Source organism: Streptomyces roseochromogenus subsp. oscitans DS 12.976 (assembly GCF_000497445.1).
GTDB classification, from domain to species: Bacteria; Actinomycetota; Actinomycetes; order Streptomycetales; family Streptomycetaceae; genus Streptomyces; species Streptomyces oscitans.
The window spans coordinates 2,293,434-2,334,763 of the sequence record NZ_CM002285.1 but is presented as its reverse complement, the minus strand read 5'-3'; the positions used below and the strand labels follow the sequence as shown (position 1 = coordinate 2,334,763).

At 71.0% G+C, this 41,330-nt stretch carries 35 protein-coding genes, 1 pseudogene and 1 riboswitch (1 of these 37 only partly in view); of the genes and pseudogenes, 26 read left to right on the top strand and 10 right to left on the bottom strand.

All coding sequences use genetic code 11. The features are described from left to right. From M878_RS60050 to M878_RS60035, 4 genes and pseudogenes are all read left to right on the top strand, one after another. Positions 1-723 (top strand): annotated as a pseudogene (locus M878_RS60050) (ABC transporter); the annotation flags it as partial. A gap of 163 nt (positions 724-886) precedes the next feature. Continuing rightward, a complete protein-coding gene (locus M878_RS60045) occupies positions 887-1,774 on the top strand; it encodes a FadR/GntR family transcriptional regulator (RefSeq protein WP_031224644.1) in 888 nt (295 codons plus the stop codon). Between the two features lie 445 nt (positions 1,775-2,219). Further along, positions 2,220-3,761 (top strand): RNA polymerase sigma factor, encoded by a 1,542-nt coding sequence (locus tag M878_RS60040; RefSeq protein WP_031224643.1) that lies wholly within the window; start codon positions 2,220-2,222, stop codon positions 3,759-3,761. A 121-nt stretch (positions 3,762-3,882) separates the two neighbouring features. Continuing rightward, positions 3,883-4,752, top strand: a complete 870-nt coding sequence (locus M878_RS60035) for a serine protease (protein ID WP_031224642.1) — start codon at positions 3,883-3,885, stop codon at positions 4,750-4,752. Positions 4,753-4,852: 100 nt separating this feature from the next. Here the strand turns inward: M878_RS60035 and M878_RS60030 are convergent, their stop codons facing one another. Beyond that, entirely contained in the window at positions 4,853-5,083 is a 231-nt protein-coding gene (locus M878_RS60030; RefSeq protein ID WP_023546124.1) for a DUF7455 domain-containing protein, read from the bottom strand. Between the two features lie 440 nt (positions 5,084-5,523). Between M878_RS60030 and M878_RS60025 the strand changes: the two genes are divergently transcribed. The 6 genes from M878_RS60025 to M878_RS60000 all read left to right on the top strand — a co-directional run bounded on the left by M878_RS60025 (position 5,524) and on the right by M878_RS60000 (position 12,693). After that, the gene (locus tag M878_RS60025; protein ID WP_023546123.1) at positions 5,524-7,647 is read left to right on the top strand and encodes a DNA gyrase/topoisomerase IV subunit B; all 2,124 of its coding nucleotides are present in this window, start codon (positions 5,524-5,526) and stop codon (positions 7,645-7,647) included. A gap of 471 nt (positions 7,648-8,118) precedes the next feature. Continuing rightward, positions 8,119-8,640, top strand: a complete 522-nt coding sequence (locus M878_RS60020; RefSeq protein ID WP_023546122.1) for a DUF1453 family protein — start codon at positions 8,119-8,121, stop codon at positions 8,638-8,640. Then, complete coding sequence (locus M878_RS60015) at positions 8,637-9,788, top strand: sensor histidine kinase (RefSeq protein WP_023546121.1); 1,152 nt, start codon at positions 8,637-8,639, stop codon at positions 9,786-9,788. The genes M878_RS60020 and M878_RS60015 overlap by 4 nt, the downstream gene beginning before the upstream one ends. Next, on the top strand, positions 9,785-10,474 hold the full coding sequence (locus M878_RS60010) for a response regulator transcription factor (RefSeq protein ID WP_023546120.1): 690 nt from the start codon (positions 9,785-9,787) through the stop codon (positions 10,472-10,474). Before M878_RS60015 ends, M878_RS60010 begins: the two co-directional genes overlap by 4 nt. Before the next feature lie 69 nt (positions 10,475-10,543). Continuing rightward, on the top strand, positions 10,544-11,092 hold the full coding sequence (locus tag M878_RS60005) for a DUF485 domain-containing protein (protein WP_023546119.1): 549 nt from the start codon (positions 10,544-10,546) through the stop codon (positions 11,090-11,092). Then, complete coding sequence (locus tag M878_RS60000) at positions 11,089-12,693, top strand: solute symporter family protein (RefSeq protein ID WP_023546118.1); 1,605 nt, start codon at positions 11,089-11,091, stop codon at positions 12,691-12,693. The genes M878_RS60005 and M878_RS60000 overlap by 4 nt, the downstream gene beginning before the upstream one ends. Positions 12,694-12,744: 51 nt before the next feature. Here M878_RS60000 and M878_RS59995 read toward each other — a convergent pair whose 3' ends face one another. Next, the gene (locus tag M878_RS59995) at positions 12,745-13,437 is read right to left on the bottom strand and encodes a response regulator (protein ID WP_023546117.1); all 693 of its coding nucleotides are present in this window, start codon (positions 13,435-13,437) and stop codon (positions 12,745-12,747) included. Positions 13,438-13,595: 158 nt separating this feature from the next. Here M878_RS59995 and M878_RS59990 point away from each other — a divergent pair, with 158 nt between their 5' ends. The 3 genes from M878_RS59990 (at position 13,596) to M878_RS59980 (ending at position 16,412) form a co-directional block, all read left to right on the top strand. Next, the gene (locus M878_RS59990) at positions 13,596-14,411 is read left to right on the top strand and encodes an ABC transporter ATP-binding protein (RefSeq protein WP_023546116.1); all 816 of its coding nucleotides are present in this window, start codon (positions 13,596-13,598) and stop codon (positions 14,409-14,411) included. Next, positions 14,401-15,264 carry an ABC transporter permease gene (locus M878_RS59985; RefSeq protein ID WP_023546115.1) on the top strand — a complete coding sequence of 288 codons (864 nt, stop codon included), beginning with the start codon at positions 14,401-14,403 and terminating at the stop codon, positions 15,262-15,264. The genes M878_RS59990 and M878_RS59985 overlap by 11 nt, the downstream gene beginning before the upstream one ends. Positions 15,265-15,353: 89 nt before the next feature. Next, entirely contained in the window at positions 15,354-16,412 is a 1,059-nt protein-coding gene (locus tag M878_RS59980; RefSeq protein ID WP_023546114.1) for an ABC transporter substrate-binding protein, read from the top strand. Between the two features lie 77 nt (positions 16,413-16,489). Here the strand turns inward: M878_RS59980 and M878_RS59975 are convergent, their stop codons facing one another. The 4 genes from M878_RS59975 to M878_RS59960 form a co-directional block, all read right to left on the bottom strand. After that, positions 16,490-17,170, bottom strand: coding sequence for a response regulator (locus tag M878_RS59975; RefSeq protein ID WP_023546113.1), 681 nt, complete (start codon positions 17,168-17,170; stop codon positions 16,490-16,492). Then, on the bottom strand, positions 17,167-18,846 hold the full coding sequence (locus M878_RS59970; protein WP_031224641.1) for an ATP-binding protein: 1,680 nt from the start codon (positions 18,844-18,846) through the stop codon (positions 17,167-17,169). The genes M878_RS59975 and M878_RS59970 overlap by 4 nt, the downstream gene beginning before the upstream one ends. A 103-nt stretch (positions 18,847-18,949) precedes the next feature. Continuing rightward, positions 18,950-19,891 carry a ferredoxin family protein gene (locus M878_RS59965; RefSeq protein ID WP_023546111.1) on the bottom strand — a complete coding sequence of 314 codons (942 nt, stop codon included), beginning with the start codon at positions 19,889-19,891 and terminating at the stop codon, positions 18,950-18,952. Positions 19,892-19,967: 76 nt separating this feature from the next. Continuing rightward, entirely contained in the window at positions 19,968-21,227 is a 1,260-nt protein-coding gene (locus M878_RS59960) for a citrate synthase (RefSeq protein WP_023546110.1), read from the bottom strand. Positions 21,228-21,338: 111 nt separating this feature from the next. Here M878_RS59960 and M878_RS59955 point away from each other — a divergent pair, with 111 nt between their 5' ends. Both M878_RS59955 and M878_RS59950 read left to right on the top strand, forming a co-directional pair. After that, positions 21,339-22,505, top strand: a complete 1,167-nt coding sequence (locus M878_RS59955) for a citrate synthase/methylcitrate synthase (protein ID WP_023546109.1) — start codon at positions 21,339-21,341, stop codon at positions 22,503-22,505. A gap of 181 nt (positions 22,506-22,686) precedes the next feature. Beyond that, a complete protein-coding gene (locus M878_RS59950; RefSeq protein ID WP_023546107.1) occupies positions 22,687-23,799 on the top strand; it encodes a CobW family GTP-binding protein in 1,113 nt (370 codons plus the stop codon). Here the strand turns inward: M878_RS59950 and M878_RS59945 are convergent. Beyond that, complete coding sequence (locus M878_RS59945; RefSeq protein ID WP_023546106.1) at positions 23,796-26,255, bottom strand: DNA gyrase/topoisomerase IV subunit A; 2,460 nt, start codon at positions 26,253-26,255, stop codon at positions 23,796-23,798. The two genes, M878_RS59950 and M878_RS59945, sit on opposite strands and share 4 nt — an antisense overlap. Before the next feature lie 261 nt (positions 26,256-26,516). Here M878_RS59945 and M878_RS59940 point away from each other — a divergent pair, with 261 nt between their 5' ends. The 4 genes from M878_RS59940 to M878_RS59925 all read left to right on the top strand — a co-directional run bounded on the left by M878_RS59940 (position 26,517) and on the right by M878_RS59925 (position 31,331). Beyond that, a complete protein-coding gene (locus M878_RS59940; protein WP_031224640.1) occupies positions 26,517-27,920 on the top strand; it encodes a M16 family metallopeptidase in 1,404 nt (467 codons plus the stop codon). Further along, complete coding sequence (locus M878_RS59935) at positions 27,917-29,305, top strand: M16 family metallopeptidase (RefSeq protein ID WP_023546104.1); 1,389 nt, start codon at positions 27,917-27,919, stop codon at positions 29,303-29,305. Before M878_RS59940 ends, M878_RS59935 begins: the two co-directional genes overlap by 4 nt. Positions 29,306-29,516: 211 nt before the next feature. Next, positions 29,517-29,677, top strand: a riboswitch (cyclic di-AMP (ydaO/yuaA leader). 12 nt (positions 29,678-29,689) lie between these two features. Further along, on the top strand, positions 29,690-30,445 hold the full coding sequence (locus tag M878_RS59930) for a M23 family metallopeptidase (protein ID WP_023546103.1): 756 nt from the start codon (positions 29,690-29,692) through the stop codon (positions 30,443-30,445). Positions 30,446-30,644: 199 nt separating this feature from the next. Beyond that, on the top strand, positions 30,645-31,331 hold the full coding sequence (locus tag M878_RS59925) for a GntR family transcriptional regulator (RefSeq protein ID WP_023546102.1): 687 nt from the start codon (positions 30,645-30,647) through the stop codon (positions 31,329-31,331). A 150-nt stretch (positions 31,332-31,481) separates the two neighbouring features. Here M878_RS59925 and M878_RS59920 read toward each other — a convergent pair whose 3' ends face one another. Then, positions 31,482-31,763 carry an HPr family phosphocarrier protein gene (locus M878_RS59920; protein ID WP_023546101.1) on the bottom strand — a complete coding sequence of 94 codons (282 nt, stop codon included), beginning with the start codon at positions 31,761-31,763 and terminating at the stop codon, positions 31,482-31,484. Between the two features lie 177 nt (positions 31,764-31,940). On the opposite strand from M878_RS59920, the gene M878_RS59915 reads away from it, so the two are divergent. From M878_RS59915 to M878_RS59895, 5 genes are read left to right on the top strand one after another with little or no spacing between them, the layout of a single operon-like run. After that, complete coding sequence (locus M878_RS59915) at positions 31,941-34,784, top strand: bifunctional acetate--CoA ligase family protein/GNAT family N-acetyltransferase (RefSeq protein WP_023546100.1); 2,844 nt, start codon at positions 31,941-31,943, stop codon at positions 34,782-34,784. Between the two features lie 32 nt (positions 34,785-34,816). Next, the gene (locus M878_RS59910; protein WP_023546099.1) at positions 34,817-35,230 is read left to right on the top strand and encodes a hypothetical protein; all 414 of its coding nucleotides are present in this window, start codon (positions 34,817-34,819) and stop codon (positions 35,228-35,230) included. Position 35,231: 1 nt separating this feature from the next. After that, positions 35,232-35,828, top strand: a complete 597-nt coding sequence (locus tag M878_RS59905) for a DUF5998 family protein (RefSeq protein WP_023546098.1) — start codon at positions 35,232-35,234, stop codon at positions 35,826-35,828. Further along, on the top strand, positions 35,828-37,018 hold the full coding sequence (locus M878_RS59900) for an alkaline phosphatase family protein (RefSeq protein WP_023546097.1): 1,191 nt from the start codon (positions 35,828-35,830) through the stop codon (positions 37,016-37,018). The genes M878_RS59905 and M878_RS59900 overlap by 1 nt, the downstream gene beginning before the upstream one ends. 46 nt (positions 37,019-37,064) lie before the next feature. Beyond that, the gene (locus tag M878_RS59895) at positions 37,065-37,715 is read left to right on the top strand and encodes a thymidine kinase (RefSeq protein ID WP_031224639.1); all 651 of its coding nucleotides are present in this window, start codon (positions 37,065-37,067) and stop codon (positions 37,713-37,715) included. A gap of 25 nt (positions 37,716-37,740) precedes the next feature. On the opposite strand, the gene M878_RS59890 is transcribed toward M878_RS59895, so the two are convergent. Continuing rightward, on the bottom strand, positions 37,741-38,532 hold the full coding sequence (locus tag M878_RS59890; RefSeq protein ID WP_023546095.1) for a VOC family protein: 792 nt from the start codon (positions 38,530-38,532) through the stop codon (positions 37,741-37,743). Positions 38,533-38,853: 321 nt separating this feature from the next. On the opposite strand from M878_RS59890, the gene M878_RS59885 reads away from it, so the two are divergent. Then, entirely contained in the window at positions 38,854-39,705 is an 852-nt protein-coding gene (locus M878_RS59885) for a sulfurtransferase (RefSeq protein ID WP_023546094.1), read from the top strand. Between the two features lie 87 nt (positions 39,706-39,792). Here the strand turns inward: M878_RS59885 and sepH are convergent, their stop codons facing one another. Beyond that, positions 39,793-40,833, bottom strand: coding sequence for a septation protein SepH (gene sepH, locus M878_RS59880; RefSeq protein WP_023546093.1), 1,041 nt, complete (start codon positions 40,831-40,833; stop codon positions 39,793-39,795). Between the two features lie 481 nt (positions 40,834-41,314). Between sepH and M878_RS94005 the strand changes: the two genes are divergently transcribed. Continuing rightward, positions 41,315-41,330, top strand: partial view of a hypothetical protein gene (locus tag M878_RS94005; protein WP_078630241.1) — the 5' portion only. 752 nt of this gene lie beyond the right edge of the window; the window shows 16 of its 768 coding nt (coding positions 1-16); its start codon is at positions 41,315-41,317; its stop codon lies beyond the right edge, outside the window.

Here is a 41,330-nt window from a genome sequence, read left to right as displayed (position 1 = left end):
GGGATCGGCGTCGGCTTCCTCACCTGCGGTGCCGTCCTGGTGCTGTCCGCGCTCACCGCCGTACTGCTCGCCCGGCTCGGGCACACCCCGCAGGAGCGACTGTTCGCCGCGTGGCCGCGGGAGCTGCCGCTGCCGCCCTCGGCGCTCGCCGCGGGGCTGCTCGGTGCGCTGGCCTTCGGGGACGAGTTCCGCCACCCCGCCCTCGCGGCGGACCGCGGCACCGTGCCCCGCCGACTGGGGCTGCTCACCGCGAAACTGCTCGTCTCCGGAGCCACCGCGGTGCTGCTGGCCTTCGCCACCATGGGCTGCGACGCCGAAGTGCTCTATGTCGTCTACGGACGGGATCTGACACAAGTTCCCGCGGACTGGCTTTCGTTGAGTGTGAGTTGGTTCGGTCTCGTCGTCGGCTGCGCCTGGGCCGGTGTGCTGGCGGCCGGTGTGTTCCGGTCCACCGCGGGCGGTTTGGCCGCCGTACTCGCCGTACCCGTAGTCGTCGTGCCCCTCGTGCACGAGGCGATGCGGGGGCCCGCGCTGCGCATGGCCGCCGGATTCCCGGCGCGGATGCGGGAGGTGCTCCTGCTGCAGTGGCCCTTCGGCGGCGAGCGCTACCTGCTCGGGATGGCGCGGGTGCTCGCCCAACCCGTGGGCAGCGCACTGGTGTTGTCGCTCTCGGCACTGCTGTGCGCGTACCTCGTCACGACGCTGCGCACCCGGTTCCGGTGACGGGCAAGCGTGCACTCCCGATCCCAGCATGGTCACAACTCCCCATCGGAAAGCCCATTTCTTTCCGATAAGGCGTCAATTGCGACGGGGTGAGCGATCACCCTTTCGTGTGCTTTTCACCAAAGACCTCAAGGGAGTTGGAGACGGCGCCGACAAAGGATCCGTGAGTACCCTTGCGCACACCATGATGACCGCCGCCCGCTCCACCGACTCCGGTCTGGCCGGCCCGGGCGAACTCGACCGCTACCCCTACGCGGAGCCCCAGGTGGCCGATCGCGTCGGAGCGCCCTCCTGGGAAGGTGCGGACCCCGATCTGGGCCGCGTCGGCCGGCGTGCCGCGGGCAGCCGCGGCCGTGGACTGCACGGCCAACTCGTTCAGCAGCTGGGACAGATGATCGTCTCCGGCGACCTGGGCGCGGACCGTCCGCTGGTGCCCGAGGAGATCGGCCAGCGCTTCGAGGTCTCCCGCACCGTCGTCCGCGAGTCCCTCCGCGTCCTCGAGGCCAAGGGCCTCGTCAGCGCCCGCCCGAACGTCGGCACGCGCGTGCGGCCCGTCAGTGACTGGAACCTGCTCGATCCCGACATCATCGAGTGGCGGGCCTTCGGCCCCCAGCGCGACGACCAGCGCCGAGAGCTGAGCGAGCTGCGCTGGACGATCGAGCCGCTCGCCGCCCGCCTCGCCGCCGGGCACGGACGCGAGGAGGTGCAGCAGCGCCTCTGTGACATGGTCGAGATCATGAGCCACGCCATGGCGCAGGGCGACGCCCTGACGTACTCGCGCGCCGACGGCGAGTTCCACGCGCTGCTCATCCAGACCGCCGGCAACCGCATGCTGGAGCACCTCTCCGGGATCGTCTCGGCGGCCCTCCAGGTCTCCGGCGGCCCCGTCACGGGTTGCGACCGGGCGAACGAGACGTCACTCGCACAGCACGCGCGGATCGTCGACGCGCTCGGCACCGGCGACGGCACGGCGGCCGAGGCGGCCATGCGCCAACTGCTCACGGTCCACCCCGAGGTCGAGCGCGTGGTGCCCGCCCCGCGCGAGCACTGACCCTCACGGCCGAGGCGGTGCGGTCGCCGGTGTGCGGCGTCCTCGTGGTGCTCGTGGCGGTGCGGGGGTCTTGCCGGCCGTCGCCGGGCCCCGCCGGACCCTGCCGGACCAGTGCGGTCCGGCAGGGTCCGGCGGGGCGACGGGCCGCCGCGGGCCATGCGCGGGACCGGGCCTGACGGCATCGGTGATCTTCTCTGTCCGTGTCTGACTGTTTTTGACCACTTACGGGGTGTGACTCGGGCCACGCAGATTGGGCGTAACACTCGTGGAAACAGCGCGATGACCTAAGAGGTGACAGCCGCGGAGGGAATACGGACGCCATGAAAGGCGCTGTGCATCTTCCCGGCCCCGCCCGCTCCGTCGGCCCATCCCCAGGCCGGTGGTCGGCTCCTGTCCGCAGTGGACGGTGCCGGAAGTCGTTTTCCAACGTTCCGAGAGGTTGTTCGTGTCGGCCAGCACATCCCGTACGCTCCCGCCGGAGATCGCCGAGTCCGTCTCTGTCATGGCGCTCATTGAGCGGGGAAAGGCTGAGGGGCAGATCGCCGGCGACGATGTGCGTCGGGCCTTCGAAGCTGACCAGATTCCGGCCACTCAGTGGAAGAACGTACTGCGCAGCCTCAACCAGATCCTTGAGGAAGAGGGTGTGACGCTGATGGTCAGTGCCGCAGAGCCCAAGCGCACCCGCAAGAGCGTCGCAGCGAAGAGTCCGGCCAAGCGCACCGCCACCAAGACGGTCGCGGCGAAGACGGTGACGACCCGGAAGGCCACCGCCACCACTGCCGCCCCCGTGGCGCCCACTGCTCCGGTCGCAGCCGATTCCGCCGAGGAAGCCGCACCCGCCAAGAAGGCCGCGGCCAAGAAGACGACCGCCAAGAAGGCGGCCGCCAAGAAGACCGTCGCGAAGAAGACGGCTGCCAAGAAGACCACGGGCAAGAAGGACGACGCCGAGCTTCTCGAGGACGAGGTGATCGAGGACACCAAGGTCGCCGAGGAGCCCGAGGGCGCCGAGAGCGCGGGCTTCGTCCTGTCCGACGAGGACGAGGACGACGCGCCCGCGCAGCAGGTCGCCGCGGCCGGCGCCACCGCCGACCCGGTCAAGGACTACCTGAAGCAGATCGGCAAGGTCCCCCTGCTCAACGCCGAGCAGGAGGTCGAGCTGGCCAAGCGTATCGAGGCGGGTCTGTTCGCCGAGGACAAGCTGGCCAACGCCGACAAGCTGGCGCCGAAGCTGAAGCGCGAGCTGGAGATCATCGCCGAGGACGGCCGCCGCGCCAAGAACCACCTCCTGGAGGCCAACCTCCGTCTGGTGGTCTCCCTGGCCAAGCGCTACACCGGCCGCGGCATGCTCTTCCTGGACCTCATCCAGGAGGGCAACCTCGGTCTGATCCGCGCGGTCGAGAAGTTCGACTACACCAAGGGCTACAAGTTCTCCACGTACGCCACCTGGTGGATCCGCCAGGCCATCACCCGCGCCATGGCCGACCAGGCCCGCACCATCCGTATCCCGGTGCACATGGTCGAGGTCATCAACAAGCTCGCGCGCGTGCAGCGTCAGATGCTCCAGGACCTGGGCCGCGAGCCCACCCCGGAGGAGCTGGCCAAGGAGCTCGACATGACCCCGGAGAAGGTCATCGAGGTCCAGAAGTACGGCCGTGAGCCCATCTCGCTGCACACCCCGCTCGGTGAGGACGGCGACAGCGAGTTCGGTGACCTCATCGAGGACTCCGAGGCCGTCGTCCCGGCCGACGCCGTCAGCTTCACGCTTCTGCAGGAGCAGCTGCATTCGGTTCTGGACACCCTGTCCGAGCGCGAGGCCGGTGTCGTCTCCATGCGGTTCGGTCTCACCGACGGTCAGCCGAAGACCCTCGACGAGATCGGCAAGGTGTACGGCGTGACGCGTGAGCGCATCCGCCAGATCGAGTCCAAGACCATGTCGAAGCTGCGTCACCCGTCGCGCTCCCAGGTGCTGCGCGACTACCTCGACTAGGTCGCGGTCGTACGACGGCGAAGGCCCGGTTCCCCGCGGGGAGCCGGGCCTTCGTGCTGCGCGCGCAGCTCCCATGACTGACTCTGGGTGTCCCAGCGGAACCACGGAGTGAGGAGCACGCATGCGCCGTTCCATTGCCCGCGCACTGATTCGGCCGCTCGCAATGGCGGCCGGCCTGACCTTCATACCCCTGGCGAACGCGGCTCCCGCGGCCGCCGGCAGCGTCGTGGTCGGGGGCTTTCCGATCGACGTCTCGCAGGCCCCGTGGACCGTCGCGCTGTCCAGCCGTGACCGGTTCGGGGGTACGCGGGCGGGCCAGTTCTGCGGCGGCGTGGCGGTCGGCCGTACCACGGTGCTCACCGCGGCCCACTGCCTGGGTGAGAGCGTCCTCGGGGCTCCCCCGAACCGCGTGCGCGACCTCCGCGTCATCGCCGGCCGCACTCAACTGCTGTCCAGCGAGGGTCAGGAGATCGCCGTACGCGACGCCCGGATCAACCCCGGGTACGACAGCAGGACCAACAGCGGCGACTTCGCCGTGCTCACGCTGGCCAAGGCGCTGCCGCAGAGCGCGGTCGTCGCCATGGCGGGCGCCGGCGACCCGGCCTACACGCCGGGCACGCAGGCCCTGGTGTCCGGATGGGGGGACACCACCGGCGAGGGTGCCTACCCGCGCAGGCTGTACGCCGCACACCTGCGCGTGCTGGCTGACGATGTCTGTGCCCGTGCCTATCCGGGCGGTCCCGGTGGTGCCTACCGGGCCGCCAGCATGCTCTGCGCCGGAGAGTCCGGCGGGGGCAAGGACGCCTGTCAGGGAGACAGCGGTGGCCCGCTGGTGGCGGCGGGGCGGCTGATCGGTCTCGTGTCCTGGGGGAGCGGCTGCGGCAAGGCGGGCAGCCCTGGCGTGTACACGCGTATCTCCGAGGTCGTACGCGACCTGGGCTCGGCCGACACGGCCTCAGCTGGCCAGAAACGGCCCCACTGGGGCTCGTGAAGCGCCCGCAACGGGGACGTAGCACGGCGGCCGCTCCTGGGGAGGAGCGGCCGCCGTACACCGGCCTGTGCCGGGGCTGGCTCGTCGTGTGTGCGAGATGTCAGCGCTCTTCTTCGGAAGCGATGTTCGGAACGGACGTCAGCCGCTCCGTCTCGTCCTGTATCTCAGCGGCGATCTTCTTGAGTTCTGGCTCGAACTTGCGACCGTGGTGGGCGCAGAAGAGCAGTTCTCCGCCGCTCAGCAGGACGACGCGCAGGTATGCCTGGGCGCCGCAGCGGTCGCAGCGATCGGCGGCCGTCAGCGGGCTCGCGGGGGTCAGAACAGTAGTCACGTCGCCTCTTCTCTAGCTCGACGAGCTGTCGTACCAGGGTCAACATCCAACCAGCCCGAAAACGTTCCCGCTCGTGGCTTTTCCTGGAAAAAATCTTCCGAGGCGGCTGTCTGCTGCCGGTTGGCGGCGAATGTGCCGTAGTGCGTCTCTTGTGGTGCTTACGGTTTCGCGCGGTGTTGTGTCTCGGTCCTCCAGGCCGGGTTGCCTGTTGTTCATGAGGACGTGCCCGGAGCCTAAATGGTTCATGCCTCCGAGGGAACGTGATATGTACTTCACTCCATCGAGGGATCGAACACGCATGCGAGCCTGGACTAGTCTGAGTTCCTGACGAGGGTGGCGTTACACCTGCTCTACCAGGCCTCGGTACCCTCTGAGCGGCGACCGAAGCCGCCCCCTCACCCAGTAGGGGGCCAACTGAAATTCAGCGAGGAGCGAACCGCGTGACCGCCGATACGTCCGTGCCGTCCACAGCGCTGCTGGCAGGAGCAGACCGGGACGGTTCCAACTACACCGCGCGGCACCTGCTCGTCCTCGAGGGCCTCGAGGCCGTGCGCAAGCGCCCGGGAATGTACATCGGCTCGACCGACAGCCGCGGTCTGATGCACTGCCTGTGGGAGATCATCGACAACTCCGTGGACGAGGCCCTCGCGGGCGCCTGCGACCACATCGAGGTCATCCTCCACGACGACGGCTCCGTCGAGGTGCGCGACAACGGCCGGGGCATCCCCGTGGACGTCGAGCCCAGGACCGGCCTGTCCGGCGTCGAGGTCGTCATGACCAAGCTCCACGCGGGTGGCAAGTTCGGCGGCGGCTCGTACGCCGCCTCCGGCGGCCTGCACGGCGTCGGCGCCTCCGTGGTCAACGCCCTCTCCGCCCGTCTCGACGTCGAGGTGGACCGCGGTGGCCACACCCACGCCGTCAGCTTCCGGCGTGGGGTGCCCGGCGTCTTTGCGGCTGACGGCGCCGACGCGAAGTTCGAGGCAAAGAGCGGCCTGCGCAAGACCAAGAAGATCCCCAAGACCCGCATCGGCACGCGCGTACGCTACTGGGCCGACCGCCAGATCTTCCTCAAGGACGCCAAGCTCTCCCTGGACAACCTGCACCAGCGCGCCCGGCAGACCGCCTTCCTGGTGCCGGGCCTGACCATCGTCGTGCGCGACGAGTTCGGCCTCGGCGAGGGCGGCAGCAAGGGCGAGGAGTCCTTCCGTTTCGACGGCGGCATCAGCGAGTTCTGCGAGTACCTCGCGGGCGACAAGCCGGTCTGCGATGTCGTCCGCTTCTCCGGCAAGGGCACCTTCAAGGAGACCGTTCCCGTCCTGGACGAACACGGGCAGATGACCCCCACCGAGGTCACCCGTGAACTGGGCGTGGACATCGCGATGCGCTGGGGCACGGGGTACGACACCACCATCCGGTCCTTCGTCAACATCATCGCCACCCCCAAGGGCGGCACCCACGTCTCCGGCTTCGAACAGTCCCTGACGGGAGTGTTCAACGACGTGCTGCGCGCCAAGAAGCTGCTCCGGGTGGCCGAGGACAACATCGTCAAGGACGATGCCCTGGAGGGCCTCACCGCCGTCGTGACCGTGCGCCTGGCCGAGCCGCAGTTCGAGGGCCAGACCAAGGAGGTCCTGGGCACCTCGGCGGCCCGCCGGATCGTGAACAACGTGGTCACCAAGGAGCTGAAGGCGTTCCTGACCAGCACGAAGCGGGACGCCGCCGCGCAGGCCCGGGTCGTCATGGAGAAGGTGGTCGCCGCCGCCCGTACACGCGTCGCGGCCCGCCAGCACAAGGACGCCCAGCGTCGGAAGACCGCCCTGGAGTCCTCGTCCCTGCCGGCCAAGCTCGCCGACTGCCGCAGCGACGACGTCGACCGCAGCGAGCTGTTCATCGTCGAGGGCGACTCCGCGCTCGGTACGGCCAAGCTGGCCCGGAACTCAGAGTTCCAGGCCCTGCTGCCGATCCGGGGCAAGATCCTCAACGTGCAGCGGTCCTCGGTGACCGACATGCTCAAGAACGCCGAATGCGGCGCGATCATCCAGGTCATAGGAGCGGGCTCGGGCCGGACCTTCGACCTCGACCAGGCCCGCTACGGCAAGATCATCATGATGACCGACGCCGATGTGGACGGCTCCCACATCCGCTGCCTGCTGCTCACGCTGTTCCAGCGCTACATGCGGCCGATGGTCGAGGCGGGCCGGGTCTTCGCCGCGGTGCCGCCACTGCACCGCGTCGAGATCATCCAGCCGAAGAAGGGCCAGGACAAGTACGTCTACACGTACTCGGACCGTGAACTGCGCGACAAGCTCATGGAGTTCCAGAGCAAGGGCATCCGGTACAAGGACTCGGTCCAGCGCTACAAGGGTCTGGGTGAGATGGACGCGGACCAGCTGGCCGAGACCACGATGGACCCGCGCCACCGCACGCTGCGCAGGATCAACCTGTCCGACCTCGAGGCCGCCGAGCAGGTCTTCGATCTGCTGATGGGCAACGAGGTGGCGCCCCGTAAGGAGTTCATCTCCAGCTCGGCCGCGACGCTGGACCGGTCGCGCATCGACGCGTAGCTGCCGCGCCGGGCTTCGGCCTACGGGGGCTTGCCTGACGTGCGGCGTGCGTGCGGCGTCGCCCGAGGCGGGGACGACGGGGTGCCTGAGGCGGGGCGCGCTACGTGCGGTGCTGGCCGCCGAGCGGGGCGACGGAGGCTTGCCCGAGGCGGAGCGGGCCGGTGCACAGGGCGGCGGGGCCGGATGGCCGGCGGAGGGCGACGGCTGGTCGTCTTCCGCCGGTCGGTCGTCCTCCGCCGGTCGGCTATCGGAGCCTTGCCTCGACCGGCCTCCGCATCCGCACCTGCCCGGTATCTACATCTACAGCCGTGGGATCCCGTGGGATCTACACCCGTGGGTGGAGAAGAGCCGCTTCAGGTTTCCACCCGTGATCCACCCCGGCTCCGATCTCCCGACCTGCGCTTTTCCGTAGCTTCGTAGGTGTCGGCAGCGCCTGCTCCCGGCACCGCTCTTTCGCTCACGGAGGCTCTGATGTCCGGGCTCGTCAACGCGCTGGTGATCGTGGCTGTCGCTGCCATAGTGATCGCGCGGCAGTTCCGCGCTCAGGCGATCGACACCGACCGGCGCTGGTGGCTGCTCCCCGTGATCCTCGGTGTCGTCGCGCTGCGCGAGCCGGGCATCCTCGACGGTCACCACCGCGCCGAATCCGCCGTCCTCCTCGCGGTGGAGCTGGTAATCGGTGTGGCCACGGGCGCCGGCTGGGCCTGGACGACCCGCGTCTGGACGGCCTCGGACGGTGTCGTATGGACCAAGAGCACCAAGGCGAGCATCGCCGTATGGGTCGTGGGTGTCGCCCTGCGGATCGGTCTCTACGCCCTCGGCAGGGCGCTCGGCCTGCACCAGGCCAGCTCCGCCCTGATGCTCGGTTTCGCCGTCACCCTGCTGGTCCGCAGCGGAATCCTGTTCTGGAGGGCACAGTCCCTCGGCACCGCGACCCGTCCCGCACCGGCGTACGGTGACGACATGCGGCCGGCCTGGAAGGAGCGCGTGTGACGGAGAACGTCTGGACCCGCTGGCCGTCGCGGGAGGCGCTCGGCCGTGCGGGCACACCCCGACCCCGGCGCATGCTCGCCTGGGCAATCAGGTTGCTCGTGGTCGCGCTGCTCTTGTGGGGCGCGTTCAGCCAGAATCACGTCGGCATCGGCGGGGCGATCGCGGCAGCCGCGGGGGTCCTCCTCGCCGCTGTTGTCTCCTGGGGCTTCTTCCGGACCACTTACCAGCATCGGTTGGTGCCCTCCCTGGCACTGATAGGCGTGCTCCTGGCCCTCGCGGTCGCCGCCGAGGCCACGGGCTTCAGAGGACCGGCCCTGGTGCTCTGGTGCGGTTGCGGAATCAGCGCCCTGGAGCGGCTTCCGCTCGCCGCGGCCGTACCCGTGGCGTGCGTGGGACTGGCCTCCTTCTCCGCGTTCAACAACGACGTCTGGCTGACCACGGCCGCCACGGTGGCGGGCATGGCTCTCGCCGGATACGTCCTGCGGCTGGACGCGGAGGCCCGCGGCAGCGCGCAGCAACTCCTCGCCCAGGAGCGCGCCGCCCGGGCGGCCGAGGCGGAGTCCGCGGCGCTCGCCGAGCGGACCCGCATCGCTCGGGAGATCCACGATGTGCTGGCCCACAGCCTCTCCGCACAGCTGGTGCACCTGGAGGCGGCCCGGCTGCTGATCGAGAACGGCGCGGACCGCGAGCGGATCCTGGAGCGGGTGGTGGCCGCCCGGGGCATGGCCCGCGACGGACTGGCCGAGACCCGGCAGGCCCTGTCGGCACTGCGCGGCGAGCTGACCCCGCTGGAGGACTTCCTGAGCGAACTCGTCAGCGGGGCCGAGGGAGCCGAGGTCACCGTGACGGGTGAGCGCAGACCCCTGTCGGCCGAGGCCTCCCAGACCGTGCGCAGGGTCGCCCAGGAGGCCCTGACGAACGTCCGCAAGCACGCCCAGGGCGCCAAGGTGCAGCTGCGACTTGACTATGGCGAGCACGAAGTGACGCTGGGCGTACGGGACTCGGGCGGACGGCCGGGCGAACTCACCAGGTCCGGAGGCGGGTACGGTCTGCTGGGGATGCGCGAGCGTGCCGAGCTGCTGGGCGGCTCACTCGACGCGGGGCCGGACGAGGAGGGGTTCGTGGTGACGCTGAAGGTGCCTGTATGACCGAGACGGAAGGGGAGAGGAAGCCCGCACGGGTGGTGGTCGCCGACGATCAGACCGTGGTCCGGGAAGGCATCGTGATGCTGCTCGGGCTGCTGCCCGGAGTGGAGGTCGTGGGCGCCGCGGGAGACGGCGAGGAAGCGGTGCAACTGGTGCGGGAACTGGCCCCGGACGTCGTCCTGATGGATCTCCGGATGCCCCGCTGCGACGGAGTGGAGGCCACCCGGCGGATCCGGGCACAGTATCCGGCGACCCAGGTCGTGGTGCTCACCACGTACGCGGACGACGAGTCGCTGTTCCCCGCGCTGCGCGCAGGCGCACGGGGGTATCTGACCAAGGACGCCGGCGGTGACGAGATCGTGCGTGCGGTGGAGAGCGTGCTGTCGGGGGACGCGGGGTTGTCCCCGAGTGTCCAACGCCGGTTGCTGGAGCGGCTGTCACAGCCCGAGCCGGGTCTGCCGGCGACCGCGGAGGCACCGCCCGACGGACTGACCGCGCGGGAGACCGAGGTCCTGCAGCTGATCGCCGAAGGGCTCAGCAATCAGGAGATCGCCCGCCGGCTGCATGTGTCGACCGCGACCGTGAAGACACACATCAACAACCTCTTCGCCAAGACAGGCCTCAAGGACCGGGCGCAGGCGGTGCGTTACGCGTACAGCAAGGGGCTGGTGCGGCCGCCCACGGAGTGAATCACCTGATGGGGTGAAGAGCCGGGGGAAGAAGAGTCAGGGATCTTCCCGATCTGTCCATCCTTGGGCATGCAGTCAAGCAATGGCCGTGACCGTGGCGCCGGGGACGGTTCCGAGCGCTCGGCCGAGAACCAGCAAGACCACGGCGCACCTTCCCGCGACGTGACGTACGAGGACCCCTGGTACGACGCGCTGGCCTCCGGCTGGGGCGAAGTGGACGGTACCGGAGCGCCGGCGCCGACGGTGCCGCCCGCTCGCGGGGAGCGGGGCGGAGGAGCGGTTCGCGCCCGCGACGTGTACATGGAGGTGCAGCGCAGCCCGGCCTTCCAGGAAGTGCGCGCCACATACCGGCGGTTCGTGGTGCCGGGCGTCGCCGCCTTCCTCGTCTGGTACATGGGCTATCTGGTCACCGCCACGGCCGCTCCGGGGCTCATGGCCCGGTCCGTGACCGGAGCGGTGAACGTGGGCATGCTGGCCGGACTCGGACAGTTCCTCACCACGTTCCTGCTCACCTGGGCCTACGCCCGGCACGCCCGGCTGCGCCGGGACCGGGCGGCGCTGGAGCTGCGCTGGGACACCCAGGAGCTGGCCCGCGGAGTGCGGGGAGACGCCTCGTGACCGGTCACCATCAGATGCTGGCGCTACTGCTGTTCAGCGGCTTTGTGGCCGTCACCCTCGGGATCACGACATGGGTGAGCCGTCGCCGGCACGGTTCGGCGGAGGAGTTCTACGCGGGAGGGCGGCTGTTCTCGCCCATGGAGAATGGTTTTGCCATCGCGGGTGACTACATGTCGGCCGCCTCCTTCCTCGGGGTCACCGGGCTCATCGCGCTGTACGGGTACGACGGGATGCTGTACGTCGTGGGCTTCCTCGTGGCCTGGCTGGTCGTGCTGTTCCTGGTGGCAGAACTGGTGTGCAACTGCGGGCGGTTCACGCTGGCCGACGTGGTGGCCGCGCGAATGAGCGAGCGGCCGGTGCGGATCGCCGCGGGAACTTCGTCGGTCACGGTGTCCGTTCTGTATCTGGTGGCGCAAATGGTCGGCGCGGGCAGTCTGGTGGCACTGCTGCTGGGGCAGACGAGCGCGGCGGACCGGGCCTGGGCGGTCACCGGGGTCGGCGCGCTCATGGTGATCTATGTGTCGTTGGGAGGGATGCGGGCCACCACCTGGATCCAGATCGTGAAGGCGGTGCTGCTGCTGGCCGGCACGATCGCGCTGACCGCGCTCGTCCTGTTGCGTTTCCACGGAGACGTCGACCGGCTGCTGATCACGGCCGCGGACCGCAGCGGTCACGGCAGGGCGTATCTGGCGCCGGGCCTGAAGTACGGCGGGACCTGGACCGCCCGTCTCGACTTCATCAGCCTGGGACTCGCCCTGGTGCTGGGCACGGCGGGGCTGCCGCACATCCTGTCCCGTTTCTACACCGTGCCCACCGCGCGGGCGGCCCGCCGTTCCGCCGTGTGGTCCATCGGGCTGATCGGCGGCTTCTACCTGATGACGATCGTCCTCGGCTTCGGGGCGGCCGCGGTGGTGGGGACGGAGGCGGTGCGCGGCTCGAACGCGGCTGGGAACACGGCGGTGCCGCTGCTCGCCCTGGACCTGGGCGGCGGCGCGGGCTCCACCGGTGGCACGGTTCTGTTCGCGATCGTAGCCGCCGTTGCCTTCGCCACGATCCTCGCCGTGGTCGCCGGCATCACCCTGGCCTCGTCGGTGTCGGTGGCGCACGATCTGTATGCGTCGCTGCGGCGGACGCGCGGCACGGCGGGTGGCAAGAAGCGCAGCGAGGTGGCGGTGGCGCGGTGGGCGGCGGTCGGCATCGGCGTCGTGGCGATCGCGCTCGGTCTGCTGGCCCGTGATCTCAACGTCGCCTTCCTCGTCGGCCTCGCCTTCGCCGTCGCCGCGTCGGCGAACCTTCCGGTGCTGCTGTACTCGCTGTTCTGGCGCGGCTTCACCACCCGCGGTGCGGTGTGGGCCGTCTACGGCGGACTCATCCCGGCGCTCGGGCTGGTGCTGCTGTCCCCGGTGGTGTCCGGCAGTCCGGCCTCGCTCTTCCCGGACGTCGACTTCCAGTACTTCCCGCTGCAGAACCCGGGCATCGTGTCCGTCCCGCTCGGTTTCCTCGCCGGCTGGCTCGGCACGATCACCTCCGACGAGGTCGCGGACGAGGCCAAGTACGCCGAGACGGAGGTCCGGTCACTGACCGGCGCGGGAGCTGTGTAGCCGGGCAGAACCGTTCAGCCGGGCGAAGCGCGGCCATCGGCCAGGGCTGCCCTACGGCGCCACCCAGGCGTACCGGTGCTCCGGCCGGCCGGTGTCGCCGTACCTCAGGGAGAGCCGTAGGCGGCCGGCCTGTTCCAGGTGGCGGAGGTAGCGCTGGGCCGTGGAGCGGCTCAGGCCAGTCCTGGCGGCCACCTCATGGGCCGACAACGGCTGGCCGGCATGGTGCAGGACACCGCAGATCAGATCGGTCGTCGGCTCCGAGTGACCGCTCGGCAGGCCGGGCGCGGACGGTGCGGGAGCCGTCCGCAGCGCCCCGAAGATCCGGTCGACCTGCTCCTGGCCCGTCACACCCCGGCCCCCGACCCGGTCGACCGTGCGGCGCAGGGCGGCGTAGGAGTCGAGGCGGGCGCGCAGGGCGGCGAAGGTGAAGGGCTTGACCAGATAGTGCAGCGCGCCCAGCCGCATCGCCTGCTGGACGGTCGACACATCACTGGCCGCCGTGATCATGATGACGTCCGTGCCGTGACCCTCTTCCCGCATGCGGTGGACGAGGTCGAGCCCGGTCTGGTCCGGCAGATAGTGGTCGAGCAGGACCAGATCGATGGTGGCGCGTTCGACGGCGGCCAAGGCCTGGGCGGCGCTGTGCGCGCGGGCGGTCACCCGGAAGCCGGGAACCTTTCCCACGTACTTGGCGTTTATCTCCGCGACGCGGAAGTCGTCGTCCACGACCAGGACGTCAATCATCGGGCCTCTCCTTCAAGGCCGACGAGCGTTAAGCCCGTGTGTCGGCTCCGCAGTTGTAGCGCGAGCAAAAAGAGCACAACAGGCTCTTGCGAGCAAAAGAACGGCTTGCGCTCACAAGACTCCTGCCGTGGCCGGGGCCGCACCTACCGTCCCGGCCCATGAGCGCACACACCAGCCCCGCCATCGAGCTGCGGGGCGCGAGCAAGACCTTCAGAACCCCGTCCGGGGAACTGCATACGGCCGTGCGCGGTCTGGACCTCACTGTCGAGCGCGGCGAGTTCGTGGCCGTCGTAGGCCCGACCGGCTGCGGCAAGTCCACCACGCTGACGTTGGTCAGCGGCCTGGAGGAGCCCACCGAGGGCGAGGTGCTGGTGGCCGGCGAGCCGGCCCGTGGCGTCGGCGACAAGGTCGGCTTCGTCTTCCAGCAGGACGCCACGTTCCCCTGGCGCACGGTCCTGTCCAACGTCATGGCCGGCCCGCGCTTCCGGGGCGTACCGAAGGCCGAGGCCAGGCAGAGGGCCCGGGAGTGGCTGGCCCGCGTCGGACTCGCCGCCTTCGAGGACCGCTATCCGCACCAGCTCTCCGGTGGCCAGCGCAAGCGCGTCGCCCTCGCCGCCACGTTCGTCAACGACCCCGAGATCCTGCTGATGGACGAGCCGTTCTCGGCGCTGGACGTGCAGACCCGGGCCCTGATGTCGGACGAGCTGCTGGAGCTGTGGGAGGGCACGGGCGCCTCCGTCGTCTTCGTCACCCACGATCTGGAGGAGTCCATCGCGCTCGCCGACAAGGTCGTCGTGATGACCGCTGGACCCGCGACCGTGAAGCAGGTCTTCGCCATCGACCTGCCCCGGCCGCGCAAGGTCGAGTCGGTGCGCCTGGAGCCGCGGTTCATCGAGATCTACCGCGAGATCTGGGAGTCCCTCGGCGAAGAGGTCCGCATCACCCGCGAAAGAGGTGCCGCCCATGTCGCCTGAGGTTCTCAAGCCCGCGGTGGTCGACACCGCCAAGGTCCCCGACCGCGCGCAGACCCGGGCCCGGGCCGCCCGCCGCCGCAAGGCCCTCGTCGCCCTCGCGCGCGTGCTGCTGCTGGTGGCCGTTCTCGGGCTGTGGGAGGGACTGTCCCGAGCCAAGGTCATCGACCCGTTCAACTTCTCGATGCCGTCGAAGATCTGGGACCAGATCTGGACCTGGGTCACGCACGGGACGGCGCTCGGCTCACTGGGCGAACAGATCTGGTACACGCTCTACGAGGCACTGCTCGGCTGGGTCATCGGTGTGGTCGCCGGTGTGCTGCTGGGTATCGCACTCGGGCGGATCAGATTGCTCGCCGAGGTCCTTGGTCCATACATCAAGGTGCTCAACTCGATCCCCCGGATCGTCCTGGCGCCGATCTTCCTGATCTGGTTCGGGCTCGGGCCGTCCTCCAAGGTCGCCTCAGCCGTCGTGCTGGTCTTCTTCCCGGTGTTCTTCAACGCCTTCCAGGGTGCCCGGGAGGTGGACCGCAACCTGGTGGCCAACGCCCGCATCCTGGGCGCCAGCGACCGCAGGGTGACGCTCCAGGTGGTCATCCCGTCGGCCACCTCCTGGATCTTCACCAGCCTGCATGTCAGCTTCGGCTTCGCGCTCATCGGCGCCATCGTCGGCGAGTACATCGGCGCGACCAAGGGCATCGGCCTGCTCGTCGCGCAGTCGCAGAACACCTTCAATGCCGCCGGCGTCTACGCCGCGATGGTCATCCTCGCGGTCGTCGCCCTCGCCGCCGAAGGACTGCTGACCTTCGCCGAACGCCGCATCTTCCGCTGGAAGTCCACCGGTTCCGACAGCTGACCGGAACCCCTCCGGACTCACCCCCCACGCCGTTACGGGCCAGCCTCCACGCCTTCCCCGCACCGCCCTCTCACAAGGACGTGAACCGCATGCGCAACACCGTCAGATACGCCTCCCTGGCCGCCGCCGGCCTGCTCGCGCTCTCCTCGCTCACCGCCTGTGCCAACGACGCGGCCGGCTCCACGGCCGACTCCGGAAGCGGCGGAGGCGGCGGCAAGGGCGAGACCGTCAAGATCATGGTCGGCGGCCTGGACAAGGTCATCTATCTGCCCGCGATGCTCACCCAGCGCCTCGGCTACTTCAAGGGCGAGGGTTTGAATGTCCAACTCCTGAGCGAGCCCGCCGGTGTCCAGGCCGAGACCGCACTCGTCGCCGGCCAGGTGCAGGGAGCGGTCGGCTTCTACGACCACACCCTCGACCTTCAGGTGAAGGGCAAGTCGGTGGAGTCGGTCGTGCAGTTCTCACACGCGCCCGGCGAGGTCGAGGTCGTCTCGGACAAGGCAGCGGGCAGCCTGACTTCGCCCAAGGACTTCAAGGGCCGCAAGCTGGGCGTGACCGGGCTCGGCTCGTCCACCGACTTCCTCACCAAATACCTGGCGGTCAGGAACGGCGTGAACGTCAGCGAGTTCACGCCCGTCGCCGTAGGGGCCGGACCGACGTTCATCGCGGCACTCCAGAAGGGGGCGATCGACGGCGGTATGACCACCGACCCCACCGTCGCGACGATCCTGGACAAGAAAGCGGGGAAGGTCCTCCTCGACATGCGCACCCCCGGGGGCTCGCAGCAGGCGCTGGGTGGGCCGTACCCGTCGTCAAGTCTGTACATGCAGACGGACTGGGTGAACGGACACAAGGACACCGTCCAGAAGTTGGTCAATGCATTCGTCAAGACGCTCAAGTGGATGTCCACCCACAGCGCCGACGAGATAGCCGCCCAGATGCCCGCCGACTACTCCCAGGGCGACAAGGCGCTCTACGCACAGGCCATCAAGAGCACCCTTCCGATGTTCACCGACGACGGCGTGATGCCCCAGGGCGGCCCCGAGACCGTTGAGAAGGTCCTCAAGTCGTTCAACCCCACCATCAAGAACGCCAAGGTCGACTTGAGCAAGACGTACACGACCGAGTTCGTCAAGGCGGTCAAGTAGCTGCTCCGAGGTCAAGTAATCACTCCATGAGTCAAGTGACGGCTCCATGAGTCAACTGACCGCCGCGTGACACACACTCAGCCGCGGGCCGCCCACACGTAACGGTGTTCCGGGCGGCCCGCGTCGCCGTACTTGAGGGTCAGCCGCGCCCGTCCGGTGCGCTCCAGGAGTTTCAGATACCGCTGGGCCGTCTGCCGGCTCACCCCCGTCCGCTCGGCGATCTCCTGGGCGGACAGCGGCCCTTCGGCGTTCAGCAGCGCCTGGCGCACCAGCTCGGCCGTCGTGGGGGAGTGCCCCTTGGGCAACCCGGGCTCCGACGGCGCGGAGAGGGCGCCGAAGATGCGGTCCACCTGCGCCTGTTCGGCCTCTCCGCCGCCGTCCAGGGTGCGCCGCAGCTCGGCGTACGCCTCCAGCTTGGCGCGCAGACCGGCGAAGGCGAACGGTTTCACGAGATACTGCAGCGCCCCCTGCCGCAGCGCGGCCTGGACCGTCGAGACGTCCCGTGCCGCCGTCACCATGATCACGTCGGTCTGGTGGCCGCGCCTGCGCATCTCCTGGACCACCGCGAGACCGGTGTCGTCGGGCAGATAGTGGTCCATGAGCACCAGGTCCAGTCGCGGCAGCGCCTCCACCAGGCGCAGCGCCTCCGCCGCGCTGTGCGCCTCGGCGGCGACGTGGAATCCCGGCACCTTCTCCACGTACGCGGCATTCACCTGGGCGACGCGGGTGTCGTCGTCCACGACCAGGACCTCGATCATCGCGCCTCCTCCTCGGCGACGGCGGCGGGTTGGCGGGACTCCTCGGTCACCACGGGGTCCAGCTCCGGCTCGGTCAGTGCCTCCGGCAGGACCACGGTGAACTCGGCGCCACCGCCATCGGCCGTGCCCACCGTCGCGCTCCCGCCCTGCCGTTCGGCGAGCCGGCGCACCAGAGAGAGCCCGATGCCGCGTTTGCCGTGCGCGGGCGGCCGCTTGGTGGACCACCCCTCGGTGAAGATCAACTCTCTTTGCTCTGCCGGGATTCCGGGGCCCGTGTCGCGCACTCCGAGTACGACCGTACGGCGCTCGGTGCGCAACTCGACCTCCACGCGTGCGTGGAGCGCGCCAGCGACCGCGTCGAGGGCGTTGTCCACCAGGTTGCCCACCACCGTGACCAGACCCCGCGGATCGATCAGCCGGTCCGGCAGCCGGGTGCGCTCCGACACCCACAGCGCGACCCCGCGCTCGGCCGCGACGGTCGCCTTGCCGACCAGCAGCGCGGCCAGCAGTGGATCCCGGATCTTCTCGGTCACCTGCTCGGCGGTGACCCGATGGTCGCCGACCACCTCGCCGACGAACTCCACTGCGTCGTCGTACATGTCCAGTTCCAGCAGTCCGAGCAGGGTGTGCATGCGGTTGGCGTGCTCGTGGTCCTGGGCGCGCAGGGCGTCGATCAGCCCGCGCGTGGAGTCGAGTTCGCGCCCCAGCCGCTCCAGTTCGGTGCGGTCGCGCAGAGTGGCCACGGCGCCGCCGTCGCCGGTGGGCATGCGGTTGGCGAGCAGTACGCGCTGGCCGCGCACGGTGAGCAGATCGGTGCCGGTCACCCGGCCGGCCAGCACGTCCGTCGTACGGCCCGCGCCGAGCGCCTCGTCCGGGGTCTGACCGACGGCCTCGTCACCGATACCCAGCAGCCGTCGCGCCTCGTCGTTGAGCAGGCGGACGCGGCCGCCCCGGTCGAGCGCGACCACGCCCTCCCGGATGCCGTGGAGCATCGCCTCGCGCTCCGCGAGCAGCGCCGAGATGTCGGAGAAGGCCAGGTCCCGGGTTTGCCGCTGGACCCGGCGGGAGATCAGCCAGGCGGCCAGCGCGCCCACAGCGAGCGCGCCGCCGGCGTACGCGAACAAGCCCGGGATCGCGCTGATCAGCCGCGCCCGCACGCTGTCGTAGGCGATGCCGACCGAGACCGCCCCGATGACGCGGTGGCGGGCGTCGTACAACGGCACCTTGCCGCGGGCGGAGCGGCCCAGGGTGCCGTTGTCGATCTCCATGACCTCGTTGCCGGCGAGGGCGACCTCAGGGCTGGTGGAGACGACCTGACCGATCTGCGAGGGCGTGGTGTGTGACCAGCGCACGCCCCTCCGGTCCAGCACCACGATGTACTCGGCGTGCGTGGCCTTCCGGATCCGCTCGGCCTCCTTCTGCACCGGGCCGTCCGCGGTCGGCGGGGTGGTCAGGACGCCCTCGGTGATCTGCGGGTCCTGGGCCGTGGTCTCCGCGATCGCCAGCGCCCTGCGCATCGCCTCCTGGTCCAGCTGTTTGCTCAGCGGCGCGAGGAACAGCCCGGTCGCGAGCACCGCGACCCCCGCGGCGATCGCCACCTGCATCAGCAGCACCTGCGAGAACACCCGCCGGGGCAGTCCGAGGCGCAACCGGCGCGCGGGAGGAGTGGGGCTCATACGCACGACCGTATGTGGGAAGGCCCGAAGCGCCCCAGAGGGTGTGGTGCGGATCTCTTGACCATTTCTTGAAGATGGCGGCCGTCCTTGGGGAGGCGGCCGCTCAGCTCGCCAGCGCCGTAGTCCGCAACTCGCGCACGGCGATCACGTCCATCCGCGCGGGCGTGCCCAGCACCGCCGCACCGCAGCTTTCCGGGCGGGGCGGCAGCGACGCGCCCCGCGCCACGGTCACCCGCCAGCGGCGTCCGTCGGTGTGTTGGACGGTGACCTGCCAGCGCGGGGCCGCGCCCTCGGTCCGTACGACACTCAGCACTCCCGCCCGGTACTCGCCCGCGGCCGTGCGGACGGCCAGCTCGGCCGCCTGACCGGGCCGTTCCCAGGCCGAGCAGCCGCGGCACCCCTCGACCACCACGCGCCCCTCCTGGGCGCCGTGCAGCGCCTCCTTGATGGTGTGCGCCTCGGCGCGGCCGTAGGCGTAGCCGTACGGCAGGACGAGCACCGTCGGCGCGAAGCGATGTCCACCCAGATGGGTCACCTCCCAGACTCCGCGCACTCCCGAGGCGGCCAGTTCGGCGGCGAGGGGGCGGCCCAGCAGGGCGCAGCAGCGGTCGCGCTTGCCGTTGGTGCACACGAGCGCGAGCGGGTCGCCTGGGTGCGGCCGCCCGCCGAGCGCGGTGGCGAAGGAACGGTGATCGCCCGCTCCGAGGGCGGCGAAGTCGAGGCCGAGCAGCCGCCGCGGATCGCGGGTCGTGGCGCTGTGCAGCCACACGCGGCCCGGCACCGTGTGGGCGGCGTACACCTGCCGGAGGGCGGTCCTGCCGGGGTCGGCGTGGCGCCCGGGGTGCCGGATGAGCGCGACGCGTACGCCCGTTCCCTCGGCGGCCGCCTCCAGTGCCCGGCCCAGCGTGGGGTCCAGATGGCTCGAAGTGAGCGCCTGGACGCCCCACGGGCCGGGCTGTTCCAGCAGCAGCCACGTCGTCGCCGTGGCCGCCGTGCCGGAAACGGGCTCGTCGAGGCTCCGGGAGACGGTCGCGCACCTACTCACAGAGGTGAGCCTAACCTGACTCTCTCCGGGGCGACTTCCGGCCGCCGCCGTGTCCGGCTTCGGGAGGGGATGGGGGTCAAGTCGCCGGGAGCGGCTGCGGGGGCCGTACGCCGACGTAGTGGCCGACGGGGCGCATGCGCAGGGGGCGCTCGCCGTACTCCTCCAGAGCGTGCGCGATCCAGCCCGCCGTCCGGGCTACGGCGAAGATCGTCTCACCGGCCGTTGCGGGCATGCCGCTGGACGCGGTGAACACCGCCAGGGCCAGGTCGACATTGGCGTGCAGGGGGGTGTGCCGGGCGGTCGTGGCGACGATGTCCCGGGCGGCCAGCAGGGCCGACTCCGCGCGCGGGACGTGCTCCAGCAGGCCGAACAGCACGCTCGCGCGGGGATCCTCGCCGGCGTACAGCCGGTGGCCGAGCCCGGGGACGCGGCGGCCCGCGCGCAGCTCGTCGGCGATCACCGGGACCGCGGTGCCCTGGTCGAGCACGTCGAGCAGCATGCGGTGGGCCATCCCGCTCGCGGCGCCGTGCAGCGGGCCCTCCAGGACGCCGAGCCCGGCCGAGACGGCCGCGTAGGCGTGTGCGCGGGCCGAGGCGGCGACGCGGACCGCGAGAGTGGAGGCGGCCAGGTCGTGGTCGGCGAGCAGGGCGAGCGCGGTGTCCAGGACGCGCAGGGACGCCTCGTCGGCGGGTCGGCCGGTCAGCCGGCCCCAGAGCCGGTGGGCGAGCGGCCCGTCGTCCTTGTGGGCATGCCGGGCCGGCGGCAGCGCGGCGACGAGTGTGGGGATGAGGATCCGCGCGGTGTTCAGCACGGCGTCCTCCGACAGGTCGAAGCGCAGCGGGTCCTCGGCCGCCGCGGCGACCGCCGCCACGCGCAGCCGGTCGGTGGGGGAGGCGTGCTCGGACAGGGCGTTCACCGCGCGGCGGGCGACCTCGACGGTGGGGCCGGGCGCGGCGAAGGTGACGCCCGGGGTCAGCCGGGCCGTCCACAGCCACTCCGCGACCTCCTCGTAGGAGTGCCGGAGAGCCAGCTCGACGGCGTCCACGCCCCGGAAGTAGTACCGGTCCTGCTCGATCAGCGTGATGCGGGTCCGCACGGACAGGTCCCCGCCGGAGCCGGGGCTTCCGGCCGCCTCGCGCCGGTGGCGCCGGGCGAGGGCCTCGACCTCCTTCGCCTCGAAGGAGCTGGCGCGGCCGCCGGGTTCGCGTCTGCTGCTGAGCAGGCCGCGGCTCACATATGCGTACACCGTCTCCGGCTTCACGCCGAGCAGTTCGGCGGTCTCGTTGGTGGTCAGCCTTCGCCCGGGACGGCCGGGAACGGGTTCGTCATCACGCATGGGGATCACCGTAGCCGCCCTCGTATAGGTTGATCGGCATATTGATTAAATCAATATTGACAGGAATTTAGTCAATCATGGACAGTCAGATCAAGTACAGGGAGGAGAACCATGGCCATCAACAGGACCGCAACCCCGCTCATCGACGCACCGCGCGGACTTGCCGGCGTCGTCGTCACCGAGACCGAGATCGGTGACGTCCGGGGGAGGGAGGGCTTCTACCACTACCGCCAGTACTCGGCCGTCGAACTCGCGCGGACCCGCGGGTTCGAGGACGTCTGGCATCTCCTGGTCCACGGCACGCTCCCGGACGCGGAGCGCCGCGCCGCCTTCCTGGCGGAGATCGCGGCGTTGCGGCGGCTGCCCGAGGAGGTCCGTGCGGCGCTGCCCGCGATCGCCGCGGCGAGCCGCGTCTCCGGCCCGCTGTCCGGGCTGCGTACGGCGCTGTCGCTGCTGGGGTCGGCGCGGCGGCTGCGACCGGTGTACGACATCGACGCGGACCGGCGGTGCGCCGACACCGTGGCCGTCTGTGCGGCCGTGCCCACGCTGCTCACCGCGCTGTACCGGCTCGGTCAGGGCCTCGACCCGGTCGAGCCGCGCGAGGATCTGCCGTACGCGGCCAACTACTTGTACATGCTCAACGGGGAGGAGCCCGATCCGCGGCGGGCCCGTGCGGTCGAGCAATACCTGATCTCAACCATTGATCATGGATTCAATGCATCAACCTTCACCGCCCGCGTCATCGCCTCCACCGGCGCCGACGTGGCGGCCTGTCTGACCGGAGCCGTGGGCGCCCTGTCGGGGCCGCTGCACGGAGGCGCGCCCAGCCGGGCCCTGGACACCCTGGACGCCATCGGCACGCCGGACCGGATCGACCCCTGGATCCGGGAGCGCGTGCTCGCCGGTGAGCGGATCATGGGCTTCGGACACGCCATCTACCGTACGGAGGACCCCCGTTCGCGGATGCTGCGGGAGATCGCCCTCGGCTTCGGCGGTCCGCGTGTGGACTTGGCGGTGGAGGTGGAGCGCCGGGTCGAGGTGATCCTCGCCGAGCTGAAGCCCGGCCGTGAACTCCACATCAACGTCGAGTTCTACGCCGGCGTGGTCATGGAACTCTGCGGTCTGCCCCGCGAGATGTTCACTCCCACCTTCGCCGCCGCACGGGTGGTGGGCTGGAGCGCCAACATCCTGGAACAGGCGGCCGATTCAAAGATCATCCGGCCGGTGGCGCGATATGTGGGACCCCAGCCGCCGGTCCCGGTACCGGCCGCGCTGTGACCGCCGCGAGCTGACGCAAGGCTCTCTTATGCTGGACCGGCAGTCGGTCATGTGGTCCGCCCGATCCACATGGCCCGCCTGGTCAACCCCGTCAACCTGGTCAACCCGGCCTGGTCCACCTGGTCCACCTGGTCCACCTGGTTCACCCGGTCCACCAGGTCCACATGAGAGAGGTCACCCGTTGGGGAACAGCAACGGCCCGCAGATCCCGGTCGTCGTACTCGCCGGATTTCTGGGCTCCGGGAAGACCACGCTCCTCAACCACCTCCTGCACCGCAGCGGAGGCAGCCGTATCGGGGCGATCGTCAACGACTTCGGCGCCATCGAGATCGACGCCATGGCCGTCGCGGGCGCCCTCGGCGACTCGACGGTCTCGCTCGGCAACGGCTGCCTCTGCTGTGCCGTCGACGCGAGCGAACTCGACCTCTACCTGGACCGGCTCGCCGACCCGGACACCGGCATCGACGTGATCGTCATCGAGGCCAGCGGGCTCGCCGAACCCCAGGAACTCGTGCGGATGCTGCTGGCCAGCGAGCACCCGAGGGTCGTCTACGGCGGCCTCGTCGAGGTCGTGGACGCCGCCGAGTTCGACGACACCCGAGCCCGGCACCCCGAGATCGACCGCCATCTCGCCCTCGCCGACCTGGTGGTGGTCAACAAACTCGACCGGGCCACGGACGGCGACCGGGTGTTCGGTCTGGTGCGGTCCCTGGCGGACCGTGCCGCCGTCGTCCCCGCCACCTACGGCCGTATCGACCCGGAGTTCCTCTTCGACTGCCGGCCGAGCGAGGAGCGGATCGGGCAGCTGTCCTTCGACGACCTGCACGAGCACGGCGACGACGGCCACGACCATGCCGGTCATCTGCACACCGGCTACGACAGCCTGTCCTTCGGCGCCGACCTGCCGATGGAACCCCGCAGGCTGATGCAGTTCCTCGACAGCCGTCCGGAGGGGCTGTACCGGATCAAGGGATACGTCGACTTCGGGCCCCACGACACCGTCAACCGGTACGCCGTCCACGCCGTCGGCCGGTTCCTGCGCTTCTACCCCGAGCCCTGGCCGCCCGCCGACGCCCGCCTGACCCAGCTCGTCCTGATCGGTTCCGGCATTGACGCGGGCGCCCTCGGCAAGGAACTGGAGGCGTGCAAGAACCACGCCCCGCACGCCGACGAGCACGGCATGTGGGGCGTCCTGCGCTACGTACAGGGCCCGGACGGTGCGGACCTGGAAGATCCGCCCGCCCAGAGCCTGGAAGATCCCCCAGCTCAGAGTCTGGAAGTTCCGCCCGTCTAGAACACCGGCCCCGCGACCACCGACACCGTCTTCGGCAGCGAGGTGCCCGAACCGTCCCGGCGCGGGTCCAGCTCCGGCAGGTCCGCCGGGGCGCCGTTCTTCTGTGCCGCGCGCGCCGGCACCGGGCCCGCCCAGGCCAGCGCCAGGCAGTCCTCGCCCTTCAGGAACCGCTGGCAGCGCACACCACCGGTGGCCCGGCCCTTGCGCGGATACTGGTCGAACGGGGTCAGCTTGGCCGTCGTCTGCACCGAGTCGTCCAGCGTGCCGCGCGAGCCCGCCACCGTGAACACCACCGCGTCGGCCGCCGGGTCGATGGCCGTGAAGGAGATGACCTTCGCGCCCTCGCCGAGCTTGATGCCCGCCATACCGCCCGCCGGGCGGCCCTGCGGACGCACGATGGACGCCTGGAACCGCAGCAGCTGTGCGTCGTCGGTGATGAAGACCAGGTCCTCGTCGCCGGTGCGCAGCTCCACCGCGCCGACGATCCGGTCGCCCTCTTTGAGGGTGATGACCTCCAACTCGTCCTTGCTGGACGGGTAGTCGGGCACCACGCGCTTGACGACACCCTGCTCGGTGCCGAGCGCGAGACCCGGGGACGACTCGTCCAGCGTGATCAGACAGACCACCGTCTCGTCGTCCTCCAGGGAGACGAACTCGGCCAGCGGCGCGCCTCCCGAGAGGTTCGGTGCCGCCGTGGCCTCCGGCAGCTGGGGCAGGTCGACCACGTTGATCCGCAGCAGGCGGCCCGCCGAGGTCACCGCGCCGATCTCGCCGCGCGCGGTCGCCGGGACCGCCGAGACGATCACGTCGTGCTTGACGCGCCTGGCGCCCGCCTGCTCCGGGAACGGCTCGTCGGTCGCCGTACGGGCCAGCAGACCCGTCGAGGACAGCAGCACCCGGCACGGGTCGTCGGCGACCTGCAGCGGCACGGCGGCCACCGGCGCGCCCCCGGACTCCAGCAGGACCGTACGCCGGTCGGTGCCGAACTTCTTGGCCACGGCGGCCAGTTCGGCCGAGACCAGCTTGCGCAGCTCCGCGTCGGACTCCAGGATCCGGGTCAGCTCCGCGATCTCCGCGGTGAGCTTGTCCTTCTCCGCCTCCAGCTCGATGCGGTCGTACTTGGTGAGCCGACGCAGCGGCGTGTCGAGGATGTACTGCGTCTGCACGTCGCTCAGCGAGAAGCGCTCCATCAGGCGCTCCTTGGCCTGCGCGGAGTTCTCGCTGGACCGGATCAGCCGGATGACCTCGTCGATGTCGACCAGCGCGGTGAGCAGGCCCTCGACCAGGTGCAGCCGGTCGCGGCGCTTGCCGCGGCGGAACTCGCTGCGGCGCCGGACGACGTCGAAGCGGTGGTCGAGGTAGACCTCCAGCAGCTCCTTCAGGCCCAGTGTGAGCGGCTGGCCGTCCACCAGCGCCACGTTGTTGATGCCGAAGGTCTCCTCCATGGGGGTCAGCTTGTACAGCTGCTCCAGGATCGCCTCCGGCACGAAGCCGTTCTTGACCTCGATGACCAGACGCAGGCCGTGCTCGCGGTCGGTGAGGTCCTTGACGTCGGCGATGCCCTGGATCTTCTTCGCGTTGACCATGTCCTTGATCTTCGCGATGACCTTCTCGGGGCCCACCGTGAAGGGCAGTTCGGTGACGACCAGTCCCTTGCGGCGGGCGGTCACGGTCTCCACCGACACCGTCGCACGCATCTTGAAGGTGCCGCGGCCCGTCGCGTACGCGTCACGGATGCCGTCCAGGCCGACGATCCGGCCGCCGGTGGGCAGGTCCGGTCCGGGGACGTGCTTCATCAGCGCGTCCAGGTCCGCGTTCGGGTGCCGGATCAGATGGCGGGCGGCCGCGATCACCTCTCCGAGGTTGTGCGGCGGCATGTTCGTCGCCATGCCGACCGCGATGCCCGAGGAGCCGTTCACCAGCAGGTTTGGGAAGGCGGCGGGGAGTGCCGCCGGTTCCCGCTCCTGGCCGTCGTAGTTCGGCGCGAAGTCGACCGTGTCCTCGTCGATCGACTCGGTCATCAGGCTCGTGGCATCGGCCATCCGGCACTCGGTGTACCGCATGGCGGCCGGCGGGTCGTCGTTGCCCAGCGAGCCGAAGTTGCCGTGGCCGTCGACCAGCGGCACGCGCATGGAGAAGGGCTGGGCCATGCGCACCAGGGCGTCGTAGATCGACGCGTCGCCGTGCGGGTGCAGCTTGCCCATGACCTCGCCGACGACGCGCGCGCACTTCACATAGGCGCGGTCGGGGCGCACGCCCATCTCGTTCATCTGGTACACGATCCGGCGGTGCACCGGCTTGAGACCGTCGCGGGCGTCCGGCAGGGCGCGTGAGTAGATGACCGAGTACGCGTACTCGAGGTAGGAGCCACGCATCTCGTCCACGACGTCGATGTCAAGGATCTTCTCCTCGTACGAATCGTCGGGCGGCGGGGTCTTCGTGCTGCGGCGGGCCATCGCTGCCGGCTCCTTGCTACTGAAGCGTTTGATGGATCTGACGCGGACCATTGTGGACCGAGGCACTGACAACCCGCGCCACGACCCGGTCCCGGCGGGCTTCCCGGCGCCTCCGGGCGGGTTCGGGGCAGGCTACGGGATCCGCTGTGGGCGTACGTCCCGCGGGAACTTCGCCGAGGCCCCCCACACGTTGCATACAGTGGCAGGAACGGCAGGAAGACCGCGGTTTGCACAACCGCCTCCGCTCGCGAAGGGACGTACATGCCCATGGGTCACACGACCACAGCCGAGGCAGGCTCCGGGGGCCTGACAGCGACCGAGCACCGCCTGGCCAACGGTCTGCGCGTGGTGCTCTCCGAGGACCACCTGACCCCGGTGGCGGCGGTCTGCCTCTGGTACGACGTCGGCTCCCGCCACGAAGTCAAGGGACGCACCGGCCTGGCTCACCTTTTCGAGCACTTGATGTTCCAGGGCTCGGCGCAGGTCAAGGGCAACGGCCACTTCGAGCTGGTGCAGGGCGCCGGCGGCTCGCTCAACGGCACCACCAGCTTCGAGCGCACCAACTACTTCGAGACCATGCCCGCCCACCAGCTGGAGCTCGCCCTCTGGCTGGAGGCCGACCGCATGGGCTCGCTGCTGGCCGCCCTGGACGACGAGTCCATGGAGAACCAGCGGGACGTCGTCAAGAACGAACGCCGCCAGCGCTACGACAACGTCCCCTACGGCACCGCCTTCGAGAAGCTGACCGCCCTGTCGTACCCGGAGGGCCATCCCTACCACCACACGCCGATCGGCTCGATGGCGGACCTGGACGCGGCCACCCTGGAGGACGCCCGACGGTTCTTCCGCACCTACTACGCGCCGAACAACGCGGTGCTCTCGGTGGTCGGAGACATCGACCCCGTGCAGACCCTCGCCTGGATCGAGAAGTACTTCGGGTCGATCGCGTCCCACGACGGCAAGCCCGCGCCGCGCGACGGCTCCCTGCCGGACGTCATCGGCGAGCAGAAGCGCGAGGTCGTCGTCGAGGAGGTCCCGGCACGCGCCCTGATGGCCGCCTACCGGCTCCCGCAGGACGGCACGCGCGCGTGCGACGCGGCCGACCTGGCCCTGACGGTCCTCGGCGGCGGCGAGTCCTCCCGGCTGTACAACCGGCTGGTGCGCCGCGACCGTACGGCCGTCGCGGCCGGCTTCGGCTTGCTGCGCCTGGCCGGCGCGCCCTCGATGGGCTGGCTGGACGTGAAGACCTCCGGGGACGTCGAGGTGCCGGTCATCGAGTCCGCCATCGACGAGGAGCTGGCCCGGTTCGCCGAGGAGGGCCCCACGCCCGAGGAAATGGAGCGCGCCCAGGCCCAGTTGGAGCGCGAGTGGCTGGACCGGCTCGGCACGGTCGCCGGCCGCGCCGACGAACTGTGCCGGTTCGCCGTCCTGTTCGGCGACCCGCAGCTCGCCCTGACCGCCGTCAAGCGTGTCCTGGAGGTCACCCCCGAGGAGGTCCAGGAGGTCGCCAAGGCCCGCCTGCGTCCCGACAACCGCGCGGTCCTCGTCTACGAGCCGCTGTCCGCCGAGTCCGCCGAGCACACCGAGGAAGCGGGGCGCGGTGAGGACCCGGAGCAGGAAGCGACCGTAGAGGCCGGAAACGAGAACGAGGAGACGGCCAAGTGACCGAGCTCGCCACCATGGACTTCCACCCCCAGCCGCAGCCCGGCGCGGCCAAGCCGTGGGCGTTCCCGGCCCCCGAGCGCACCGCGCTCGACAACGGCCTGACGGTGCTGCGCTGCCACCGCCCCGGCCAGCAGGTCGTCGCCGTCGAGGTGCTGCTGGACGCGCCCCTGGACGCCGAGCCGGCCGGCCTGGACGGCGTCGCCACGATCATGGCGCGGGCCTTCTCCGAGGGCACCGACAAGCACTCCGCCGAGGAGTTCGCCGCCGAGCTGGAGCGCGCGGGCGCCACGCTGGACTCGCACGCCGACCACCCCGGCGTCCGGCTCAGCCTGGAGGTTCCGGCCTCCCGCCTGGCCAAGGGCCTCGGCCTGCTCGCCGACGCCCTGCGCGCGCCCGCGTTCGCCGAGAGCGAGGTCGAGCGGCTGGTCCGCAACCGTCTGGACGAGATCCCGCACGAGCTGGCCAACCCCTCCCGCCGCGCCGCCAAGGAACTCTCCAAGGAGCTCTTCCCGGCGACCTCGCGGATGTCCCGCCCGCGCCAGGGCACCGAGGACACGGTCGAGAAGATCGACGCCTCCGCCGTACGCGCCTTCTACGACCGGCATGTACGCCCCGCCACGGGCACCGCGGTCGTGGTCGGCGACTTCACCGGGATCGACCTGGACGCCTTGCTCGGCGACACCCTGGGCGCCTGGAGCGGCACCCAGGGCGAGCCGCGGCCCGTGCCGCCGGTGACCGCCGACGACACCGGCCGTGTGGTCATCGTGGACCGCCCCGGCGCGGTCCAGACGCAGCTGCTGATCGGCCGCGTCGGCCCCGACCGGCACGACCGCGTGTGGCCCGCGCAGGTGCTCGGCACCTACTGCCTCGGCGGCACCCTCACCTCCCGCCTGGACCGCGTCCTGCGCGAGGAGAAGGGCTACACCTACGGTGTGCGCGCGTTCGGGCAGGTCCTCCGCTCCGCCCCGGACAGCACCGGCGCCTCGATGCTCGCCATCAGCGGCTCGGTGGACACCCCCAATACCGGCCCGGCGCTGGACGACCTGTGGAAGGTGCTGCGCACCCTCGCCGCAGACGGCCTGACCGACGCCGAGCGGGACGTGGCCGTGCAGAACCTCGTCGGGGTGGCGCCGCTGAAGTACGAGACCGCTGCGGCCGTAGCGGGCACGCTGGCCGACCAGGTCGAGCAGCACCTGCCCGACGACTTCCAGGCGACGCTCTATCAGCAGCTGGCGGTGACGGGCACGGTGGAGGCCACGGCGGCCGTCGTCAACGCCTTCCCGGTGGACCGGCTGGTGACCGTCCTCGTCGGTGACGCCGCCCAGATCAAGGCGCCGGTGGAGGCGCTCGGCATCGGCGAAGTGACCGTGGTGGCGGCCGAGTAAGGGCACGCGCGTGTGAGGGCCCTGACGACCTACGGGTCGTCAGGGCCCCTGCTGTTCCACTCCCTTCCCCAGATGCCCGATTTGCTCCGGAGGTTGCCTGTCTGCCCTGTGGGATGCGCTACAAAAGCCCGGATCCGTTTGGGGTTGGAAAGCGGGCTTCCGTAGCGTCGGCCGGGCTGTTCGTCAGGCAGTGCGCCGCACCCGCGGCACCGGACAGCCATCGCCGAGTCCCCGTACGGCGCGAGCCAGGGGAGCCGGGGACCCACCGTCCCTGGGGTGAATCGGGCGCCCGCGCGGCAGCGAGGGGGCCCGTAGGAGACCTTCCTGCTCCGAACCCGTCAGCTAACCCGGTAGGCGAGAGGGAAGGAAAGGACCAGCCACTTCATGGCGTTCATATGCGCCACCGGGAAGCACCGCAAGCCCGGCCGGGTCAAGCGCACCACCGCTCAGGCGGCCGGCATCGCGGCCCTCACGACCACCGGTGTCATCGGCACCCTCGCGGCCGCCCCGGCGTCCGCCGCCCAGAACTCCGTCGAGCAGACCGGCCTCACCCCGGTGATCACCGTCGGCGACGACATCGCCGAGCACATCGACGCGCAGGCCACCGCCCAGAAGCAGGCCGCCGAGGGGAAGGCTGCCGAGGCGGCCGCGGCCAAGGCGGCGGCGGAGAAGGCCAGGCAGGAGCGCGAAGCCCAGGCCCGCGCCGCCCGCGAGGCCGAGCGCGCGCGGCTGAACGCGTTCGTCGCCCCGATAGCCGACTCCTATGTCTCCACGGGCTACAAGGCCAGCAGCTCCCTGTGGTCCTCCGGCTCGCACACCGGCATCGACTTCCACGCGGCCGCCGGCACGCCCGTCCACGCGGTCGGCTCCGGCACCGTCGTCTCCACCGGCTGGGGAGGGGCATACGGCAACCAGATCGTGATCCGGATGGCCGACGGCATGTACACCCAGTACGGCCATCTGTCGTCCATCGGCGTCTCGGTAGGCCAGCGGGTCACCCCGGGCCAGCAGATCGCCCTGTCCGGCGCGACCGGCAACGTCACCGGCCCGCACCTCCACTTCGAGGCCCGTACGACCCCCGACTACGGCTCGGACGTCGACCCCGTCGCCTACCTCCGCAAGCACGGCGTGAACGTCTGACCCTCCGCGCACGCGGTATCCGCCGCCCCGGCTCACCGAGCCGGGGCTTTCGCCGTTTTGCGCGGTGCAGACCGTACTCGCTGACCAAAAAATATCCATGGAATCCGACCCGCCGTCGGAAATTCCGGCGCATTGGAATAGAGTCACGGAACACGCGTCCATCGTCGACGTTTCACGGGGATTAAGGCGGAGGTCGGTCATGCGTATTCCGGCGCACTCGGTGTGCACGGCGATCCGGGACGACATCGTCGCCGGTGTCCACGCGCGCGGCGGCCGCCTCACCGAGGAAGTCCTGGCCCGCCGCTACGGCGTCTCGCGCGTCCCCGTCCGTGAGGCCCTGCGCACCCTGGAGGCCGAGGGCTTCGTGGTGACCCGCCGGCACGCGGGCGCGTGCGTGGCCGAGCCGACCGAGCAGGAGGCCGCCGATCTGCTCGACATGCGCATGCTCCTGGAGCCGCTCGGGGCCGCCCGGGCCGCACAGCGGCGCACCGAGGCCCATCTGAAGGTGCTGCGTGGCCTGGTCAGGCTGGGCCAGGAGCGGGCCAGGCGGGGGCACAGCGAGGATCTGCGCTCACTCGGCGGCTGGTTCCACGAGACGCTCGCCCAGGCCTCCTGCAGCCCCTCACTGACCGCGATGCTCAGCCAGCTGCGCCACAAGATCGCCTGGATGTACACGGTGGAGGCGTCGCCGAGCCCGGTGGAGTCCTGGGCGGAGCACGGCGCCATCGTCGACGCGGTGGCGCGCGGCGACGGCGAGCGCGCGCGGGCGGTCACGGCGCTGCACACCGAGCGCGCGACGGGCGCGCACCGGCTGCGATTTCCCGGGGCCGGCGAGCGTGTGAGGACTTCGCAACACGCCGTAAACATGTCGGGCCTTCGGCATTAACACGGGCGCCGTATACAAAGAAGTGGAGTTATTCGGCGCCGTGTATTTCACGTTGCCCTGATTCCGGTGTGCGTGCAGTGGGCCCGGAAAAGCCGGAATCGCGCCGCCCGAAAAGGGCGACGCGGTTCCGGAATATCTGTGCGCCGGGGCTCAGACCGTCTCGGGCAGTTCCTCGAGGCCTTCGGCGACCAGCTTCGCCAGACGGTCCAGGGCGATGTCCGCGCCCTCGGCGTCGGAGGCGAGGACGATCTCCTCGCCACCCTGGGCACCGAGGCTCAGGACGGCCAGCATGGAGGCCGCGTTGACGGGGTTCCCGTCGGCCTTGGCGATCGTCACCGGGACGCCTGCGGCCGTGGCGGCTCGGACGAAGATGGAGGCGGGACGGGCGTGGAGGCCCTCGGCCCAGCCGACGTTGACGCGGCGCTCAGCCATGTGTTGCTGCCCTTCAGTCTTCAGGGTTGTCTAGACCAGTTTCCCATATCGTGAAGCCTGCCCGGATCGGACCTTCGTCCTGTCCCGGAGTGTCGTCGGACCGCGGCCTCGATCCGACTTCCGTCCTCCACAGACTGCCCCGCGCCGTTGTCGGACGCGAGCCGTACTCTGGGCCCCATGCAGACCCCGGCGGACCGGCACGACCGGCACGAGTACCCCGCCCACTGGGAGGCGGACGTAGTGCTGCGCGACGGAGGTACCGCGCGCATCCGGCCCATCACCGCTGATGACGCCGACCGCCTGGTCAGCTTCTACGAGCAGGTCTCGGACGAGTCGAAGTACTACCGCTTCTTCGCGCCGTACCCACGCCTGTCCGCCAAGGACGTCCACCGCTTCACGCACCACGACTTTGTGGACCGGGTGGGACTCGCGGCCACCATCGGCGGCGAGTTCATCGCCACCGTACGCTATGACCGCATCGGCGCCGACGGCATGCCCGCCTCCGCGCCGGCCGCCGAGGCCGAGGTCGCCTTCCTGGTGCAGGACGCGCACCAGGGCCGCGGGGTCGCCTCCGCCCTGCTGGAACACATCGCGGCCGTCGCCCGCGAGCGTGGTATCCGCCGCTTCGCCGCCGAGGTGCTGCCCGCCAACACCAAGATGATCAAGGTGTTCACGGACGCCGGCTACACCCAGCAGCGCAGCTTCGAGGACGGCGTGGTCCGGTTGGAGTTCGACCTCGAACCCACCGACCGCTCCCTCGCCGTGCAGCGCGCGCGGGAACAGCGCGCCGAGGCCCGCTCGGTACGACGGCTGCTCGCGCCCGGCTCCGTGGCGGTCGTCGGCGTCGGCCGCGCCCCCGGCGGGGTCGGCCGCAGCGTCCTCGGCAACATCCGCGACGCCGGCTACGGCGGCCGGCTGCACGCCGTGAACAAGGCCTTCCCCGAGCCCCTCAAGGAGGTCGACGGGGTGCCGGCCTACCGGTCCGTGCGGGACATCGAGGACCCCGTCGACCTCGCCGTCGTAGCCGTACCGGCCGAGTACGTGCCCGGTGTGGTCGCCGAGTGCGGAGAACACGGGGTGCAGGGACTCGTCGTGCTCTCCGCCGGATACGCCGAGAGCGGGCCCGAGGGGCGTGAGAGGCAGCGGGCGCTCGTGCGGCAGGCGCGCGCGTACGGCATGCGGATCATCGGCCCGAACGCCTTCGGGATCATCAACACCGCAGCGGGCGTCCGGCTGAACGCCTCCCTGGCCCCCGAGATGCCCCGCCCCGGCCGGATCGGGATGTTCGCCCAGTCCGGCGCCATCGCCATCGCTCTGCTGTCCCGGCTGCACCGGCGCGGGGGAGGGGTCACCGGGGTCACCGGCCTGTCGAGCTTCGTGTCCGCCGGCAACCGTGCGGACGTCTCCGGCAACGACGTCCTCCAGTACTGGTACGACGACCCCGAGACCGACGTCGTCCTCATGTACCTGGAATCCATCGGCAATCCACGCAAGTTCACCCGCCTCGCCCGGCGGACGGCGGCGGCGAAACCGCTGGTCGTGGTGCAGGGCGTCGGTTCCGCGCCGCAGGGACACGCGGTACGGGCGACCCGGCTGCCGCACGCCACCGTCTCCGCGCTGCTGCGGCAGGCCGGGGTGATCCGGGTCGACACGATCACCGAGCTGGTCGACGCGGGGCTGCTGCTCGCCCGGCAGCCGTTGCCCGCCGGGCCGAGGGTGGCGATCCTCGGCAACTCCGAGTCGCTGGGCGTGCTGACGTACGACCGGTGCCTGGCGGAGGGGTTGCGGCCGGCGCGGCCGCTGGATCTGACGACCGGGGCGACGGCGGAGGACTTCCACGGGGCGCTGGCGCGGGCCTTGGCCGACGACACGTACGACTCCGTCGTGGTGACGGCGATCCCTGCCATCGGGGAAGCGTCGCCGGGGGACGCGGAGCTGGCGGAGGCGCTCAGATCGGCGGCGGCCGCAGTTCCCGGTAAGCCGGTGCTGGTGGTGCATGTCGAGCTCGGGGGGCTCGCGGAGGCGTTGTCGGCTGCGGCCAGTACGGCACCACAGGCCGTTGAGAAGGCACCCGGCACTGAGTTCCGCCGTGCGGAACGATGGCCCGCCGCGGTGGCGGCACCAGACAAACCCGGCTCGGAATCCCCTCAGGGCGAACCCCGGCTCATCCCCGCCTACCCCGCCGCCGAGCGTGCCGTCCGGGCACTGGCCGAAGCGGTCAACTACGGGCAGTGGCGGCGGGAGGCGACGGATCCGGGGAAGGTGCCCGAGTACGACGACATCGACGAGAAGGGAGCCGCGCGGCTGATCGGTGAGCTGCTCGCGCGCGGGGAAGGGCTCACCATCTCCGACGCGGAGACCTGCGAGCTGCTCGGCGAGTACGGCATCCCGGTGCGACGCGCGCTCCCCGCTCCCACCCCCGACGCCGCCGCCGAAGCCGCCCGCGCCCTCGGCTACCCGGTGGCCCTCAAGGCCACCGCCCCGCACCTCAGGCACCGCGCCGACCTCGGCGGCGTACGCCTGGACCTCGCGGACGAGGAGCAACTGCGCCGGGCGTACGCCGAGTTGACCGAGCTGTTCGGGCCGCCGCAGGAGCTGCGGCCGGTGGTGCAGGGGATGGCGCCCAGGGGGGTCGACACGGTCGTACGCGCGGTGATCGACCCCGCCGCCGGGGCCGTGCTGTCCTTCGGGCTCGCCGGGGCCGCCTCGCAGCTGCTCGGAGACATGGCGCACCGGCTGGTCCCGGTCACCGACCGCGAGGCGACCTCGCTGGTGCGGTCGATCCGCACGGCACCGCTGCTGTTCGGCTGGCGCGGCTCCACCCCCGTGGACACCCCGGCGCTGGAGGAGCTCCTGCTGCGGGTGTCCCGGCTGGTCGACGATCACCCGGAGGTGGTCGCCGTCACCCTGGAGCCGGTCGTCGTCGCCGGGCGCGGCGTGAGCGTCCTCGGCGCCACGGTACGGCTCGCGCCGCCGCCCGCCCGTGACGACCTGGGTCCGCGCACGATGCCGGCGTACTGACCGGGGCCTGCCGACCGGGGGAGGGGGACCGCATGGAGATCGCCGGGCGGCGGCTGCCCCGGGGCAGATGGTGGGACTGGGAGCTGATCATCTGGGACGGCGGGCAGCCGCGGCCGGCTGCCGGGTACCACCTCATGCATCGCCACGGCCGGGAGATCATCTTCACCGGTCCCGGCTTCGTCTCGTGCCCCGCCGCCTCCCAGGACCCCGTCTTCCGCGAACCCATCCCCGAGGAGACGGCCCGGCTGCGGCGGGTGTTCGGCGAAACACCGCCCGTCGTGGTCGCGTTCGAGGCGGCCGCCGGCGGCTCCGCGCCCGCCTCCTGTCTGATCGCCGCGGAGGCGCTGGACATCGTGCCGGGACTTGTCCAGAGGCGTCCGTGCGCGCCTGCGGAGGCCGCCGCCGGTCCCCGCGACTGGCCTGGACCCCCCTTGCCCACGGATTAGGATGGACGCCATGGCCAAGACAGGTACGACGACCCAGGGGCTGCGCGCGGCGATCGAGCGCAGCGGCTACTACCCGGCCCTCGTGGCCGAGGCGGTGGAGGCCGCTGTGGGCGGCGAGCCCATCCGGTCGTACCTGGTCCACCAGGAGACGACGTTCGACCAGAACGAGGTCCGCCGGCATGTGACCGTGCTGGTCCTCACCGGCAACCGCTTCATCGTCAGCCACACCGACGAGCAGGCCGCCGACACGACCTCCCCGACGCCGTACGCCACCACCTCCACCGAGTCCGTGAAGCTCGGCCGGATCTCCTCGGTCGTGGTCAGCCGTGTGGTCGCGAACCCCGAGCAGTACAAGCCGGGCACGCTGCCCCGCGAGGTCGTGCTGACCATCGGCTGGGGCGCGGTCAGCCGCATCGACCTGGAGCCCGCCGCCTGCGGCGACCCCAACTGCGACGCCGACCACGGATACACGGGCAACTCCACGGCGGACGACCTCAGCCTGCGCGTCAGCGAGGCCGGGGACGGCCCGGAGACGGTGCGCCAGGCGCTCGACTTCGCACAGGCCATCTCGGAGGCGACCGCGGACCTCACCCGCTGATGTCGCAGCTCTCCGCCTGGGACCACCCGGAACCGCTCGCCCTGGACACCGCGCCGCTGCCCGAGTACGGCACCGGCTCCCTCGCCGACCTGCTGCCCACCCTGGCCGCCGGCCTGGGTGTGGCCGGTATGACCGCCACCATTCCGGAACTGACCGCGGCCGACCGGGTCTGTGTCTTCCTGATCGACGGGCTCGGCTGGGAGCAGCTGCGGGCCCACGCCGACGAGGCTCCCTTCCTGGCCTCGCTGCTCGGCAGCTCGCGCGGCGGCACCGGCCGCCCCCTCACCGCCGGCTACCCGGCGACCACCGCGACCTCCCTCGCCTCCGTCGGCACCGGCCTGCCGCCCGGCGCGCACGGCCTGCCCGGCTACACCGTGCGCGACCCGGCCACCGGCGCGCTGATGAACCAGCTCCGCTGGCAGCCGTACACCGATCCGCGGGCCTGGCAGCCGTATCCCACGGTCTTCCAGCTGGCCCACGAGGCAGGAGTGCACACCGCACAGGTGACCTCGCCCGCCTTCGAGCACACTCCGCTCACCCAGATCGCGCTCAGCGGCGGCGGCTTCCACGGCCGGCTCAGCGGTGAGGAGCGCATGGACCTGGCGGCCGGGCAACTGGCCGCCGGGGACCGCTCGCTGGTCTACACGTACTACTCCGAGCTGGACGGCGCCGGACACCGCTACGGCGTCGCCTCCGACACCTGGCGCGGCCAGCTGATGTACGTCGACCGGCTCGCCCAGCGCCTCGCCGAGCAACTGCCGCCGCGCAGCGCGCTCTACGTCACCGCCGACCACGGCATGGTCGACGTCCCGTTCGACGACGAGCACCGCTTCGACTTCGACACGGACTGGGAGCTGCGCGCCGGGGTCGCCCTGCTGGGCGGCGAGGGCCGGGCCCGGCACGTGTACGCGGTGCCGGGCGCCGAGAACGACGTGCTCACCTGCTGGCGCGAGGTGCTCGGCGAGCAGTTCTGGGTGGCCTCGCGGGACGAGGCGATCGCGGCGGGCTGGTTCGGGCCGCACATCGACGAGCGGGTGTACGCCCGGCTTGGGGACGTGATCGCGGCCGCCCACGACGACGTCCTGATCATCGCCACCGAGCGGGAGCCGAAGGAGTCGGCGCTGGTCGGCAACCACGGTTCGATGACGCCCGCCGAGCAGCTGGTCCCACTGCTCGAAGTACGCTCCTGACGCTCCCTGCCATGACCACTCCCACCGAAAGGTGCTCGAACTCCTCATGCCCGAGCTGGTGTTCTTCTGCGGAACGATGGACTGCGGGAAGTCGACGCTGGCTCTGCAGATCGAGCACAACCGCTCCGCGCGCGGCCTCGTCGGCATGATCTTCACCCGGAACGACCGCGCGGGCGAGGGCAAGCTGTCCTCCCGGCTCGGCCTGGTCACCGACGCGGTGGAGGTGGCGGACGACCAGGACCTGTACGCCTGTCTGGTGGACCACCTCTCCCAGGGCCGCCGGGCCGACTACGTGATCGCGGACGAGGCGCAGTTCCTCGCGCCCGGGCAGATCGACCAGCTCGCTCGCGTGGTGGACGATCTCGGCCTGGACGTGTACGCCTTCGGGATCACCACCGACTTCCGCTCCAAGCTCTTCCCCGGCTCGCAGCGGCTGGTGGAGCTGGCCGACCGCATCGAGGTGCTCCAGGTGGAGGCGCTGTGCTGGTGCGGCGCCCGCGCCACGCACAACGCCCGCACGGTGGGCGGCCAGATGGTGGTCGAGGGCGCCCAGGTGGTCGTCGGCGATGTGGACCACGCGGCGGGCGAGGTCGGCTACGAGGTGCTGTGCCGCCGCCATCACCGGCGCCGGATGACCGCCGCGTCGGCCCGCGCGGCGGCCCTCTCCCCGGACGTCCTGCCGGTCTCGTCCGGCTGAACCCGCCCCGAGCGGCCCCGCCGGCTCAGCGCGGGTTCTGGATCACGGAGAACTCCGCGCCCTCCGGGTCCGCCACCGTCGCCACCCGGCCGTGCGGGCTGTCGTGCGGCTGCCGTACGACCTGGCCGCCGAGGTCCGCGACCTGCCGCACCGTCGCGTCGGCGTCGGCGACCTCGAAGTACGTCTGCCAGTGCGGTCCACGGTCGCGGGGCAGGCCATGGCCCACGCCGTGCAGTCCGGCCACCGGACGGCCGGCGAGGTACAGGGTCACGTAGTCGAAGTCGGCGGACACCACCGGCTCCCGTTCGTAGCCGAACACCGTCGCGTAGAACTTGGAGACGCTCTCGGTCTCGAAGGTCACCAGCTCGTTCCAGGCCGGCGTCCCGGGCACACCGTGGATCGCGGTGCCGAGGTGTGCGGAGCCCTGCCAGATGCCGAACACCGCCCCGGAGGGGTCCGCGGCGATGGCGATCCGCCCCGCTTCGGCGGCATCCAGCGGGCCCACCGCCACCGTTCCGCCACACAGCCGTACCGCCTCGGCCGTCTGGTCCACGTCGTCCGAGGCGAGGTAGGGCGTCCAGGCGATCGGCAGCCGGCGGTCCGGCGGCAGCTGGCCCATGCCCGCCACCTCGTGCCCGTCGAGCAGCGCCCGCACATACGGGCCGAGCTGCTGCGGGCCCGGCCGGAACTCCCAGCCGAACAGCTCACCGTAGAACTCCTCGGTGGCGGCCAGCCCGTGCGCCATCAGGCTCACCCAGCAGGGCGTGCCGGGCGCGCGCCGCGCGTGCGGACCGGCCGGCTCCCGTGCCTCCGTCATCGATCACTCTCTCCCCGGCCCCTCGCGGTGGCCGTGTCGCTTCCGCTTCCCGGAAGGGGTGTGCACGCCGGCGGCGGGCGCGCCCGTGCCGGTCCCCGCATCCTCCACGGCGCCGCGTGCGATTCCGCGCCGCCGCCCGGACCTGCCCCCGGGAGGATGCCCGATCTGTCGCTTGTCGCCGCTTCCTGACGATGGCCGACGGGTGTCCGCCGGCTGTACAGCACGTGCTCGATCCCGTACGCCTCGTGATCGAGCCTGTCCGGCCGAGCAGAGTAGCCGGACCTGGACGCCGCGGCCACCCCTGGCGTATGGATGGACCCCATGAGAGCCATCATCACCGCAACCGGACTCGCGCATGAGTTGACTGAGGAGCGCCCGCCGGTGCTGCTGGACGTGCGCTGGCAGCTGAGCATGGCCAAGGCGGCGGGCGCGCCGGCCTTCGACGGGCGGGCCGAGTACGCGGCCGGGCACATCCCCGGCGCGGTCTTCGTCGACCTGGACGGAGAACTGGCCGGGGAGCCCGGGGAGCACGGCCGGCATCCGCTGCCGGACCTCGCGGAGTTCGGCGCGGCGATGCGCCGTGCGGGTGTGTCGGCCGGCTGCCCGGTCGTCGTCTACGACGGTGGCCAGGGCTGGGCGGCCGCGCGTGCCTGGTGGCTGCTGCGCTGGACGGGTCACCCGGACGTGCGGGTCCTCGACGGCGGCTTGCCGTCCTGGCAGGGCGAACTGTCCACGCGGGAACCGGAACCGGCCCAGGGCGACTTCCGGCCGCAGCCGGCCGCCACCGGGCTGCTCGACGCGGACGCGGCCGCCGCCCTGGCCCGCACGGGCGTGCTGCTGGACGCGCGCGCGGGGGAGCGGTACCGCGGCGAGGTGGAGCCGATCGACCGGGTCGGCGGGCACATCCCGGGTGCGGTATCGGCGCCGACGACGGAGAACGTGGGCCCCGACGGCCGCTTCCTGCCCGCGGCGGAGCTGAGCGACCGGTTCAAGGCCCTGGGCGCGTCCGCGGACACCGAGGTCGGCGTGTACTGCGGATCGGGCGTCTCCGGCGCCCACGAGGTCCTCGCGCTCGCGGTGGCCGGTATTCCGGCGGAGCTGTACGTCGGTTCCTGGTCCGAGTGGTCCTCGGACCCGTCCCGGCCGGTGGCCGTGGGCGCGGATCCGCAGTAGCGGCAGCGGGAGACGGGGCACGCACGCGTGCAGCCGAAATTGGGGGCACGCACGCGTGCCCCCAATTCTCCGTTTCCGTACGGCCCGTTACTCCTGTTTCTTACGGCGTGTGCCGAACACGATCTCGTCCCAGCTCGGCACGGCGGCGCGGCGGCCAGGGCGGACGCCGTCGGCCTCGGCCTGCCGGTCGGTCGCGCCGATGAGCCGGTCGCGGTGGCTGCCCACCGAGCGCGGCATGAGGACGTCCGCGTAGGCCGAACCGGCCGAGGCGGCAGGAGCCGGCGGTTCCTCGGCGGCCGGTTCCTCGGCGGGCTCCTCCGGCGTCTCCGACGGGCGCTCCGGCACCACCAGGTCGCCCCGGAAGCTAGGGACGGCCTCCAGCAGGCTGGTCAGCGAGTCGCGTTCGCCCGTGCTCTCCTCGGCGGGCTCGGACGGCTGCGCGGGCAGGCTCGGCCGCTCCCGCTCGCTCCGCTCGAGCGCGCGGTCCATCGAACGCTCGCGCGGGAGGCGGGCGATGCGCGGGACGAACGGGAAGCTCGGCTCGGGCACGGCGAGGTCGTCGGACTCGCCGATGAGCGAGCGCGCCTCCTCGTCCACGGCCTGTACCAGTCGCCGGGGCGGGTCGTACGTCCAGCTCGCCGAGTGCGGTTCGCCCGCGACCCGGTAGACGAGGAGGACCTCCCAGGTGCCGTCGTCGCGGCGCCAGGAGTCCCACTGCACGGAGTCCTTCTCGACGCCGCGCACCAGCAGCCGCTCCTGGACGGCCTCGCCGAGCAGCGGGCCGGAGTTCTCGCCGGGACGGCGGACCGGGGTCTTGCGGGCGCGCTCGGCCATGAAGGCGCGCTCGGCCAGCACCGGGCCCTCGAAGCGCCGTACCCGGTCGACGGGGATGCCGGCGAGCTGGGCGACCTCTTCCGCGGTGGCACCGGCGCGTATACGCGCCTGGATGTCACGCGGGCGCAGATGGCTCTCGACCTCGATCTCGATCTGGCCGAGGCGCGGCCGGTCGCCGCGCACGGCTGCGCGCAGCCGTTCGTCGATCGGAAGCGTGTACTCCGTTGAGTCGGCAGCCTTCAGCACCAGCCGTGTGCCGTCATTCGAGACGGCCACGACACGCAGTTCGGGCATGGGGACCTCCCGGGTGGTGCCTGCCGACGTCACGTGCGTCGCTGCTTCCGCTAGTCGAGTGTGGCCTGCCCGGGTGCAGCCTGCCACAACCTTGCCGAGTTGCCCGGCGTGTCGGGCACTGGCCCTGGGCCGCCGTTATGGCACGGTTACCTGTTCGCAACGCAAAGTGACCACATCTGTCACCCTGTGCAACCAGCCCCCCTCCCGGCGGTCCTGCAAGGCCGCGGACACCCTGGTGGGAGACCGGACCCAGGGCTCGCAACAGTACTCCATTTGGACCATGTGCGTGGATGGGCGCGCCGCCCAACTTCTCGTAAGGGTGGCGACTTGGCCCCTGGCAACCGGTTTTGCGGATCATGAACGTGGCGAAGTTCACGCAATCCCCAGAAACGGAACTAATGGTTTCGACCGTACGTCCCTATCTCGTGCAGTCGGTTGGCCAATGTCGATCAAGCAAGGGAAAGGAAGGGTAGTTCCGGGTATGCGTGAAACGCCCG

Excerpts from the sequence above, each read along its gene's own strand:
- M878_RS60035 (WP_031224642.1), top strand. The coding sequence starts at position 3,883 with ATGCGCCGTTCCATTGCCCGCGCACTGATTCGGCCGCTCGCAATGGCG.
- M878_RS60020 (WP_023546122.1), top strand. The coding sequence starts at position 8,119 with ATGTCCGGGCTCGTCAACGCGCTGGTGATCGTGGCTGTCGCTGCCATA.
- M878_RS60010 (WP_023546120.1), top strand. The coding sequence starts at position 9,785 with ATGACCGAGACGGAAGGGGAGAGGAAGCCCGCACGGGTGGTGGTCGCC.
- M878_RS60005 (WP_023546119.1), top strand. The coding sequence starts at position 10,544 with ATGCAGTCAAGCAATGGCCGTGACCGTGGCGCCGGGGACGGTTCCGAG.
- M878_RS59995 (WP_023546117.1), bottom strand. The coding sequence starts at position 13,437 with ATGATTGACGTCCTGGTCGTGGACGACGACTTCCGCGTCGCGGAGATA.
- M878_RS59990 (WP_023546116.1), top strand. The coding sequence starts at position 13,596 with ATGAGCGCACACACCAGCCCCGCCATCGAGCTGCGGGGCGCGAGCAAG.
- M878_RS59985 (WP_023546115.1), top strand. The coding sequence starts at position 14,401 with ATGTCGCCTGAGGTTCTCAAGCCCGCGGTGGTCGACACCGCCAAGGTC.
- M878_RS59980 (WP_023546114.1), top strand. The coding sequence starts at position 15,354 with ATGCGCAACACCGTCAGATACGCCTCCCTGGCCGCCGCCGGCCTGCTC.
- M878_RS59975 (WP_023546113.1), bottom strand. The coding sequence starts at position 17,170 with ATGATCGAGGTCCTGGTCGTGGACGACGACACCCGCGTCGCCCAGGTG.
- M878_RS59970 (WP_031224641.1), bottom strand. The coding sequence starts at position 18,846 with ATGAGCCCCACTCCTCCCGCGCGCCGGTTGCGCCTCGGACTGCCCCGG.
- M878_RS59960 (WP_023546110.1), bottom strand. The coding sequence starts at position 21,227 with ATGCGTGATGACGAACCCGTTCCCGGCCGTCCCGGGCGAAGGCTGACC.
- M878_RS59955 (WP_023546109.1), top strand. The coding sequence starts at position 21,339 with ATGGCCATCAACAGGACCGCAACCCCGCTCATCGACGCACCGCGCGGA.
- M878_RS59945 (WP_023546106.1), bottom strand. The coding sequence starts at position 26,255 with ATGGCCCGCCGCAGCACGAAGACCCCGCCGCCCGACGATTCGTACGAG.
- M878_RS59940 (WP_031224640.1), top strand. The coding sequence starts at position 26,517 with ATGCCCATGGGTCACACGACCACAGCCGAGGCAGGCTCCGGGGGCCTG.
- M878_RS59930 (WP_023546103.1), top strand. The coding sequence starts at position 29,690 with ATGGCGTTCATATGCGCCACCGGGAAGCACCGCAAGCCCGGCCGGGTC.
- M878_RS59925 (WP_023546102.1), top strand. The coding sequence starts at position 30,645 with ATGCGTATTCCGGCGCACTCGGTGTGCACGGCGATCCGGGACGACATC.
- M878_RS59920 (WP_023546101.1), bottom strand. The coding sequence starts at position 31,763 with ATGGCTGAGCGCCGCGTCAACGTCGGCTGGGCCGAGGGCCTCCACGCC.
- M878_RS59915 (WP_023546100.1), top strand. The coding sequence starts at position 31,941 with ATGCAGACCCCGGCGGACCGGCACGACCGGCACGAGTACCCCGCCCAC.
- M878_RS59910 (WP_023546099.1), top strand. The coding sequence starts at position 34,817 with ATGGAGATCGCCGGGCGGCGGCTGCCCCGGGGCAGATGGTGGGACTGG.
- M878_RS59905 (WP_023546098.1), top strand. The coding sequence starts at position 35,232 with ATGGACGCCATGGCCAAGACAGGTACGACGACCCAGGGGCTGCGCGCG.
- M878_RS59900 (WP_023546097.1), top strand. The coding sequence starts at position 35,828 with ATGTCGCAGCTCTCCGCCTGGGACCACCCGGAACCGCTCGCCCTGGAC.
- M878_RS59895 (WP_031224639.1), top strand. The coding sequence starts at position 37,065 with ATGCCCGAGCTGGTGTTCTTCTGCGGAACGATGGACTGCGGGAAGTCG.
- M878_RS59890 (WP_023546095.1), bottom strand. The coding sequence starts at position 38,532 with ATGACGGAGGCACGGGAGCCGGCCGGTCCGCACGCGCGGCGCGCGCCC.
- M878_RS59885 (WP_023546094.1), top strand. The coding sequence starts at position 38,854 with ATGAGAGCCATCATCACCGCAACCGGACTCGCGCATGAGTTGACTGAG.
- sepH (WP_023546093.1), bottom strand. The coding sequence starts at position 40,833 with ATGCCCGAACTGCGTGTCGTGGCCGTCTCGAATGACGGCACACGGCTG.